Here is a 57239-nt window from a genome sequence, read left to right as displayed (position 1 = left end):
CGCCCCTTGCCGTCGCCTTCGCGGCGCTCGACCCGTCCGGTCACCGTAGTGGTCACCGACGAATCCAGCATCACCGTCGCCGCCCGCCACGTTTCGAACTGCGCGGAAAACATACCGCAAACGAACAGCAGTCCGATCAGCGCGGACTTGCGAACGATAGAGCGCTCGAAGCGCGCTACGACGATCACAGCCGCGAATATTCCAAGCCAGGCAGAGAGCGCCACGACCGACGGATCGGCATCGAGTTTGAACCAGACGATCGCTCCCCCGCCGAAAAAAACCGGTGCGGCCAGAAAGAACCGACCGTGATCCAGCTCTTGCGTGAAAGCCGGGCGAATGCCCGACAAAAGCTGCCGGCAGGCGCTGCCAGTCCTTGACCGCCACGGAACCGGAGACTGGGTTCTGGAACCGCGCGTCCTATTGGCGGGGACAAGGTTTGCCAGATTATCGGGCGCATGAAAAAGTGCGCCGTGATCGAGCGCAGCCGGCATGGCGTCGAATGTTTTCAACTCCGGCATGCAATTGCGCCCACAGAAAGCCGCCTCTGCAACCACAATGCAAGCTCTCGACTCCTTACGCAACAATAATCGATTGAAAAATGAGCAGAAATCAGAAGAGCCAAAAGCCAAGGGATATCATCATCTTCTGCTATGCGCCGTGGTCATCGCAGCACTGCCCAAAAGTTGATACTGCAATGCACAAAATGGCATCACAGTAACTTGGCATTAGCCGCGCGATCATATAGCTATCGCAGACGACGCTTAACCCTATGGCGCTTTTATGGCGCCACCCGCCAGCTTGGAGGATCACAATGACGGATCAAAGCGCAACCCTGAAGATCGGTGACAAATCAGTCGATCTCGCCGTCAAGAGCGGCACGATCGGCCCCGACGTCATCGACATCGGCGCCCTCTACAAGAACACGGCTTCCTTCACGTACGATCCTGGTTTCACCTCGACCGCATCCTGTGAGTCAAAAATCACCTACATCGATGGCGACGAGGGCGTCCTGCTCCATCGCGGCTATCCGATCGAGCAGCTGGCCGAGCACGGCGACTTCCTTGAGGTCTGCTATCTGCTTCTCTACGGCGAACTGCCGACGGCGGCGCAGAAGAAGGACTTCGACTACCGCGTAACTCACCACACCATGGTTCACGAGCAGATGTCGCGCTTCTTTACCGGCTTCCGCCGCGACGCGCATCCGATGGCCGTCATGTGTGGCTGTGTCGGCGCTCTCTCGGCGTTCTATCATGACTCGACCGATATTACCGATCCGCACCAACGCATGGTCGCGAGCCTGCGCATGATCGCCAAGATGCCGACGCTGGCCGCCATGGCCTACAAATACCACATCGGCCAACCGTTCGTTTACCCGAAGAACGATCTCGACTATGCGTCGAACTTCCTGCGCATGTGCTTTGCCGTTCCGTGCGAAGAATACGTCGTCAATCCGGTGCTCTCCCGCGCCATGGATCGCATCTTCATCCTGCACGCCGATCACGAGCAGAACGCCTCGACTTCGACGGTTCGCCTTGCCGGATCTTCCGGCGCCAATCCGTTTGCCTGCATTGCAGCCGGCATCGCCTGCCTCTGGGGCCCGGCTCACGGTGGCGTAAATGAAGCAGCGCTCAACATGCTGACCGAAATCGGCAGTGTCGATCGCATTCCGGAATATGTCGCTCGTGCCAAGGACAAGAACGACCCGTTCCGCCTGATGGGCTTCGGACACCGCGTCTACAAGAACTATGACCCGCGCGCCAAGATTATGCAGAAGACCACGCATGAGGTTCTCGGAGAACTCGGCGTCAAGGACGATCCGTTGCTCGAAGTGGCGATGGAACTGGAGCGCATTGCTCTCACCGACGAGTATTTCATCGAAAAGAAGCTTTACCCGAATATCGACTTCTACTCTGGAATCACGCTGAAGGCGCTGGGCTTCCCCACCACCATGTTCACCGTGCTCTTCGCGCTCGCCCGGACCGTCGGCTGGATCGCGCAGTGGAACGAGATGATCGAAGATCCGCAGCAGCGCATCGGCCGCCCGCGCCAACTCTACATCGGCGAACCGAAGCGTGACTACCTGCCGGTCTCCAAGCGCTGATCGGTGCTATCGAACAAGCAAAAAGCCCGGTCAGGAATGACCGGGCTTTTTCTTTTGGAGCACGTCGAGAATGACCTGGGCCGCATGCTCGCCCGGCGGCCTTTCCGTCTGCATCCGCTGCCACACAAGATCGAAGCCTTCCATCATTGCCTGCCTCTGAAGCGTGTCGGTTGAGAGCTTCTCCATCCAACGGACGAAGCTTCCGCCGCGGACGACCTCATTGATATATTCTGGTATCACGGCGTAGTCGGCGATCAGATTCGGAATTGCAGCCGTCCACACCTTGATCTTGCCGGTCATCAACTTGATGATCCAGTCGGTCTTGTAGGCAGACACGGTCGGAACGCCGGCCAGCGCCAGTTCAAGGATCACGGTGCCGGACGCGGCCATCGCGGCGTCGGCATCGACAAATGCTTTCAACTTCGCCTCCGGGCCGGTCACGATATCCGGCTTAAGCGCCCAGTCCTTGACCAGGTCGCGCACCAGAGCCTCCCTGTGCGCCACAGTCGGCAGGACGAAGCGCATCGCTCTGTTGCGCTGGCTCAGCTCAGCAACCGCGTCGCCAAAATATGGCAGGAGTTTTGTGATCTCCGACGCCCTCGAACCGGGCAATAGCATGATCGTTCTTGGGTCATCGCCGGCTGGCAGCCCTGACCGCGCGCGCGCGCGGCGTGCTTCCAATATCGCCGGATCAGCCGTCAGCCGGTGACCGACATATGTGGTCGGAGGGCCTCCAAGGGTGCGCATCACTTCCGGTTCGAAGGGGAGCACTGCGAGCACGTGGTCGACATAGCCCAGCATGCGCTCGGCGCGATACTCTTTCCATGCCCAGACGCTGGGACAGACGTAATTAACGATCGGAAGATCGGGCAGAGCTGCGCGAACGCGCTTGGCGACGCGGTGCGTGAAATCAGGACTATCGACAATGATCAGCACATCAGGCTTCGCGGCAATGACGGCCGCAGCCGTCTGCCCGATGAGCCTGGCCAGTCTGGGCAATTTGGCGAGAACCTGGGTGATGCCCATGATCGACAATTCAGAAAAATCAAAAAGCGAATTCAGGCCTTGTGCCTGCAGCGCCTCGCCGCCGACCCCGACGAGTTCAACGGCTCCATCGTTTTTTTTCAAGGCGGCGACAAGATCGCCGGCGAGCAGATCGCCCGACACCTCGCCCGCAATAATCGCAACCTTCAGCGCACGCTCGTTCATGCACGAAGCCCCCAGGATGGCAATCCGCGATCCAACCCACAGACGAAGATACCGGCTTCGTCCGCGGCCTTGATGACAGCGTTGCGATCCAGGATCAGTGCACGACCGGCTTCGACTGCAACGCCCGCGAGACCGGCCGCGTGAGCGTTCGTCACGGTGGAAACGCCGATCGACGGCAAATCGGCCCGGATATCCTGCTGCGGCTTGCAAAGCTTGACGAGAACGCCGCGGCGGCGCGTCGAAATCCGACCGCCAGCTCTGAGATGAGCCACTCTCTCCAGCATGCTGTCGGTACCCTCCACGCCTTCGAGCGCAACGATGCGGCCACCGACCGAGACGGCGCCCTGACCGACGTCAAGCCGACCAAGAGCATCGGCTGCGTCTGCCGCCCTTGCCACGTCCTTGTGATCGTCCGCGGTGAGCCCGACGACACCAAGCGGCCCAACGGACGCAAGCAGGTCTGGCGCGATCTCCTGGGCTCCGACAACGCGACGACCGTCCTGCTCGATCAAGCTGATGACCATGCGAAGCACCGCGTCGTCGCCGCCGGCCAACAAGGTGCGGACAGTCGCGGGCAGCTTCATCAACGTTCGGAGCGTGGGGCGGACTTCCCGCCACTCGGGCCGACGGCGCACGCCTCCGGACATCACGACCCGGTCGATACCGTTGCGCTCGAGCACGCGGCTGAGGGCCGCGAGATCGCCAACACCAATTACGGCATGATCGAAACCTTCCCAGGAGCGATCCGCCTCGTCCTTGAGCGCGATCACGAACGGGTTCTCCCCAGCCTCACGCGCAGCCTCGGCGACATGGGACGGCAGGAATCCGCTTCCAGCAATGATTGCCAGCCGGCCCTTGGCCGCGTCACCGGGGAGAGACAAATCTCAGCCTTTCTGTCCCCTGGTCGGCGAGGAAAGGGCACGATCACTTTCGGCAGCTATAAAGTCGAGGATCTGCATCACAGGTTCGCAACCGAGATATTCCTCGCGGATCGCTGCAGCGTTATCGCGAATCGAGCCGGTGCCCTCGAAGATCGCCTTGTAGGCCCGGCGAACGGTATGGATCGTTGCTCGATCAACGCCCGCCCGCGTCATGCCAACAACATTGAGGCCGCCGAGCAGGCCGGGGTTGCCATTCAGCATCCCATAGGGGATCAGGTCGTAGCTGACGGCTGAAAGGCCACCGACAAAAGCCTGCCGTCCGATCCGGGTGAACTGGTGGACAGCACATCCGCCGCCAAGAATTACGCGGTCTTCAACCGTCACGTGGCCAGCCAGCATTACGTTGTTGGACATGATGACATGGTTGCCGACGCGGCAATCATGGGCGACATGCGAATTTGCGAGGAAAAGATTGTTGTCACCGACGACAGTCTTGCCGCCGAAGTCGGAAGTGCCGGTGTTCATCGTCACGCCCTCACGGATGGTGCAATTGTCCCCGACCGAGAGCGTCGTCTCCTCGCCACCGTGATGAACGCTCTGGGGATCTCCGCCGATCACCGCCATAGGAAAAATCCGGGTTCCCTTGCCGATCGTCGTCCTGCCTGTCACAACCGCATGCGCCAGCAACTCGACGCCATTCCCAAGCACAACGTTCGCGCCGACATGGCAAAACGGCCCAATTTTCACATTCTCGCCAACAACAGCGCCGTCCTCGACGACCGCCATGGCGTGAATGCTGGCACTCGCTGCAATCACACTCATACCTGATCCTTGCGAACGATCATCGCACCGATATCCGCTTCGGCGACAAGCGCACCGTCAACCTTGGCGTCGCAATGGAATTTCCAGATACTGCCGCGCTGTTTCTGTTTCTTCACATGATATTCGACGCGGTCGCCGGGAACCACGGGCTTGCGGAAACGCGCGTTGTCGATGGTCATGAAGTATACCAGATTGCCGGTTTCGCCTTGCTTCTTGGCACAGATCGCACCGGCGGTCTGAGCCATGCCTTCTACGAGAAGGACGCCAGGCATGATGGGCGCTTCTGGGAAATGCCCGGTGAAATGCGGCTCGTTTGCCGTGACATTCTTGATTCCGATCGCAGACTCGTCGCCATCGATCTCGACGATCCTGTCAACCAGCAGGAACGGATAACGATGGGGCAGCAGCTTCATGATTTCCTTGATGTCCGCCGAAGAGAGCGACTTCTTGACTTCCTCAGTCATTCTTTTCTCCCGTTTTCTTGCCGCCTGCAGCTCGCGTCATGATCGCCGCCGCTTCGCGTAAAAAATCGTTGATCGGACGTGCCGGAACGCCACCATAGCGTTCGCCGGCAGGTATGTCGCCGATCACGCCACTCTTGGCCGCAATCTGAACGCCGTCACCGATCTTGATATGGCCGTTCAACCCTGCCTGCCCGCCGATCTGCACGCCATCACCCACCACCGTGCTACCCGCGATGCCAACCTGCGAGACAATTGCGCAATGCCGTCCAATGCGGACATTGTGCCCGATCTGCACCTGATTATCGATCTTTGTGCCCTCGCCGACCACGGTATCGTCCATCGCACCTCGATCAATCGTTGTATTGGCGCCGATCTCCACATTGTCCTGGATGATGACACGGCCAATCTGGACGATCTTGATCATGCCGCGGGGGCCAGGTGCATAGCCAAAACCATCCTGGCCAATCCGCGCGCCGTTGTGAATGATCACGCCATTGCCGACCAGCGCGCACAACACGCTCGCCCCCGCTGCTATCGAGCAATTGCGACCGATCTTGACGCCAGGTCCGATGACCGCTCCGGCGCCGATGCATGTGCCCTCGCCGATTTCGGCGTGAGCGCCGACGACAGCCAAAGGTTCGACCGTGACATTGCGCTCCAACCGGGCGCTCGCATCGACCGCGGCACGATCAGATATCCCGTAAACCCCGGAAAACGTGGCGAGTGGTCGCAATGCCTTCGGGTAAAGAAAGCCGCCCGCCTGGGCGAAAGCCGCATGAGGATTCTTGCTGACGATAACAGCCAGATGCGCGGGCACAATAGACCGCAGCCCGACACTACAGAGCACGGCCGACGCCTCGCAGGTGGCGAGTTCGTCCTTGCTCTTCTTTGACATGACGTAGCACAAATCCCCCCGCTTCGCCCTACTAACGGGAGACACCGAGCGTATGACAACATCCGCATCATTGGGGTCGGGAAGCTCTGCCCCAAGATATTGCGCCAATTCGGAGAGTTTCACGCCATCATGGGGCAGAAAAAAATTGCTTTGCTCCATCGGCAAACCTCCAGAACGGAATTCGGTTTTACGGTTCCGGACTGCCGATATCAGAATTGGTTGTTTATGCCAAACTTGAAGTGTTGTGTCTGGTCAAAGTCTTCCTTGACGACTGGGAAGGCATAGTCAACACGCAGGGTACCGAACGGAGAGGCCCAGATGAGGCCAAGACCGACCGAAGCACGCAGCGTTGCATCGTCGCCTTCGACAAATTCGCCGGTAACGCCGTTCACATTCACAGGAACCTTGTTGCCAAACAGCGTACCGGCGTCCGCGAAGACCGCGCCACGGAGACCGAAGTCACGCGGGAATGCCGGCAATGGGAACGTTGCCTCGGCTGAAACCGTGAAGTAAGTGGTACCGCCGAGCGAATTGTCCGGACCACCACCGACGCGAGGGCCGATACCCCTGTTCTCAAAGCCGCGAATATCGCCATTCGTCAGCGTGAACTGGTCAAAGACATTCAGATCCTTGTTGAATCCGATGACGTAGCCAGCCGATCCGCTAACCGAACCAATGATATCGGCATCGTCAGCGAGCAGGTGATAGTAGCGAGCCTTGCCGTAAAGCTTGTAGAATTGCGAGTCGCCGCCAATGCCGGCGACTTCCTGCGTGGCAGAGGCATAGATACCTTCGCGCGGCAGTGTCATATCGTCCAGCGTGTTGTAAGTCAGCGTCTGCGACACCGACGACTTCACCCATGGGCTGTTTTCTACAAGGTTCTGATAGGGTGAAGAGAGATCACTCAACGAACCAGATGGATCGTACTTCATCTGCTTGTAGTTGTAGCGGAACGTGGTGGCCAGATCTTCGGTGATCGGTGCCGTTGCGCGCAGGACCGCGCTGGTTTCCTCATACTCGTAGTCGGCGCTGGTCGACGATGTTTCGCTGTGGTTGATGTCGAAGCCAACAGCCAGACGGTATCCGAGGAAATACGGTTCGGTGAAGTTCAAGCCCAAGGTGCGTGAGCCTTCTTCGCCACCGCCTGCCGAAACCTTGATGTACTGACCGCGTCCGAGGAAGTTCTTTTCTTCGATCGAGGCTTCGAGCAGCAGGCCGTCGCCTCCAGCTGCATAACCTGCGCCGATACCGAACGAACCCGTTGACTGATCCTGAACATCGACGACAACAACAACGCGGTCCGGCGAACTGCCTGGCTGTGTTGTGATATTCACCGACGAAAAGTAACCGAGGGCTTCCAGACGGCGCTTGGCGCGCGTGATCATCTGCTGATTGAAGGCATCGCCTTCACTCATGTCGAACTCGCGGCGGATGACGAAGTCACGCGTACGGCTGTTGCCACGGATTTCGATGCGCTCCACGTATGCGCGCTCACCCTGATCGACCAGATATTCGATACCGATCGTGTTGTTGCCCAGATCACGGTTGCCGCGCGGCGTCACGCGGGCGAATGGATAGCCGGCCGAAGCGACCTGATCGGAAATTGCTTCCAGCGACTTTTGGACTTGGCTGGCGCTATAGACCTGACCTTCACGCGTGCGAACTAGCCCCTGGAGCTGCGCAGCATCAACGCCGGGAACGGTCGACTGAACCGAAACCGCACCGAAATCGTATCGCGGACCTTCTTCGATATTGAAGGTCAGTGTGTACTTGTTCGTCGCCTCATCGAAAGCCGCGTCGGACGATATGATGCGGAAGTCGGCATAGCCACGGTTGTAGTAGAACTGGCGAAGCGCTTCCTCATCCCCGTGGAGCTTGTCTTCGTTGTAGACATCCTTGCGGGTCAGGAACGACAGAAAGTTCGTGCGTTTCGTGTTGATAACGGAAGAAAGACGACCGGAGCTGTAGGCATTGTTGCCGACGAAATTGATTGAGGCGATCTTGGTGCGATCACCTTCATTGATGACAAACGCCAGATTGACGCGCCCTTCGCCGAGCGGCACGACCTGCGTCGTCACCTCGACTTCGCTACGACCCGTAGCGGCATAGGCTTCCTTGATCGACTGAATATCAGCCTGGATCTGCGCCTCGTTGTAGGGACCAGCTGCACGCGTCTTGACGACCGCAGCCAGCTTGTCGTCCTTGACCTTGCGGTTGCCGTTGAAGACCACCTGATTGACGAGCTGCGCTTCCTGGACGGTCACCACAAGGGTGCCGCCGGACACAGCGATCTTGACGTCCGAGAAGTAGCCGGTGTCGTAAAGCTGCTTCACCGAGTCATCGATATCAGTGTTCGAAAAGCTCTGGCCGGGCTCGATCGTGAGGTTGGAACGCACAGCTTCGGCACCAACACGGCTTGCACCACGCACATCGATACGCTGGATAACCGCAGCCTCAGCTGCTGTAGCCGAGACAAAAAACGTTGCACCTGCCCCCGAAGCAACAATACCTGCAGACAGCGCAACCGCCGATACTGCGTTCAAAAATCTTGAACCAGCCTTCATTTCACCCATTACCTTTTTTCTCGTCCCCGGCTCCAGGCGTCCCCCGATTCCAGTCACGTGTGTCGTTTTACCCGCTTTTGATATACAAGCAAGGGAGCGCGTTAATTTCTGTTTACTTCATTTCAAAGCGTGACGCATTCGCCACTACAGCTTTGAAACATCGTAAATAAATGGTAATTTTCCCTCGTCCTGCGATCAGCCGATAAGAGCACTTATGTCATTCCACGTGGCGAAAACCATCAAACTCAGAACCATCGCCAGGCCAATGCGAAATGCAACCTCCTGCGCCGACGACCCCAACGGTTTTCCCCTCACCGCCTCAATCGCATAGAACATCAGGTGCCCACCATCAAGTACCGGAACCGGCATCAGGTTCAGTAATCCGATGGAAACCGACAAGACGGCTGCAAGCTGAAGCAAAGCTGCAACGCCGAGTGTTGCCATCTGGCCAGAAGCTTGCGCGACCCGGATCGGTCCACCCAGCTGGTCGGGTTTCATGTAGCCGGAGATCAGGTTTCCGATGTACTTGAAGGTGCCTGTGACAATATGCCAGGTCTGAACGGTTCCCTCTTTGAGGGCGCCGAGCGGCGAATAGGTCTGTATGCGGAAATGACCAACTTCCTGGTTGGTGACAATGCCGATCAGGCCGATTTCGATTTTGTTGCCGAACTGGTCCGTCATATCGGTGCGCACGGGAACGATCGGAACGTCGCGTTTCTCGCCGTTGTGCTCGATCGTTATGATCATTTTCTGTTCTGGTCGGATGCTGACATAACGACGGACATCGTCGAAGGTCTCGACTTTGCTACCGTCGATGGCGACCAGCAGATCGCCTGGGACAATCCCCGCTTCGGCAGCAGCGCTTCCCGGCTTAACTTCGGCGACGACGGGATCGGCAACGGATCGACCGTATATCGAGAATAGAACGGCAAAAATGGCTATGGCGAGGATGAAATTTGCAATTGGGCCGGCGGCTACCGTTGCGGCGCGCTTCCAGAGTTTCGCTCCGGCAAAGGACCGGGCCCGATCTTCATCGGACATGACTGCAAGTCCACCCACATCCGGCTTGCTTGAAGCGTCCTCGTCCCCGAAGAATCGCACGTAGCCGCCGAGTGGAATGAGGGAAATCTTCCAGCGGGTTCCATGCTTGTCCGTGAAACCGAGAATCTCAGGCCCAAAGCCAACGGAAAACGCCAATATCCGGATACCGCTCCAGCGCCCGACGAGGTAGTGTCCCATCTCGTGCACGAAGACGAGGAGGGAGAGCACGAGAACGAAGGGAACAATATATCCCGTCAGGAACGCGAATATTCCGGTCAAGCCTGCCATCAAATCTTTCCGCCAGCCATTGCAGACATCAAACGCCGAATAGGGCTGCGCCGAGCGACGTCATCTCACCGCTCTTTATCAGCGAAAAAAGTCCAGCTAGCAAGAACGCCGCAAAGCAGGCAAAAATGAGCCCGTCGACACGGTCCATGACGCCGCCGTGTCCCGGGATGAGATGGCTCGAATCCTTCACGCCAAAACGACGCTTGATGAAGGATTCGAAAAGATCGCCCGCCTGGCTGCATGCCGACAGGATAAATGCGGTCACCGCCGCCAGGCCGCCACTACCAGGCACCAGGAAATGGGCGACAAGGCTTCCGGCGACGACAGCCGACATCGCCCCGCCTATCGCACCCGACCATGTCTTGCCCGGCGATATCTTCGGCGCGAGTTTAGCGCCGCCAATGGCCCGACCCACGAAATAGGCAAGAATATCCGTTGCCCACACCACCGCGAACAGAAAGAGCATGGCATACAGGCCCATGCCATCGGCACCGCGGATGCCAGCGAGAGCGATACCCGTCAGTCCCGCATAGATCATGCCGGCAGGAAACCATCGGGAAACGCCGGCGATGAACACGAAACCGAGCGCGATCAGGAAGAAGACCGCGAGCAGCAGAAGAGCATAGTTCGGTAATCCGGCAATAACCGCTACGGCGATAAGCACTTGCCCGACCCAACCGACGATGTTCGCGACGGGTTGTTCTGTGTGCAGCCGGGTGATCGTCGACCATTCATAGTAGATCAACATCCCGATCAGCGCCGACAAGAGGCTGAACGCGAGGCCTCCATACCACGTGGCAGCGAGGACGATTGTGGCAAGGAAAAGCCCGGAAACGATACGAAGCTTCAATTCCTGCTGCATCAGGTACCCACGGCCGCCTGCGTCACCACGCCGCCAAAACGGCGATCGCGCGACGCGAACGTCTCCAGCGCCGAGTAGAAAAGCTCCCGGCTGAAATCCGGCCAGTACTCCGGGACGAATATGAACTCGGAATAGGCCGCCTGCCAGAGAAGGAAGTTGGAAAGGCGTTCCTCACCACTCGTGCGGATGATCAGATCTGGATCCGGAATTCCCGCCGTATCAAGGCGCGCATTTATCAGTGCCGGCGTGATGTCCTGCGCCCGCAGACGCCCCGCCTCGACATCCGCCGCAAGCGTGACCATGGCGCGAGCAATCTCGTCGCGAGAGCCGTAGTTGAAAGCAATAACGAGCGTCAGCGCGGTATTGTTGCGCGTTGTTTCTTCCGCATCGACCAGAAGATCCAGAATATCGCTCCGCAGGCTGTAGCGGTCGCCGATAACCTTCACGCGGACGTTCTGACGGTGCAACTCCGCGAGATCCCGACGGATGAAAGCCTTCAACAATCCGAGGAGATCGGAAACTTCTGTTTCCGGCCGACGCCAGTTCTCCGAGGAGAACGCAAAAAGCGTAAGATACTTGATCCCTACGTCGCCTGCCGCACGCACCGTTTCGCGCACGACATCAACGCCCTTGCGATGCCCCATCGTGCGCGGCAACCCACGCTGCTTTGCCCATCGACCGTTGCCATCCATGATGATGGCAACGTGTTCTGGTACAGTCACAAATGAACGTTCCGACATTTCCCGTCCGGTTCTTCCCACCCAAGGCGCCTCAGACCTGCATGATTTCCTTTTCCTTATCGCCAAGCAAGCGATCGATCTCGGAAATCGTCTCGTCAGTCATCTTCTGCACACGATCTGACTGCGCACGGCTTACGTCCTGACCAATTGCGCCGTCTTTCTCGGCTTTCTTAAGGCCGTCCATGCCGTCGCGGCGTACGTGCCGAATCGCAACCTTGCTTTTTTCGGCGTAGTCATGCGCAACCTTGACGAGCGACTTGCGGCGTTCCTCGTTCAGTTCCGGCAACGGAATGCGAAGGTTCTGACCGTCGATGATCGGGTTGAGGCCAAGGCTCGATTCACGAATCGCGCGCTCGGTCGCAGATACCATCGACTTGTCCCAGACGGAAACCGACAGCATGCGCGGCTCCGGAACGGTGATGTTGGCGACCTGGTTGAGCGGCACCCGCGAGCCATAGGCCTCGACCGTGATCGGGTCGAGAATGTTCGCCGAAGCGCGGCCGGTGCGCAGCGATGCAATATCGCTCTTGAAAGAGGAAATGGCGCCATCCATGCGACGCTTGATTTCCTTGATGTCGATGCCTTCAGTCATGTCAGTGCTCCCGTCTCGGTAGAAGCTGCGGCAAACGGTGCCGCCACTCAATCAATTATCGGAGACGATGGTCTTGAGTCCACCGCCTCGTAGGATTTCAGCAAAACCACCCTTCTCGTGGATCGAGAAGACGATGATCGGAATGGAATTTTCACGCGCCAGGGCGACGGCCGCCACATCCATGACGGCAAGTCCCTTGTCGAGGACTTCCTTGTGCGTCAACCGGTCGAAGCGTGTTGCGTCCGGTACCTTCTTGGGGTCGGCCGAATAGATGCCGTCGACCTGCGTGCCCTTGAAGATCGCCTCTGCGCCCATTTCGGCCGCGCGCAGGGCTGCTGCCGAGTCGGTCGTGAAGAAGGGGTTGCCGGTGCCGCCTGCGAAGATGACGACACGTCCCAGCGACAAGTGGTAGAGCGTGGCACGCTGCGAAAAGCTTTCGCAGATTTCGGGCATGGCAATGGCCGATAGCACGACCGTATCGATATTCAGTTTGCGCAGCGACGTCGCCAGCGCCAAGGCGTTGATCACGGTGGCCAGCATGCCCATGTGGTCGCCAGTGACGCGATCGCCGCCCTTGGAGGCGACTGCGACACCGCGGAAGATGTTGCCGCCGCCGACGACGACCCCGACTTCCACGCCCATGTGCCGCGCCTCGGCTATGTCGGCCGCGATGCGGTCTGCCACCGCCACATCAATTCCGAATCCCTGGCTGCCCATGAGGGCTTCGCCGGAAGCCTTGAGTAGAACGCGTTTGTAGACAGGCTCTGACGACATCTTGGCTCCTCGTGTATCACCGCTGAGGCCCGGATACACGAAGGGCACCGCGTTGTCACGCGATGCCCTTCGGTTTTCACATCTATAAGCTGATCATCCCTTGGCGACAGCAGCGACTTCGGCAGCGAAGTCGGTCTCTTCCTTTTCGACGCCTTCGCCGAGGAGAAGACGGGCCATGCCAACAACTTCGATCTTGGCGCCAGCTTCCTTTTCAGCTTCCTTGACGGCAGCGCCGACCGTCAGGTCGGGGTTGATCACGAAAGCCTGCGACAACAGAGCGACTTCTTCGAAGAACTTGCGCATGCGGCCATCGACCATCTTTTCGATGATGGCTTCCGGCTTGCCGGATTCGCGAGCCTGCTCGATGAAGACGTTACGTTCGCGCTCGGCAACGGCAGCGTCGACTTCTTCCGCGCGGATGGCGAGCGGGTTCGTCGCAGCGATGTGCATGGCAACCTGGCGGCCAATCGAGGTCAGGACGGCCTTGTCGCCTTCCGACTTCAGGGCGACGAGAACACCGAGCTTGCCAATGCCGTCGCCGGCAGCGTTGTGGATGTACGTTGCAACAACACCGTGTTCGACTTCGAGCTTGGCGGAGCGGCGGAGCGTCATGTTTTCGCCGATGGTTGCGATCGCGTCCTTGACAGTATCGGCGACCGGCTTGCCGGATGCCGGGTAAGTCGCAGCCGAAACGGCTTCAACCGTGCCGTCGGTCGTCAGGGCAACGCTGGCGATGCCGCGAACAAGATCCTGGAACGCATCGTTACGGGCAACGAAGTCGGTTTCCGAGTTGAGTTCGATGACAACAGCCTTGTGGCCGGCGCCGGCAATGGCGATCAGGCCTTCAGCAGCGGCGCGGCCAGCCTTCTTGTCGGCCTTGGAGATGCCCTTGGCGCGCAGCCAGTCGATCGACGCTTCGATATCGCCGTTGTTTTCGACCAGCGCCTTCTTGCAGTCCATCATGCCCGCGCCGGACTTTTCGCGCAGTTCCTTCACCAATGCAGCCGTAATCTCGGTCATAAGCTTCCTCTTGTCGGTTCAAACGGTGGGCCGCAAAAGGCGGCGCGGCACCGGATTGAGGCACGAAATGTACCTGTATGCATGACAGCGTGATGAATGACGCGTCATAACGAAACTTGCGTGGCGGTAGGCGGAGCGCGCCCTCGCCTGAAACGGTCAAGGCCGCCGAACTTCTGAGAGTCGCGAGCGGCCTTTCCCAATCTCCGGGAAGCACGGCGGACCAACAGGACCGCCTGCTTCTTTATCAGGCTTCGGCTTCGCCTTCGAGCGCCGGCTCAACCATGGCTTCGATCGACGCGCCGAGATCACGGCCCGAAGAGCTCTGCTGACGAGCGATACCGTCGAGGGCGGCGCGCGAGATCAGGTCGCAGTAGAGAGCGATGGCGCGCGAAGCGTCGTCGTTGCCCGGGATCGGGTAGTCGATCAGGTCTGGATCGCAGTTAGAGTCGATGATGGCGACGACCGGGATGCCGAGGCGCTTGGCTTCGTCGATCGCGATCTTTTCCTTGTTGGTGTCGATGATGAACATCAGGTCAGGCGTGCCGCCCATGTCCTTGATGCCGCCGAGAGCCTTGTCTAGCTTTTCGCGTTCGCGCTCAAGGTTCAGACGTTCCTTCTTGGTGAAGCCCTGGGCGTCGCCGTTGAGGATTTCGTCGAGCTTGCGAAGACGCTGAATCGAATTGGAGATCGTCTTCCAGTTGGTCATCATGCCGCCGAGCCAACGCGAGTTGACATAGTACTGAGCGGAACGCTTTGCGCTATCTGCAATCAGCTCCGAAGCCTGGCGCTTGGTGCCGACGAACAGAACGCGGCCGCCGCGAGCAACAGTGTCGGAGACAAGCTGCAGGGCGCGCGACAGAAGCGGAACCGTCTGTGCGAGGTCGATGATGTGGATGTTGTTACGATCGCCGAAGATGTACGGCTTCATCTTCGGGTTCCAGCGGTGAGTCTGGTGGCCGAAGTGGACGCCTGCTTCAAGCAGCTGGCGCATAGAAAAATCGGGCAATGCCATGCCTTGTTATCCTTTTCCGGTTGAACCTCCGCAAGGCGAACAGCACTCTCTTCGAGAATGCCACCGGGCGGAACGATCCGGATTTCTCCCGGACAATCCCATGCCTTACGTGTGGAATGCGGGTGGCCATACCCTCCCCGCCGTACAAAATCAAGACTTGCCGACAAAAAAGGTCATGACAGGCTTAGCTTCCAGTTCGCGAAGCCGGGTATCGTTGTCTCAATCTGAGGGGCAAGGCCAGTTCACCGGTGCGGACAAACCGCTCGGCAGCTTTGTCTTCGCATCACCACATGCCAGATTGATCTGCGCCTGATCGAGGCCGGTTGCAGCGGATAGATCCAGCCCATCGATCCGCGTCAGGAACATGAATGCGTGATCGAAGGCGAGCGGCCCGTCGAATGTCGCTTGGCTGAAGTCCGCACGCGAGAGGTTGGCGAGCTTGAACCTGGTTCCCGTCAGCACGGCCTTGTTGAAGCTCGCACGGCCGAGCTCTGCCTTTTCGAAATTCGCACCGCTGAGCTTGGCCCCATTGAAATTCGCGCGCTGAAGCTCGGCACCGGCGAAGGTCGCCTCCTCGGCGAAAACATTCTCGAATCCGGACCGATAGGCTTCTATCTTGGAGAAATTCGCCTTGCCCGCCTGTGCGCCCGTAAACCAGGCTCGCACCAGCGTTGCCTTTTCGAGGTTTGCCGCAGTCAGGTTAGTGCTGCTCAGATTGGTCAGGCTCAGATCGGCATCGGCAAGATTGGCGCCTTGAAAGTCACTTCCCTGCAGCATGAGATTCTTCTTGCTGCATTCGCGCCAATCGATTCCCGCTACCGGCGTGTCGCTGCAATCAGCGGCGCGCGCCGGTGCCGCGAATTCCGGCATGAGAACAATCAACCCAAATGCGAACCCCAATAGCCCAACCAGCGCGCCGTGCTTTATCACCAAGGTCCTCACTCCATTCGACCGTTGCGCCAGCAATGGCGCATTCACCAATTCCTAGCACAGGGAATGTTTATTTAAACAGACCAAAGGGCGATCATCGAACGCGGTTGAGCGACTATTTGCAGATAGCAGACTGGGCGTCCAGAAGCTCAAGCTTCGCCAGCTTGCCGGTGAGGACGAAGTCGCCATAGTCCATGGTCAAATCCCGCGTGATGCCGTTCTCGTAAAGCTTGAACGACATGCGGTAGACCGGCAAGGCGTCGGTCTTGGTGTTCTCATTGAAATAGGAGATCGTAACCGGCCAGAACGCAGCTTTGGCAAACGCCCCAGCGTTGCCGGCATCCGCCTCGTCGCTTGCAGGGACGACAGGCTTGCCGACGACCGTGGTGGTAACGAGAGCCTTGTCGCCATCATCGGAACCATCAAAGACCCGCGCTTCGAACAGACGCTTGCCAGCCTTTGCATTCTGAATGACGTCAAGCATGTGCTCGGTCGGGAAGCGGCTGTCAGAGAGCTGGAGTTCTTTGTTCGAAGGCTGCTTCAGATCGACCTTAACGCCTTCGGCCTGATCCTGGGCGGCGCCGTTGACTTCCTTGTCCAGCTGGTCGTCCGTGAAGGATTTTGTGTCAAAGGTGAACTTGCGGTCCTTCAGATTCTCGAATGTCTTCGTCTGCTGGTCGCTGACGCGGACAGCGTCGCCGGTGTCGATCTGCGTCACGAAACGGAAGTTGGTCGTGAAGCCGGAGCAATAGCTGCCGTCGAACTCGTAGACCATACGGCCAGACATGCCCGCGATGCCGGAACGCTCGGAGGCATCCTTCAGCTCAAGATCATAGACAGCCCGATGAGCAACCAGACCCGTGGCAATCGCCGCGCTGGTCACTGGTGCCGCTGCAAAGGCGTTTGCCGAAACGCCTGCGAAGAAGAGTGCGGCAAGACTCGATCGGACCATTGATTATCTCCTGTTGGACTCGCCTGCGATGTTATAAGAACGCTTTCGGCCAAATCGAGGCTCGAACGTGTCACAAAATGGATTCCAGCCTCGATGCATAATCTTAGAACTATTGACAACAAAAGCGGAGAGGAAAATGTCCGATCATATCGTTGCCCGCCTAAAAGACATGGGGATATCCCTGCCTGAGGCCGCGGCACCAGCCGCAAACTACGTACCCTACGTCATCAGCGGCAACCTGCTTTACATCTCCGGCCAGCTACCGCTTGAGAGCGGCAAGATCGCGGTCTCCGGCCATCTTGGCAAAAACGTCGACGTCGCGACCGGCCAGCGCGCAGCCGAACTCTGCGCGATCAATATCCTCGCACAAGCCAGTGCCGCGCTCGGCGGGAACCTTGGCCGAATCAAGCGCGTCATCAAGCTGAACGGCTTTGTTGCCTCCACGCCTGACTTCGTCGAACAACATCTCGTTATCAACGGCGCCTCAAACCTGATCGCCGGCGTACTCGGCGAAGCCGGCAAGCATGCCCGCGCAGCCGTCGGCATGGCGGCGCTGCCAATGAACGCCGCCGTCGAAATCGATGCAATAATGGAAGTCGCATAATGACATCTGCAGCATGGCTCAAGGGACTGCCCGTCGCTCACCGCGGATATCACGACCTCAACAAGCAGGTGTGGGAGAACACGCTGTCCGCGTTCGCGCGCGCCGTCGAAGCGGGATTCGCCATCGAGTGCGACCTGCACTATGCCTCTGACGGCGTGCCTGTCGTCTTCCACGATGAGAACCTCGAGCGCCTTTGCAACCTTCCCGGAGATATTCGCGCGCGGACCTCCAAGGAACTGGGGCTGATTTCGGTTGGTGGGACCTCGGATAAAATCCCGACGCTGCAGCAACTGCTCGACCTCGTCAAAGGGCAGGTACCGCTGGTGATCGAACTCAAGGGCCGAGAAGCCGACGACGAGGGTTTTGCCGAATCCGTGCTCGAAGTGCTGGAAGGTTATGAGGGCAAGGTAGCGCTGATGAGCTTCGATCATTGGCTGCTTCGCGACCTCAAGGCGCTCAACGCACCCTACCCGCTTGGCCTGACCGCAGGCGGCAACAAGCCGGAGGAGTTCGAAACGCATGAAAAGGCGATGACGCTCGGCCTCGACTTCATCTCCTACTTCTTTGCGGATCTTCCCAACCCGTTCATTACCGCGCAGCGCGACAAGGGCGTCGTCGTCATCACCTGGACCGTTCGCGACGAGAACGCGCGCAAGCACACCTTCGAGAATGCAGACCAAATGACGTTTGAGGGATTCGATCCGCGCGTCTCGGTTTGACGCTCGCTTTTTGGACATGATCATGCGCAGACTGACTGTGAGTCCCATCCTCCTCCCAAACGGTCTCGCATTCGCTTCATGACAGATGAACTCTCAATCCGCGTCGAGCGGTCCTTTGTCGAAATTGCCCCGGAGAGCTGGTCGCAGCTCTCCGGGGCATCCAAAACAGCCAGTACCCTCGCCTACAATCCGTTCGTTTCGTACGCCTTTCTGTCTTCGCTGGAAGAATCCGGATCGGCCACGGCGCAGACCGGCTGGCTTGGGCACCACTTGCTGCTCGAATCGGACAGCGGCCAGCTGATGGGCGCTTTGCCCGGCTACTTGAAGAACCATAGCCAGGGCGAGTACGTCTTCGATCACGGCTGGGCCGATGCCTTCGAACGCGCCGGTGGGCGCTATTACCCGAAGCTCCAGTGCTCGATCCCCTTCACGCCGGCCACCGGACCGCGTCTGCTTGTCGCAGAAGGATTGGAACGCCGGCCGATACAGGATGCGATCGCCGAAAGCCTCAAAGAGGTGGTTCGCCGGCTCGGCGTCTCTTCGGCACACATCACTTTCGTCCCGGAGGACGAGGTCAAGGTCTTCGAAACCGACGGCTACCTGCACCGGACCGACCAGCAGTTCCACTTCATCAACGATGGTTATGCCAATCACGAGGAATTCCTGGAAACGCTCGCCTCGCGCAAGCGCAAGGCGCTGCGCAAGGAACGCCGGACAGCGCTGGTGAACGGCATAACCATCGACTGGCTCACCGGCAGCGATCTGACCGAGCGGATCTGGGATCAGTTCTTCGCTTTCTATATGGACACCGGCAGCCGCAAGTGGGGTCGCCCCTACCTGACGCGCAAATTCTATTCGCTGATCGGCGAACGGATGCCCGAAGACATCATGCTGATCATGGCAAAGCACAACGGGCGCTACGTCGCCGGTGCAATCAACTTCATAGGCGGCGACACGCTTTATGGTCGCCACTGGGGCTGCATTGAGGATCACCCGTTCCTGCACTTCGAGGTCTGTTATCACCAGGCGATCGACTTTGCGCTGGCAAAAGGCCTCAAGCGCGTGGAGGCCGGAGCACAGGGCGAACACAAACTGGCACGAGGTTACCTGCCGGTGACAACGCATTCCGCCCACTATGTCGCCCATGCGGGCCTGCGCCGGGCGATTGCCGACTACCTCGAGCGCGAACGCGACGATGTCGAGCACATGAACGAGATATTGACCGAACACAGTCCGTTCCGCAAAGGCGAGCGGCAGCAGGAGGATTGACGCCTTCACCTCTGTCGCGCTACCGAAAACAGCGAAACGAGGAGAGCTTCCATGACCAGCGGCGCCTACGACCCCAGCAACATCTTCGCCAAGATCCTGCGCGGAGAGATTCCCTCGCATCGAGTTTACGAGGACGAGAACACCGTCGCGTTCATGGATGTGATGCCACAGGCACCGGGCCATGTTCTCGTTGTCCCGAAGGCGCCGTCGCGTAACCTTCTCGACTCAGACCCGGCGGTCCTCGCGCTCACGATTTCGGTCGTCCAGAAGATCGCCTGTGCCGTTAAGGATGCCTTCGATGCGGACGGTGTCTTCGTCTGCCAGTTCAACGAGCCCGCTGCCGGCCAGACGGTTTTCCATCTGCACTTCCATGTCATCCCACGTCATGAGGGCGTGGCGCTGAAGCCACACTCGGGAAAGTTGGAAGACAACGCAGTACTCGCGGCGAACGCGGAGAAGATCAAGGCTGAGCTTTAGTCAGGGGCGACCAGCAGCCGCTGTTCATTGCCCGCCTGACGTCGCGGCGTCCTTTCACATTCGCGAAGTGCGGCATCCGCGAGCATATAGGCAAGGCCGAAGGCCAGCAAACCTCCGAACATGTCAACAAGATGATGCCCACCCTGTATCAGGATGGCGGGCACCATTAGAGTATTCAAAACGAGGAACGGTACGGCGAGCGCCCCGCGACGGATCATGAAACATGCCGACATGGCTGCCATGATCGTGTGGAATGACGGAAACCCGATCAGACCGAGGACATTTCTGGGCGTCAAATATGTCACGCCATTGCGCCCTAGTTCGACAACTTGAGCGTTATATTCAGGCCCTACAGCAAGGGGAACGGCCTCAGTCACCTCTGGCGGCAGCTCATAGATCGCTGAAGCACCGAATGATGGTAGGAAGAACCAGAAAATAATCGCCAGCAGAGCTCCGACAATGCCGGTTATCAGAAAGTGATGAAGCAGTCTGATGTGCCCGCAAAAGCCCAGGATCAGCAGAATGGCAAGCAGTTGCGGCAATGAAGTCGCATAAACCGCATGCAGCAACATTCCCGCGCGCTGATATTGAGAAGCCCATGTCACGAAGGCCGGCCAATGAAACCCGAGCGCTTCATCAAACCGGCCAAGAGTGGGATCGATAAACTGGAACTGTAGCGGCAGGAGCAGATAGTTGAATATCGAACCGGCAATCGTGAAAAGCACGAAGAGGCCGGCTGCAATAGCCGTCACGGCGATCCGTTCGTTGCGCCGGACATGCCGATAGAATTGGCCAAGTCCGAGCAGGAATAATCCGCACGCTACCAGTCTGGCATATCCTGCGACGTCGATCTCAACGCCCTTGGCCAATAGCAAACAGCCATCGAGCAACATCAGGGTCATGATGATTGAGATGATGAAACGTTCGGCCGGCAGAAACGCCATGTATCGGCTCCTTGCTGGAGCCGGATATAGTCGAATGCGTTTAAGATTCAGCTAAGCGGGCGTCAATTCAACGAAAAGGCGGCCCTAAAGCCGCCCTTTCATTCACGTTACTTCTTGGGAACCCTCGGAACCGCGCTACCCTTGCGGGGCGGGCTTTTGGGTGCAGGCTCTGAGACCGCAGCCTTGGCTTTCTTTGCCGTGGCGGTTGTCTTCTTGGAGCGGGCCTTGGTCGTCAGCTCGCCATCGTCCTCGTGCTCCATCTCCGGATGCACGACCTCGGCTTCCGGCTTGGGCTTGATCGGTGCGGTGTCCGACACCGATTCAAGGATAATGCCGGGCTTGCCGTCTTCCTTCGGACCGATCGTGACGCTAACCACGCCGCCCTTCTTCAGCTTGCCGAAGAGGATTTCGTTGGCCAGCGGCTTCTTGATGACGTCCTGGATGACGCGAGCCAGCGGGCGGGCACCCATCTTCTCGTCGTAACCCTTTTCCGCCAACCAGGAGATCGCGTCCTCGTGCAGGTCGAAAGTGACGTTCCTCTCGGAAAGCTGCGCTTCAAGCTGCATGATGAACTTCTGCACGACCTTGTGGATGACAACGGTCGGCAGCGGTGCGAACGGAATTACCGCATCGAGACGGTTGCGGAATTCCGGCGTGAAGAGGCGGTTCAGGGCTTCCTCGTCTTCGCCCGTCCGCTTGGACGAACCGAAACCGAAGGCAGCCTTCGCCATTTCCGACGCACCCGCATTGGTCGTCATGATTAGGATGACGTTGCGGAAGTCGATCTTCTTGCCGTTGTGGTCGGTCAGCGTGCCATGATCCATGACCTGCAACAGGATGTTGTAGATGTCAGGATGGGCCTTTTCGATTTCGTCGAGCAGAACCACGCAATGCGGATGCTGGTCGACGCCATCGGTCAAGAGACCTCCTTGGTCGAAGCCGACATAGCCGGGGGGTGCACCGAGCAGACGCGAAACCGTGTGCCGCTCCATGTATTCCGACATGTCGAAGCGCAGCAGTTCGACGCCGAGCGAAGAGGCCAACTGCTTGGCGACTTCCGTCTTGCCGACGCCTGTAGGCCCGGAGAAGACGTAGGAGCCGATCGGCTTGTTCGGTTCGCGCAGGCCGGCACGTGCCAGCTTGATCGATGTCGACAGCGCCTCGATGGCGATATCCTGGCCATAGACGACCGAGCGGAGTTCCTGCTCGAGATTGGCAAGAACCGCCTCGTCGTCCTTCGACACCGTCTTTGCCGGGATGCGCGCCATCGTCGCGATGGTTGCCTCGATCTCCTTCTCGGTGATCAGCTTGCGGCGTTTGGACGGCGGCAGCAGCATCTGGGCCGCACCGGTTTCGTCGATCACGTCGATCGCCTTGTCCGGCAACTTGCGGTCCGAGATGTAGCGGGCCGACAGCTCGACCGCCGTCTTGATGGCGTCGTTCGAGTAGCGCAGGTGGTGGTACTCTTCGAAGTAGGGCTTCAAGCCCTTCATGATCGCGATCGCATCGTCGATCGACGGTTCGGCGACGTCGATCTTCTGGAAGCGCCGTACCAAAGCCCGGTCCTTTTCGAAGAACTGGCGATATTCCTTGTAGGTCGTCGAACCGATGCAGCGGATCGCACCGGAAGACAGAGCCGGCTTCAGGAGGTTGGAGGCATCCATTGCGCCACCCGACGTCGCGCCCGCACCGATGACGGTGTGGATCTCGTCGATGAACAGCACCGCGCCGGGATACTCTTCGAGTTCCTTGACGACCTGCTTCAGCCGCTCCTCGAAATCACCACGGTAGCGCGTGCCAGCCAGCAGCGTGCCCATGTCGAGCGAGAAGATCGTGGCATCCGCCAGTGCTTCCGGTACCTTGCCTTCGACGATGCGCTTGGCGAGACCCTCAGCGATCGCCGTCTTGCCGACGCCAGGATCGCCGACGTAGAGCGGATTGTTCTTCGAACGGCGGCACAGGATCTGGATCGTGCGGCTGACCTCGGCATGGCGGCCGATCAGCGGGTCGATCTTGCCCGTCTTGGCCTTCTCGTTGAGGTTGACGCAATACGCCTTTAGCGCATCCTGCTGCTTCTTGGCGCCACCTTCTTCTTCGCCACCGCGCGAGGTGTTCGGCTTGCTTTCCGGCTCGCCGTCCTCTGCGCCGCGCGGAGCGCGGGCTTCCGACGAGCCAGCGCGCTTGCCGATACCGTGAGAAATGTAATTGACAGCGTCGTAGCGGGTCATTTCCTGTTCCTGCAGGAAAAAGGCCGCATGGCTTTCGCGTTCGGCGAAAATGGCGACAAGCACGTTGGCGCCCGTGACTTCTTCGCGACCCGACGACTGGACATGGATAACGGCGCGCTGGATGACGCGCTGGAAGCCGGAGGTCGGCTTCGAGTCCTCGTCATAGCCCGTAATCAGGTTCGACAATTCGTTATCGACATATTCAACAAGCGTTTTGCGGAGCGCGTCGAGGTCGACATTGCAAGCACCCATGACAGCGGCCGCATCGGCGTCGTCAATCAGGGCAAGCAACAAATGCTCGAGCGTCGCATATTCGTGGTGCCGCTCGTTGGCAAAGGTCAGTGCCTGATGGAGCGCCTTCTCAAGACTAGGCGAAAATGTTGGCACGTTCAGATCCTCACTTCTTTTCCATGACGCATTGCAACGGATGCTGGTGCTGTCGGGCAAAGTCCATCACCTGACTCACCTTGGTCTCCGCCACCTCGTATGTAAATATTCCACATTCGCCGACGCCATGATTATGGACATGAAGCATAATGCGGGTGGCACTTTCTCGATCCTTCTGAAAAAAGCGCTCCAGAATATGGATGACGAATTCCATGGGCGTGTAGTCGTCATTCAGAATAAGCACGCGGTACAGGTTGGGTTTCTTGGTCTTCGGCTGTGTGCGGGTAATGACCGAGGTGCCGCGATTTCCGTTGTCCCCGTTCCTTTCGCTGTCTTTTTGCATCCGGATCGGCTTTACGATCATTTCCATTCATTCCTCGATCAGTCCGGCGGTGCTGGGAGGGTGCTTTACCCGCCGAATATCCGAAACACTAACTTAGTTCATTGTGGAGCAATTTTAAGCCCCTCGTTTCACACTGCAATCACAATTCGGGCCGGACAGCACGCAAAACACAAAAACCAGGGGCAAAGGGTTAAGGCAGTGACGAAAACGAAAAAGACCGGCCCGCAAGTGCGTAGCCGGTCTTCGTTTTTCAAGGGGTAGCGGCTTTCACCGCCACAACTTACGCCGCGGCGTTGACCACCGTCGGCGATTTCCCAGCCTTCGTCGTTGTAGCCGCGATCGGTGCTTCGTACGGCTTGTAGGCGCTCTTGGCGAGGTCGGAGTACATTTCGCCGAGCTTCGTTGCTTCGGAGACGAAGCTCTCATAAGCCGATTTTGCATAGTTGGTCTGCAATTCGAATACGGCTTCGAGGCTGCGTACTCCACTCAGTGACTCGAAATGCGTCACGGCGTCCTGGAATGACTTCTTCGAGTAATCGGCAGTTTCCGTAGCAATTGCCTGGAAACCCTTAGCCGTGTCGGTGTAACTCTTCAGCACTGTATCCATTGCTTCTTTGCTTTTCCGACTGGTTTCTTCAAAATTCAACATGACCATCCTCCTTGGGCTGCTGCAGATGAAGTAAAGGGTAGCTGCAACGCACAAATAGTCAAGTGATATTGTGCATCGCAAAACAATCCACGATTGTATCTGCGATGTCGGATCTTGCGAGAGTTCAGAGCGACGTACCTCTGAAGCTGATTTTGCTAAAATATATCAGGTTCCCGCAACCGGAGGCTTTGAGAAAAAACTGGCTTCTGCGACGCTCGGCTGGAAAACGCTAGTCGAGAAGATCCGCCGGAACTTTGCCGCCGTTTTCCGACAGCTTCTTCATCAACGCCTTGTGCAGAAACATGTTCATCGTCGCGGTGTCGTGGGTGTCACCGGCGTAACCGAGTTCTGCCGCAAGTTCCTTCCGCTCCGTCAGGCTTGCGTCCATGCCCACCGCCTTCATGAGATCGACGATGGATCGGCGCCAGTCGAGCTTCTGGCCACTCTTTTTCACGGCCGCATCCAGCAGCGGCACGATATCGACGGCGACCGGCGCGGCGGCAGCCTTGGTCGGCGCGGCCGGCGGAGCAGCCGACTGAGAGGCCGGCGTCTGCGCTGGCTCCGCCGTCTTGGGAGCGGCCGCCTGGGTTGCCGGCGCAGCCTGGGCCTCGCCAAAAATCGCGTGCTTGATCTTGTCGAAAATTCCCATTTTCAGCATCCCCTTTTTTGGCGCTCGAGCACATGCTCACCATCAGAGATGGAGCAGTCAGCGAACAGGTCCAGACAAGGGGAGGTATTTTCGCCCAGCAATTGAAAGGAGCAAGAACCGAACCGGCGTTTGCCAAGCTGGCGATTAGACACTGGCGCAGCATCAAACCGGCGGCACGAAAACAAGGCCATTCGCATGCGGGGTCGCCGGCGAATGGCGACGCTAGGCCACCACGTGCCGGCAGGTATCACAGATCGACGTCGAGGATCGCCATCGAGAAGTTGTAGGAACGGTCGCCATCTTCGTCATCGATATAGACGACACCCAGAAATTCGTCGCCAAGATAGACTTCCGCGGAATCGTTCTTGCGCGGGCGAGCTTTGACGACGACCTCCGGGTTGAACGTGCGCTTGAAATAAGCGTCGAGTTTCTTGATTTCTTCTGGCTTCACACTGCATCTCCTGAGCGGTCTTGGGTGGCCGCTTGTTGCACGGGAAAGACGGCGCTGTAAAGGCGCGGGGACTCTTGCGCGAACGCTATTCCCGCCACCCTCATGTCACAGCCGAGCTCAGATATCCGCGCCGATCACCTGGTCCATCACGCGCGACGGCTCCGAACAGCCAGCCTCTCCGACCACCTTGGCCGGCACTCCGGCTACCGTCGTCTTGGGAGGAACAGCCTTCAGGACGACTGAACCGGCGGCGATACGCGAGCAATAGCCGATCTCTATGTTGCCGAGAATCTTGGCACCGGCACCGATGAGCACGCCGCTGCCGATCTTCGGATGGCGGTCAGACCCTTCCTTGCCCGTGCCGCCAAGCGTTACGCCGTGCAGGATGGAGACGTTGTCACCGATCACAGCGGTTTCGCCCACGACGAGACCGGTTGCGTGATCAAGGAAAATGCCCCTACCGATCCGGGCAGCGGGGTTGATGTCCGTCTGGAAAATGCTGGATGACCTGCTTTGCAGATAAAGCGCCAGGTCGCGACGTCCGCGGTTCAGCAGCCAGTGCGCCAGCCGGTGCGTCTGCAAGGCGTGGAACCCCTTGAAATACAGCACGGCTTCCATGAACCGAAGGCAGGCCGGATCGCGATCGTAGATTGCCTGAATGTCGACGCGCAGGATGGTGCTCCATTCCGGCCAGTCTTCCAGCATCTGGTCGAAGGTCTGGCGCAGCAGGATTGCCTGCATGTCGGGATGGTCGAGGCGTTCGCAGATTCGATAGATGACACACTCTTCCAGCGAGCGGTAGTTCAGCACGGTCGAATAGAGGAAAGCCGCCAGCACCGGATCGCTTTCGGCGGCAAGGCGGGCTTCTTCCCGCAGGCTGTCCCAGATCGGATCCATCGCCTTGAGGGAGTTCGCCGTCTCAAGAGAACGAATATCTGTCTTCGCGACCATAAAAGGTCTCCTCGTATGCCGTCTGAATGGCTTTATATAAGCCAAAAGACCTGCAACATAAATGGGTGTCCTGACAATGTTTCGGACGTTTCTTCAGGTAGCCTTGCAGCGTATCATCGCGCGGCGACGTTAGCGTAGAATTCCAGTACTGCCGCCTTGAACACCCTGTCGCCGACAGCCAGCATGTGATCGCGCCCCGGTATGTCGAGGGCTCGGGCATCTCGCATCAAAGCCGCCAGTTCATGAGGTGAACCCGCGATATCATCCTTCGTTCCCACCCCGATCAGCGTTGGCGCGTCGATCTTCCCCATGTCGGCCCGCGAGACAAGGTCACGCGAACCCCGGATGCACGCGGCGAGCGCCTGACGATCACCTTTCGTCTGTTCCGCGAAGGCCCGAAACATCCGTCCGCGGTCATGCACCACGCCGTCGAGCGATGGCGCAAGCAGCGCATCGGCAATCGGATCCCAGTCGCCAACGCCATCCGTCATGCCAATCCCAAGGCCGCCGAGAACCAGCGAACGGACGCGATCGGGATGCGCGAGTGCGGCGAAGACCGAAATGCGCGCGCCCATCGAGTAGCCCATCACGTTAGCCTCGGGAATTCCGAGGTGGTCGAGAAGGGCGATCGCATCGCCGGCCATATGCCAGGGGCGGTACGCCTCCACGTCGCGCGGCTTGTCGCTCGCCCCATGCCCGCGATTGTCGATGGCAATCACCCGATAGCCTGCGTCGCCGAGTGTTTTCAGCCAGCCCGGATAAACCCAGTTGACGCTCGCGGTCGAGGCAAAGCCGTGGATCAACAGCACCGGTGCGCCGGCTGGATCGCCTTCGTCAAAGAATGCCAGCTTCAATCCGTGATGCGTGAAGCTGGAAAAGGCGGGCGTATTCAGGTTCATCTAGGCAATCCTTTTTCGGCCGGACCATATTTTATCACCTTCCCGACGTGAACCCCTGTGCGCGCTAAAAACTGTCCGCCTGGCACGTCTTTGGCTCTACACATTTGCGCTGAAGGATTATAAGGTCCGCGCACGTTTCAAAGCATTCGGAGATAGACATGGCCGGCCACAACATTCCCCACTTCCAGAACGACGGCGGACACCGCGTTATCGAAGTCGGCGTGAAGGAGTTCATGTGCACCGGCGCCTCCACGCCCTTCGATCACCCGCATATCTTCATCGACATGGGCGATGACGACGAGAAGGTCTGTTCGTACTGTTCGACGCTCTACCGGTTCAACGGCGCGCTCAAGGCAAACCAGACCAACCCCGCAGGCTGTGTTTTTCACATCAAGGCTGCGTAGCATTTTCCCTTCGAGATCGGATCGCCAATGCCGGCCGAACATGCCGCCATCATCGGCGCCGGGGTCGCGGGCCTGACGGCTGCGCTTGCGCTGGCAAAGCGGGGCATACGCTCGGAGATTTTCGAGCAGGCACCGGCAATGAACGAGGTTGGCGCTGGCCTGCAGGTGTCCCCAAACGCCACACGAATCCTCGCGAAGCTCGACGTTCTCGAGCGGTTGACCAAAGTCTGGGTCGAACCGCGCGCCATTCGACTGATATCGGGGAAATCGCTTCGCCGGCTGGCGACCGTTCCAGCCGGCGAATTCGCGCGCGCTCGCTGGGGATCCCCTTATGGTGTCCTGCATCGTGCCACCCTGCAGCAGGCACTGCTCGATGCGGTGGAGGAGGCGCCCCTTTGCACATTGCATCTCGGTGCAAGGGCAGACGGGCGCGCCCTCCCCGACTGCACGCGCGCGCCTGACATTCTCATCGGTGCTGACGGCGTCTGGTCGCAAGTACGCCATGCCATCGAGGACAGTCCCGCACCTCGCTTCTCCGGCAACATAGCTTATCGATTTACGGTTTCGGCGACCGGTGCGCCCAGTTTCCTCGACCGCGATTGCGTCTCGGCATTTCTTGGTCCCTCTGCCCACCTTGTCTGCTATCCACTCAACGAGACCGGCAGCTTCAACATGGTGGCGATCGTCGCGGGGAATTCTGCGCCTCATTATTGGCTCAGCCAGCCGACCGGTGCCCAGCGCCAGCAAATGACGTCACGTTTTGCGCGATGGAACGATGCCCTTCGCGCGCTTTTCGCGCAAGCTGACGACATGACCTTCTGGCCGCTCTACGAGACGACGCGAGGTAAGTGGCATAACGGCAAGGACACAGTGCTGATCGGCGATGCCGCCCATGCCATGATGCCGTTTGCGGCGCAGGGCGCGGCGATGGCGATCGAGGATGGTTATGAACTTGCAACGTTCGTGGCGACACGCCCCGTCCCGGAGGCGCTGTCGCTGTTCGAAGCGCACCGGGTTCCACGCATCAACCGTCTGCGCCAGCGCGGCGCGCTGAACCAGTTTGCCTACCACGCCCGCGGACCGATCCGCATCGGGCGTGATCTCGTCCTGTCCCTGAAACCGCCGGAAAGCCTCGCAGCCGATCTCGACTGGATCTACGGCTACCGAGCGACCGGCTGATCACACCTCAGCGGCTGCCGCAAAGCCGCGCTCGACATCGGCCTTGATATCGGCCACGTCCTCGAGACCGATCTGCAGGCGGATCACCGGCCCTTCGGTCGGCGCCTTGCGAATACGGCGGTCGTTCAGGTTGACGTGAAGTGCAAGGCTTTCGAAGCCACCCCATGACCAGCCCAGACCAAAGATGCGCAGCGCATCGAGGAAGGCATGAGCCTTGGGCTTGAACTTTTCCGGTGCGTCGACGGAAAGCACAAAGGAGAAGATGCCGCTGGCGCCCTTGAAGTCGCGTTTCCACAGATCGTGCGAGGGGAAGCTCGGCAGTGCCGGGTGAAGGACGCTGGCGACGTCTTCCCTGCCCTCAAGCCACGTCGCGATCGTCAGCGCACTTTCGTAGTGACGTTCCAGCCGGACGCCCATGGTACGCAGTCCACGCAGGATCTGGTAGGCATCGTCAGGCGCGCCGCAGATACCGAGCGTGATGTTTGCCTCGTGAAGCTGCGCCCAATGCTTGGCGTTGGCCGAGACGGTTCCCATCAGGATGTCGGAATGGCCGGACGGGTATTTCGTCGCCGCATGGATCGATATGTCGGCTCCATAATCAAGCGGCCTGAAGTAGACCGGCGTCGCCCAGGTGTTGTCCATGGTCACGACCGCGCCGTGCTTGTGCGCAATCGCAGCGATCAATGGGATGTCCTGCATCTCGAAAGTGTTCGAGCCCGGAGCTTCTGTGTGGACCAGCCTGGTATTGGGCCTGATGAGTGCTTCGATTCCCGCGCCGACCATGGGGTCGTAGTACTCCGCCTCGACGCCAAGACGCTTCAGCATGGTGTCACAGAAATGCCGGGTCGGGCCATACACAGAATCGACGATCAGTGCATGGTCGCCGGCCGACAGAAACGCCAGGAATGGAACGGTAACGGCGGCAAGGCCCGATGGAACAAGAATCGTGCCCGCAGAACCCTCGAGCGCATCGATCGCCTCGCAGAGCGCGTCCGTCGTCGGTGTACCGCGCGTTCCGTAAGTGTATTTCTGGGCCCGCGTTTCCATCGCCCGTGCATTCGGAAATAGCACCGTCGAGGCGTGGACGACGGGCGGATTGACGAAGCCGTGGTATTCGGACGGATCGTTGCCAAGATGGGAAAGGCGCGTGTTGATGCCTGCATTCTCAAGCAGACTGTCTCTATCTTTCATGTCGGAAATAGCCTTTGGCGGTAGGAAGCAATCGACGAACTCTTGAACCTGCCGGATGGCTGGGTCAACCCCGCTTCAAAAGCCCCATTGTTGCTCGCCTCGCGAATTCGCCAGATATATCAGTAGCTTTCCGCAGTTTTTTTCACCAAATCGTGCCCATTCCGTAGTCATTTGCTTATTTTGGGCGCCCTGGAGCGAGAATTGCCGAAATATCACGCATTCTTGTACTGCGACACTTGACCATAGTGCCTTTTGCGACTGTGATAGGCCCACTCGCGCCGGGAGGGTGTCGGGTCGCCTGGGAGGTCCGCGAGCTTCAGCTAACGCTCCCACAAGAAAAGATAAGATAATGGAAAAGGTTGGGAAAAATGAAGATTAAGCTCCTGTCCGCCGCGATCGGCGCAGCAGTGTTCGGACTTGGCGCCTCGGCAGCTTCTGCCAACACGCTCGACGACGTAAAGGCAAAGGGTTTCGTGCAGTGCGGCGTCAATACCGGCCTTCTCGGTTTCGCACAGCCTGATGCCTCCGGCAACTGGGCCGGGTTCGACGTCGATTTCTGCAAGGCAGTCGCTTCGGCGATTTTCGGCGATCCGACCAAGGTCAAGTACACGCCGACAAACGCCAAGGAACGCTTCACGGCGCTGCAGTCCGGCGAAATCGATCTGCTCTCGCGCAACACGACGTGGACGGTCAACCGCGATACGGCTCTCGGTTTCAACTTTCGCCCGATCACCTATTACGACGGTCAGGGCTTCATGGTTCGCCAGAGCCTGAACGTTAAGTCGGCGCTGGAACTCTCCGGCGCAGCCGTCTGCGTCCAGTCGGGCACGACCACCGAACTCAACCTCGCCGACTACTTCAAAGCCAACAACATGCAGTACAACCCGGTTGTCTTCGACAAGCTTGAAGAAGTCAACGCCGCGTATGATGCGGGCCGTTGCGATGTATACACGACCGACCAGTCGGGTCTTTATTCGCTGCGTCTGACGCTGAAGAACCCGAGCGAACACATCGTTCTTCCGGAAATCATCTCGAAGGAACCGCTTGGCCCGGCCGTTCGCCAGGGTGACGATCAGTGGTTCGATGTCGTTTCCTGGACCGCCTACGCGATGATCAACGCCGAAGAGTTCGGCATTACCCAGGCGAACGTCGACGAGATGAAGAACTCGCCGAACCCTGACATCAAGCGCTTCCTCGGCAGCGAAGCTGACACGAAAATCGGCACCGACCTCGGCCTGACCAACGAATGGGCCTACAACGTCATCAAGAACGTTGGAAACTACAGCGAAGTGTTCGAACGCAACATCGGTCAGGGCAGCCCGCTGAAGATCGAGCGTGGCCTGAATGCGCTTTGGAACAAGGGCGGCATTCAGTACGCTCCGCCGATCCGTTAAGCCGCACCGGTATCAGCGACTTGGGAAGGCGGCTTGATGCTGCCTTTCCACCATAAAGAAAAAGCCCAGAAAGGGCTCATAGGGGAATTGGCTCGGCATGACGCAAGAGGCTGTGCACACGACACCTTTGCCCGAAAGCGGCGGAAGCTTCCGGTCTTTGATATATGATCCGAAATACCGAAGCATCTTCTTTCAAGCGCTCACAATTATCGTTCTCGTCGGCGGCATCTGGTGGATCGCCCACAATACGGCGCAAAATCTCGCCCGCAGCAATACGGCATCCGGATTCGCGTTCCTGCGCGGACGCGCTGGATTCGAAATCGGTCAGTCGCTGATCGGCTATTCGAGCGACTCGACCTATGCTCGCGCCCTCGTGGTCGGCCTGCTAAACACTATCCTTGTTGCGATTACCGGGATCTTCACAGCCACGATCATCGGCTTTCTCGTCGGTATCGGGCGCTTGTCTCGCAACTGGCTGATCGCCAAGCTGTGCACCGTCTACGTTGAAGTTTTCCGCAATATCCCGCCGCTGCTCGTCATCTTCTTCTGGTACTCCGGCGTTCTTGCAGTGCTGCCGCAACCGCGCGAATCGGTGCACCTGCCGTTCAGCATGTTCCTGAACAATCGAGGCCTCGCCTTTCCCAGGCCGATCTTCGAAAGCGGCATCGAGGTTGTCGGCGCGGCGCTGCTGGTCGGCATCGTCGCAGCTTTCTTCACTGCGCGCTGGGCGCACAAGCGACAGGCCGCCACCGGCCAGCAGTTCCATACGATCTGGGTCTCGATCGGCCTCATTGTGGGCCTACCGGTGTTAGTATTCCTGGCGAGCGGTATGCCGTTGTCGTTTGATGTCCCGGTTGCCGGCAAGTTCAACCTGACCGGCGGCTCGGTTGTCGGGCCGGAGTTCATGTCGCTGTTTCTCGCGCTGTCGTTCTATACGGCGTCCTTCATCGCCGAGATTGTTCGCGGCGGTATCAGGGGCGTGGCCAAGGGTCAGTCGGAAGCGGCGGGAGCCCTGGGTCTTCATCCGTCCAGCGTCACGCGTCTGGTGGTCGTGCCGCAGGCTATGCGCATCATCATCCCTCCATTGACCAGCCAGTATCTCAACCTGACGAAGAACTCGTCCCTCGCGATCGCCATCGGCTTTTCGGACCTCGTCGCCGTCGGCGGTACTATCCTCAACCAGACCGGCCAGGCGATCGAAGTGGTGTTGATCTGGGCCGTCATCTACCTCGGCCTCAGTATCTTGACGTCGCTTTTCATGAACTGGTTCAACGCCAAGATGGCCCTGGTGGAGAGATAGAATGTCCGGATCCAACAGCGCCTACGTACGAACCGCCATCCTTGCTGCCGAACCCGCGCCTCCGGGCGAAAGAGGCGCGATGGCATGGCTCCGCAAGAACCTGCTCGCCACGCCGAAGGATATCGTCCTAACCATCATCGCCGTCGCCTTCCTGGCTTGGGCACTGCCGCACCTGATTAACTGGCTGTTCATCCAGGCTGTCTGGCAGGGCAGCGACCGGACATTCTGCGCCACGGCGGTCCAGGGCGGAATCCAGCCGGACGGCTGGAGCGGTGCCTGCTGGGCGTTCGTCAACGCCAAGTTCGACCAGTTCATCTTCGGACGTTATCCGATTGGCGAACGCTGGCGCCCGACGATCGTCGGCGCTCTTTTCGTGCTGCTATTGATCCCGATCCTGATCCCCAAGGTGCCCCGGAAAGGCTTGAACGCGCTTATACTGTTTGGCGCATTGCCGATCTTTTCGTTCTGGCTGCTCTATGGGGGCTTCGGTCTCGAGATCGTAGAGACCCCGCTCTGGGGCGGCCTGATGGTAACGCTTGTGCTGTCCTTTGTCGGCATCGCCGTATCATTGCCCTTCGGCATCGTGCTTGCCCTGGGACGCCGCTCGTCAATGCCGGTCATCCGCATTGTCTGTGTCGCCTTCATCGAGATCATCCGCGGCATTCCGCTGATCACGGTGTTGTTCATGGCGAGCGTCATGCTGCCGCTGTTCCTGCCGACCGGATGGACCGTCGACAAGCTTCTGCGCGCCCTGATCGGCGTGGCGATCTTTGCTTCGGCTTATATGGCCGAAGTGATCCGCGGCGGGCTTCAGGCTATCCCGAAAGGCCAGTTCGAGGGCGCCGATTCGCTTGGCCTCGGCTACTGGCAGAAGACGCGGCTCATTGTCCTGCCGCAGGCGATAAAGCTGGTCATCCCGGGAATCGTCAATACGTTCATCGGCATGTTCAAGGACACGTCGCTGGTGTCCATCATCGGTATGTTCGACCTGCTTGGCATCGTACGGCTTAATTTCAGCGATGCGAATTGGGCAAGCGCCGTCACGCCGCTGACGGGGCTGGTCTTTGCCGGTTTTGTTTTTTGGTTGTTCTGCTTCGGCATGTCGCGCTATTCAAGCTTCATGGAACGCCATCTTGATACTGGCCACAAACGATAAGAATGAGGGAGCAAATTATGGCTGAGGCACAACCCAAGAAGATGACGGTTTCGTCGACCGACGTTGCGGTCGAGATCGTCAACATGAACAAGTGGTATGGCGACTTTCACGTGCTGCGTGACATCAACCTCAAGGTCATGCGCGGAGAACGCATCGTCATCGCCGGCCCATCTGGCTCCGGCAAGTCGACAATGATCCGCTGCATCAACCGCCTGGAGGAGCACCAGAAGGGGCAGATCGTCGTCGATGGTGTAGAACTCACCAACGACCTGAAGAAGATCGACGAAGTGCGTCGCGAAGTCGGCATGGTTTTCCAGCACTTCAACCTGTTCCCGCACCTGACGATCCTCGAAAATTGCACCCTGGCGCCGATCTGGGTCCGCAAGATGCCGAAGAAGCAGGCGGAAGAAGTCGCCATGCACTTCCTGACGCGGGTCAAGATTCCCGAGCAGGCCCACAAATACCCGGGCCAGCTTTCAGGCGGGCAACAACAGCGCGTGGCGATTGCACGCTCGCTGTGCATGAACCCGAAAATCATGCTGTTCGACGAGCCGACATCGGCACTCGATCCGGAAATGATCAAGGAAGTACTGGAGACCATGGTCGGGCTTGCCGAGGAAGGAATGACCATGCTGTGCGTCACGCACGAGATGGGCTTCGCACGCCAGGTCGCAAACCGCGTGATCTTCATGGACCAGGGCCAGATCGTCGAACAGAACTCGCCGGCGGAATTCTTCGACAATCCGCAGCACGAGCGAACCAAGCTGTTCCTCAGCCAGATCCTGCACTGAAACATTTTGCCTGCAACTTGGAAAACCGCTGGAGCCTGCTCCGGCGGTTTTTTCGTTTCGGCGCTGTCGTGGCTGCGCAATCGCCGGGGCCGCATTGTGGACACTGCCGTCCGCGCTCATATTCCTTCCATCCAGCTTTCACGGGTGGTACGATGGGCATTGCTGGTTCTTCCCTGCATTACAAATGGAGGATGACATGCGCCAACCCGACATGCAAAAAGTGGAAGCTCTCGTCGGCCGGTTGATCGGCGACGTTGGAGCGGCCGTATCCGGGGCCTTGGTGGTGCTCGGAGACGACGTGGGCCTGTTCAAGGCCATGGCCGACGGCACGCCCGTGACCTCGACCGAGCTTTCCAGGAAGACTGCGATCAGCGAACGCTACCTTCGCGAATGGCTCTCGGCACTCGCTGCAGCCGACTATCTTGCCTATGACGAAAAGACTGACCGCTTCAGTCTCACACCGGAGCAGGCTGTGGTATTCGCGGAGGAAGACAGTCCGGCATTCTTCACCGGCGCTTTCCAGCTTGTCCAGGCGATGTGGACGGACGAGCCCAAGATCGCCGATGCTTTTCGCACCGGCAAGGGTGTCGGCTGGCATGAGCACAGCGCCTGCCTCTTCCGCGGCACCGAGCGCTTTTTCCGCACCGGCTACAACAACAATCTCATCGCTGAGTGGATTCCTGCCCTCAAAGGCGTGGAAGCACAGCTCAAAGCCGGAGCAAGAGTGGCCGATATCGGTTGCGGCCACGGCGCATCGACCATACTCATGGCAAAGGCCTATCCGGCATCCAGGTTCTTCGGATTCGACTATCATATGCCGTCTATCGAGAAAGCGAAGGCCGCCGCCGAGGAGGCGGGCGTCGCCGATCGCGTCACATTCGAGCAGGCCTCGGCAGCGAGCTTCCCGGCAGGAAGCTACGACCTGATCGCGATGTTCGACTGCTTGCACGACATGGGAGATCCGGTTGGCGCCGGAAGGCACGTCAAGGAAGCACTGTCTCCCGGCGGAACCTGGATGATCGTCGAACCTTTTGCGCACGACCGTCTTAAGGACAATCTTAACCCGGTCGGGCGCGTCTACTACGGGGCGTCAACCATGATCTGCACGCCGGCCTCAATGTCGCAGGAGGTCGGACTGGCGCTCGGCGCCCAGGCGGGAGAGATGAAGCTGCGCAAGGTCGCACTCGACGCAGGCTTCTCGCACTTCCACCGCGCAACCGAGACGCCCTTCAACATGGTTTTCGAGGCCCGCGCCTGAGGCACGACCACTCACGCAATCAAGTTGCGCGACGCCTTCACGGGGCGCCGGCAATTCAGTTCTGTGATTATTTTTTAAAATCAATATCTTAATCTTGTCAAAATAGAACCGCAGCCGCCTCGAAACTCCGGCTTCACCCAACAAGCGGGGAAAAACGGCTTCGCCGCGATTTTTTATGTGCTTTGCCGCTATAAGGGCGCCACCACGAAGGAAGCGCCCTTCGTCTATCGGTTAGGACACCAGATTTTCATTCTGGGAAGAGGGGTTCGACTCCCCTAGGGCGTGCCACTTCTCAGTTGGATCAAAGCTTTAGCCGGCAGTCACATGCGGACGACTTGGTTCGCATCGAGCTTTTCCGCTGGCGGATATCTCCCCGTAATTTTGTATACGTGCCACTTCCCATAGCGCTGCTGTGATCTGGTGAGCCGTCACCGGTGCGAACGCAAGCCTCGCTCCAACTCGGTTCCATAGATAGTCACATCAAGATCTTTGCCGGCAAACGAGCCGCGCAGACATCGCCATCGCGGAGACGATCTTGGTGAACGTCGTGATTCTTGCTGGGGCACTTCCCAACCGAAAACTTGGAGCACGGTTGGTAGTTCCGCGGCGCGTCGACTTGCCTTGAAATCATCTTCTGCACAATTTCTGGCGCCTGCGCCCTTCGACCACTGCGATGAAAGCAACGGGTCCTGCCTGGAGACAATTGAATTGAGCGGCATCAAACTCAGCATCTGCATACCGACCTATAACCGCGAGGCTTATCTTCGCAACGCGCTGGAACACTGCGAAACCTACAAGTTCGACTTCCCGTACGAGATCGTAATTTCGGACAACGCCTCAACCGACAATACCGCGCAAGTGGTCGAGGAGTTTGTCGCGAGGGGCCTTCCGATCCGCTATTTCCGCCGTGCGATAAACGGGGGGGCGTATATGAATGTCGCGAGCGCATTCCACCATGCAGTTGGCGATTATACGGTGTACCTCGCCGACGACGACTTCCTGATTCCGGAAGGCGTAACCGCGACCGTCGCATATCTTGATGCCAACTCAGACGTATCCGCCTGCCACACCACCTGGTATTTCTATGACGAAATCGCGGACCGCGATCTCCACACGTTCTACAAGGTCGATCAAGACATCAAGTTTGCCCGGCATGACTTCGTCGAAGTGTTTCAGTTCGTCTTCGAGCGGCATATATTTCCGGAAATCGCGATCTACCGATCTTCGGCACTCAGATCGGCATGGGTTCCGCGCGACTTCTGCTTCTGCTACTTTGCCTATCTCGCACATGTGCTGGATCAAGGTGCCGTTGCCTTCCTCAAACAGCCTTTCTATCGCTCTGTCGTCAACTCGAAGCTGGCGCCCAGCCGCTCCCAGAACGGCAACGAAGAGGTCATGGTCGCGTGGGACAGGTATCGCGGCGGGCTTGAGTACTTCCTCTATATGGCCGCCAAGCGCGGAAAGCTCAGCACGGGGCCGGAATCGCGCGCCATTTACGAAGAGATGTGCAGGGTATTCACGCTGAACCGCATGGTCGTTGCCTTACGTTTCTGGGCGGCGCGCAAGGATTTCGTCAAGGCATACGAACTCTATACGCGTATCGCACTTGGTGGCATGGCCGACCATCCGGAAGTCGCGGCGCTCCGCGAATCGTTCCCAATGCTGGTCGCGATGCAGACGCTCGCCTACCAGGTGAGTGCAACCGCCGGGGTAGATCGGCTCGTTCTCAGCGGAATGGCTGATCCGGCGTTGATTACCGAACTTCTTCGCGATGTCGGTCTGGCAGCGGAAATCGAGGTTACCTCGGAACTGGATGAAAGTGCGCAGCCGGGTATTGAGAGCACGATAATCTTCGCTGCCGATATGGAACGCCGCGAAAAATTCCTCGAGCTCGGCTACAAACCCAACATGATCTTCATCGAAAGCGACCTGACGCAGCACATCGTTATCTGATGCGGCTGCTGACCAATGCGTTGCGCGTCCACTGACCTACCTTACCGTGCCGGCGCGGCATCGCTCACGCGCAGCTGGATGCGCCGCGAACCCTGGTAGTGGTCGGCGCCCAGCGAACCTGCGACATGCACGCTGGCACCCCGCGAGTTCAGCAGAAGATTACCGAGCTGGGTGTCGGCGGCACGGAAGGCGATGCCATCGAGGCGAGCGCCATCCATCGCCTCCAGCGTCACCTTCACATGCTTTTCGCCGACAAGCCGCGAATCGCGAAGACGGTGGGCGGGGATCGCAAAGACCGGCTGCGAGTGGCCGGAGCCATAGGGACCGGCGGTTTCCAGGCGATCTATCAGGTCGAGCGTGGCGCCGCTCGCGCCGATCGCGCCGTCGATCTTCAGTGTCTCGTTGGCGACCAGTGCCGCCACGGTCTTTTCCGCTCGCTCCGTGAAGAAGCTCCGAAGCCGCCCAAGCTTCTCGCGCTCGACTGTCAGGCCCGCGGCCATCGCATGACCGCCGCCCTTGACGAGCAGTCCCTCGTCCACGGCGGCGCGCACCATCCTGCCCATATCGAAACCGGCGATCGAGCGGCCCGATCCGGTGCCCCTGCCCGAAGGATCGAAGGCGATGGCAAAGGCCGGACGCTTGAACTTCTCCTTGAGGCGGGCCGCAATCAGCCCCACAATCCCGGGGTGCCACTTCTCGTGCGCCGTGACGATCACCGAAGCGCCCTCGCCGTCGCCATATTCGGCAAGCGCCTCGGCCTCCGCCTCCTGCAGCATCGCCGCCTCCATCGTCTGTCGGTCACGGTTGAGTTCGTCAAGCCGCTGGGCAATGACCTCTGCCTCGACAGGATCTTCGAGCGTCAGCAGGCGGCTGCCCAGTGCCGCATCGCTGATGCGACCGCCTGCATTGATTCTGGGGCCGATGAGGAAGCCAAAGTGATGGGGGGTCACCGGCCCGGCCAGGCCAGCCTTGCGAAACAGTGCTGTCAGCCCGGCGTTGCCTTGATGGCGTGCAGCAATCAGACCCTTCACGACATAGGCCCGGTTAAGTCCCTTCAACGGCACCACATCGCAGACCGTCGCCAGCGCAACGATATCCAGCCATTGCAGCAGATCGATCGTGCGCGCGCGCTGGTCGCCAGCCTCGCGCAACAGCCGCAGCGTGGCGACGAGAACAAGGAAGACGACGCCGGCCGCGCATAGATGCCCCTGCCCGGACAGATCGTCCTCGCGGTTGGGATTGACGAGAGCATGGCACGGCGGAAGCTCATGCGTCACCTGATGGTGATCGATGACAACCACGTCGACACGGCGGTTCGAAGCGGCAGCCAGAGCCTCATGGCTCGTCGAACCGCAGTCGACGGTGACGATAAGGCGCGCGCCATTGTCGATCAACTGATCGATAGCGGCAGCGTTCGGCCCATAGCCTTCGAAGACGCGATCCGGAATATAGATCTCGGACTTGACGCCGAAATGGTTGAGGAACCGGTACATCAATGCCGAAGACGAAGCGCCATCGACATCGTAGTCGCCGAAAATCGCCACCTGCTGCTTGCCTTTGATCGCCTCGACGAGCCTCTTGGCCGCCTTCTCGCAATCGGTCAGCGTATACGGGTCGGGCATCAGGCCGCGCAGCGTCGGATCGAGGAACTCTAGGGCCTCATCCACGCTGACTCCGCGTCCGGCCAGAACCCGGGCGATCAGGTCCGGCATTCCGTGCACCTGCGACATCGCCAGCGCTCTGTTCTGCCCGGCCTGATCCAGCCGCGATATCCATCGATTGTCGAGGACGGATTTTTCCACCCCGAGAAAAGCACGCTGTACCGGATCGGCGGCTATATCCATCATGTCGCCTGATTGCCTCGCCTGATGTCACCGCCCCGGGACCGGAGCGGTATGGGCAGATTTATGCGGCTTCGGCAGAGCGCACAACGGTTTTGGGCAAGGTCGGATGCGTTAGCTGTGGACGCAGCAGCGCCACCCCCATCTGACCTCCGTCGTGCAACCCGGAGCCTCAGACTTCTTTCGGGCGTTCGATGCGGATCACCTGCGGCTCGCCAACCAGATACCCCTCTTCCTTGATCGCATTCACCGCCTTGCGCACCGAATCCTCGGTCGTCGCGTGGGTGACGAGGATGATCGTCTGGTGATGCGATGGCGCCAGGTGCTGCTTGGAACGCTGCACGATCGACTCGAGCGAGATATGGTTCTCGGCCATGCGCGTGGCGACGCTTGCAAAGACGCCGGTGCGGTCGAGCACCGTCAGGCGGATGAAGTAGCCGCCTTCGTGGCTCTGCATCTGTGCCTTGCGATAGGGTTCCAGCGCCTTGGCCGGATGGCCGAGCACCGGCACGCGCTGCGCACCAGGACGGCTCTTGGCGATGTCGGCGATATCGCCAAGCACCGACGAGGCCGTGGCATTTCCGCCGGCGCCCGGTCCGACCATCAGCAACTCGCCGAGCACATCGGATTCGATTGCAACAGCGTTCGTCACGCCATCGACCTGGGCGATGACGGAATCGATCGGCACCATGGTGGGGTGCACGCGCTGCTCGATACCGGTTTCCGTTCGCTGGGCAACGCCGAGCAGCTTGATGCGATAGCCAAGCTCGGCGGCCGCATGGATGTCCTCGATTGAAATGTTGGTGATGCCTTCGAGGTAGATGTCGTCGACTGCGATCTGGTTTCCGAAGGCAAGGGTCGTCAGGATCGAAAGCTTGTGGGCGGTATCGTTGCCCTCGATATCGAATGCCGGATCCGCTTCGGCATAGCCGAGCCGCTGCGCTTCCTTGAGGCAATCAGCGAACGAAAGGCCTTCCTTCTCCATCTTGGTGAGGATGTAGTTGCAGGTACCGTTCATGATCCCGTAGACGCGGGCGATCGTGTTGCCCGTCAGGGACTCGCGCAGCGCCTTGATCACCGGAATGCCGCCGGCAACCGCTGCTTCGTAGTTCAGTAGTGCGCCCTTTTCCTCGGCGATCGTCGCCAGTTCGACGCCGTGATAGGCAAGCAGGGCCTTGTTGGCTGTCACCACATGGAGACCACGTTCGAGCGCGGTGCGTACCGAAACGTTTGCAGAGCCTTCCGCACCGCCGATGAGCTCGACGAAAACGTCGATGTCACCCTTGGCTGCAAGATCTTCCGGCCGGTCGAACCACTCGATGCCGCCGAAGCTGATCCCGCGGTCCTTGGTCTTGTCGCGGGCCGAAACGCCGGTAATCAGGATTGGTCGGCCGCACGTTGCCGCAAGCTCGTTGCTGCGCTGCTGAATGATACGGACGAGAGAAGCACCGACGGTACCCAAGCCCGCAATGCCGATTTTGAGGGCATCTGCCATGGATCGATCCTGAAATTATGTCATGAAGGACAGCCGCCGTTGCGGCTGTCGTTGAGGGATTATATCAGCGATGAGCGTTGAGAGAGATAACGTTGTGCATCGTCTCGTCCGCGGTCGACATGAACTTCTTGATGTTGCGAGCCGCCTGGCGAATACGGTGTTCGTTCTCCACGAGCGCCAGACGGACGTAGTCGTCACCCATCTCGCCGAAGCCGATACCCGGCGCAACAGCAACGTCGGCCTTTTCCACCAGGAGCTTGGAGAATTCCAGCGAACCGAGGTGCCGGAACTTTTCCGGAATCTTTGCCCATGCAAACATCGTGGCGGCCGGCGGCGGCACGTCGAATCCGGCCTTGTCGAAGGCATCGACCATGACGTCGCGGCGGCGCTTGTAGACGCTGCGAACTTCCGCGATGTCCGATCCGTCCCCGTTGAGCGCATGCGTGGCTGCCACCTGGATCGGCGTGAATGCGCCATAATCGAGGTACGACTTGACGCGGGTCAGTGCCGCGATCAGGCGTTCGTTGCCGACGGCAAAGCCCATCCGCCAGCCGGGCATGGAAAAGGTCTTCGACATCGAGGTGAACTCGACTGCGACATCCATGGCGCCCGGCACTTCCAGAACGGACGGCGGCGGTGCGTTGTCGTCGAAATAGATTTCCGAATACGCGAGATCCGACAGCACGATGATGTCGTGCTTCTTCGCGAAAGCTATGACGTCCTTGTAGAAATCGAGCGTCGCGACATAGGCCGTCGGGTTCGATGGATAGTTGAGGATCAGAGCGATCGGCTTCGGAATCGAATGCTTCACCGCGCGTTCCAGCGGCGGGAAGAAGCTCTCGTCCGGCTCGACCGACATGGAGCGAATCACGCCGCCCGCCATCAGAAACCCGAATGCGTGGATCGGGTAGGTCGGGTTCGGGCAAAGGATGACATCACCGGGCGCGGTGATGGCCTGCGCCATGTTGGCGAAGCCTTCCTTGGATCCCAATGTCGCGACGACCTGCGTGTCGGGGTTGAGCTTCACGCCAAAGCGGCGGGCATAATAGCCAGCCTGCGCGCGGCGAAGTCCAGGGATGCCCTTGGAGGACGAATAACGATGGGTGCGCGGGTCCTGGACCACCTCGCACAATTTGTCGACGATCGCCTTCGGCGTGGGCAAGTCAGGGTTTCCCATGCCGAGATCGATGATATCGGCGCCCCCCGCTCGCGCGCTTGCTTTCAAACGGTTAACCTGTTCGAAAACATAAGGCGGCAAACGCCGGACTTTGTGAAACTCTTCCATCTCTTTCCCCACGGAAATGCGGCCACTGCGGCCGCGCTCGAAGTTCGTCCTTTTTCCGGCCGCTTGCGATACGAACTTCAGAATCGCAGGCGCCGTATTCATCAGACTGTCAGCACGCGGCAAATCTTTGACGGAAAGCCGCGCATGCTGCGCTTTATCAGGAAAAATTCATCTTCCGCCATGTGCGAAAGGCTTTGCTTGGAAATCGACGCGAAGGCAAGGCCTCAATTGGTGATTTCGGAGAGCGTGTCGGCTCCATGCTCGGCTGCGAGCTTGCGGTATTCGGCGACGCGGCGCTGATATTCGGCTTCAGAGATCGTGCCGGCGTTGCGCTTGGCCGTCAGCGCCGTCAGCTGCTGCTGTAGACCGGCGGCATCCTCATCGCTCATCTGGACGTTCGCGGCCGTTAACGGTGCACCGAAGGAGGGATAGCCGTCCTTGTAGTGCGCCAGACCGCTTTCCGTCGGCGGAGCGCCCTTGGTCGGGGTCATGACGACGGCGGTCGGCGCCGCACGCCTTGCCGCTATGGCCGCGTTTTCCTCCGGCGTACGCATGCATCCCACAAGCGTCATGGCCGCGGCGGCGCCAATCAGCGCCATGCGGGTAACGTTTGCGATAATGCCCATGCCGTTGTTCGTCATGCCAGAGGTTCCAAATCCTGAGCTGCTTCGACTGTTAGATTCGTCGTACACACAAAGCAATAGCATGAGCGCGGTCTGCGGAACTTGTTTTATCGATCTGTCCAGTTGTACAACTGATTTGTATGAAGATGCTGCCGCCGGAGGAAGTGCGTGACCGACAGCAAGCGGGAGAACGGCGACAAGGCGAAAACGCCTGGCTTCGATGCCCAGGACCTCGATCCCTATCTCATGAAGGATCCCGAGGCGATGGCGATGAATTTTGCCCGCGCGGTCGAGAACCTCGGCAAGGCGGCCACGGCGTGGCTTGCCCCGCGCGAACGCGGAGAGATCAGCGAAAACGCCGCCGAGCCGGTGACCGATATCGTCAAGACGCTGTCGAAGGTCACCGAATACTGGATCTCCGATCCCCGCCGCACATTCGAAGCGCAGACGCAGCTGATGAGCAGCTATTTCGGAATCTGGATGCGTTCGATGCAGCGCATGCAAGGTGAGCCCGCCGAACTCGAGCCCGAGCGCAAGGACAAGCGGTTTGCGGACGAGGACTGGCAGAAGAATCCCTTCTTTGAATTTCTGAAGCAGGTCTATCTCATCACTGCGGACTGGGCTGAAAAACTCGTCGCCCAGACCGAGGGTCTCGATGAGCACACCAAGCACAAGGCTGCCTTCTATGTGAAACAGATCACGGCAGCGCTGTCGCCGACCAATTTCGTCGCGACCAATCCGCAACTCTATCGTGAGACGATCGCCACCAAGGGTGAAAATCTGGTGCGGGGCATGAAAATGCTGGCCGAGGACATCGTGGCTGGCAATGGTGATCTCAGGCTTCGCCAGACCGACATGTCCAAGTTCGCCGTCGGCCGGGACATGGCGCTAACGCCGGGCAAGGTCATCGCCCAGAACGATATCTGCCAGATCATCCAGTATGAACCGACCACGGAAACGGTGCTGAAGCGCCCTCTCCTCATCTGCCCGCCCTGGATCAACAAGTTCTACATTCTCGATCTCAACCCGCAGAAATCGTTCATCAAGTGGTGCGTCGACCAGGGGCAGACGGTGTTCGTCATATCCTGGGTCAACCCGGACGCCCGTCACGCGCGAAAGGATTGGGCTGCTTATGCTCGCGAAGGCATCGATTTCGCGCTCGATATCGTCGAAAAGGCGACTGGCGAAAAGGACGTGAACGCTGTCGGCTACTGTGTCGGAGGCACGCTGCTCGCCGCGACGCTTGCGCTGCACGCCACGGAAAAGAACAAGCGTATCAAGACCGCCACGCTCTTCACGACGCAGGTCGACTTCACGCATGCCGGCGATCTCAAGGTGTTCGTCGATGACGAGCAGCTCACCCGGCTCGAAGCGCACATGGAGGAGATCGGCTACCTAGACGGCTCGAAGATGGCGACTGCCTTCAACATGCTGCGTGCTTCGGAACTCATCTGGCCCTATTTCGTCAACAACTACCTGAAGGGCCAGGAACCGATGCCCTTCGACTTGCTGTTCTGGAACGCCGATTCGACGCGCATGGCGGCCGCAAACCACGCCTTCTATCTTCGGAATTGCTATCTTCGCAACGCCCTGACCCAGGGCGAGATGATGCTCGACGGCAAGACGCTGTCGCTGAAGGACGTCAAGATTCCGATCTACAATCTCGCCACCCGCGAGGACCACATCGCGCCCGCCAAATCGGTTTTCCTTGGCAGCCAGTTTTTCGGCGGAAAGGTCGATTTCGTGGTCGCCGGCTCTGGCCACATTGCCGGCGTTGTCAATCCGCCGGACAAAAAGAAGTATCAATACTGGACCGGCGCTACCGCCAACGGCGACTACGAGGCGTGGATCGACGACGCAGTCGAAACCGCCGGTTCATGGTGGCCGCACTGGAAGGCATGGATCGAAGCGAACGACGCCAAACGCGTGCTGGCCCGCAAGCCCGGTGGCGCATCGTTGAATGCCATCGAAGAGGCGCCAGGCAGCTACGTAATGGAACGGGTCTGAGTCCGGCGAATCCCCCCTTCGCAAGCAAGACTACCCAAATAAGAGCAGGCTGGCCGGCGTCGGCGGCAGCGGCTTGCTGACGATATCGCTGAAACCGGCGGCCCTTGCCATCGCCGAAAGTTCCCGCTCCGTATAGGCATCCCCGCGCGGTGTCGTCGTCAGCATCACCCAGGCAAACGTCGCTGGGAACCCGGGTGAGACACGGTCCTCGTTGGGCATGAACTCGACCACTGCGACGCGCCCGCCTGGCGCTAGGCTCGCGCGCGCCTTCCCGAGAATTGCGCCGCAGCCGTCGACATCGAAGTGGTGTAGGAAATTCGGCAACAGGACAAGGTCGTAGCCGCTACCCCAATCGAGGTCGAATGCGCTCCCCTGCAGGAAGCTGAAGCGGTCAATCACGCCGGCATTCGTTGCATTCTCCTCAGTCACAGCAAGGACCGGCTTCCAATCCAGCGCAACGATTCTGGCCGATGGCGCCACCTTGGCGACCTCGATCCCGAACAAGCCCGGTCCGGCGGCAATATCCAGCACCTTCGCTGGTGGCTTAGGCCATGCAGCTACCTCCGATGCCAAAGCGCGCGCACTGGCGCCTGTGAACGCGCCCATGGCTCGGGCAAACTTTACCCAGACCGGATTGTCCGCCGAAATGTTCCCCAAGCCGACTGCCCCGCCATTGCGCACACAGGCCGTCGGGTCGTCGAGGACCAGGGACAACATCTCGGACGAGGCCACAAAGTTGATCGCTGCCCCCATATAGGCCGGCGACCGCCGGTCCAGGAAAAGTTGGCTCGAGGGCGTCAACCCATAGATGTCGCCGGTCTTCGTCAAAAACCCCGAGACAACCAGAAAATCGCAGAGAATGCGCAATCCGCGCTCGGCGGACCCCATCTCCGACGCAAGCGCCTTGGCGGTTCGGCCCTCGGCGCCGATCGCCATGAAAAGGTCGAGTTCGATCGCCGCCTTGATCGCGGCTGTCTTGCCGTATGCAAACATGGCATCAACGAGCAACGCCGGCGAGACTTCGTTGCCGGCCACGTTATCTGTCAAAGACATTGGATCCCCCACGCGACGAACTGATCACAAGCTATCTTAGCCAAAAGCCTCCGGGAATTAAACGCCTTGCTAATATAAAAGACAGCCGCTTTCCGCGTGGGTCAAAACACAGCCGTGCGGCGGCGGTCGCCGTTAATCCTGTGTCCCTCAACGGCATCCAGGAAACGACCGATGGCGGTGTTGAAGGTCTGCGGTTGCTCCCAGAACGGCGCATGACCTGCACCGGAGATCGTTTCGACGGTGGTCCTCGGATCGTCGTTTTTCTGGAATCCGGCGATATAGCTCAGGCGGACGAAGGGGTCGTCCGCACCGTTGACGAAGTGGATGGGCACCAAAGCGTTTGCGACTACCTGCCGCTGGTCGGAACCCTCGCCTCGCAGCATGCTCTGCGAAAACACGGTCCGCAGCCGTCCATCGGTACGCTCCACGGCTCTGTGAAACTCACTGACCGCACTGGCGCCAAAGCACAGCTTGACGAAGCGGTCGACGTCGCGCGGCGAAAAGACCGGCTTGGACGCGAGAAACAGGTCGAACGACGGCAGGAAGCCTCGCAGCATCCCGATCAGGCCGCGTGGCACCGGTGGCGTTCCGGTCAGCATGAGGCCACTGACAGCCCGGCCACGCGCGAGCATCTCGATAGCCACATGTCCGCCGAGCGACCATCCGAACAATGCAGCCTTGTCGATCGCCAGCTGCCGGAGCACATCCTCGACACAACTGGCCAGTCCCGGAAGCGTATAGGCAGAAAGCGGATCCGGCGCATTGTCGGAATCGCCATGGCCGGGCAGATCGAGCGCAATCATCCTGGCGCGCTGCGCAAGCACGCTGTCGAGCTGGCGGGCAAAGACGCGACGCGAGCTGCCGGATCCATGCAGCAACACCAAAGGCGTGCCGGAGCCGCCCGTGTCACTGAGCCTGATCGTCCCGACCGTGGTTTCCAGCGTCTGTTCCATCGCGTCTGCCGGCCTTTCCTGACTGGCTTTGCCAGCACACAACAGAAGATGGACGCTGTCTGCGAACAATTCTTTAATGGACTATTTAAACTTGCACCTTGTCCGCCGTCATCTTTGCAGGAATGATCATCAACGGGCCGAATGCGTCCCAAAAGAGAATGCGTCATCGTTGCGAGGACACGACACACGATGGAATTTACTCTCGATTGCCTTATCTCTGTGACAAGCATTGCAATCATCGGCTTTTACAGCTGGTCGCTGAAGGGGCATTTCTCCTCGGCGCGCATGGCGTGGGGCGCAAGGGGGATCTCAGCGGCAGTGATCGGCACCACGGTGCTGTTCCTCTACCTGATGTGGACCCAGCCGCAGGTGATTTGGGCCCAGGTGCTGGGCCTTCTGATCCAGATCGCGGCGGCGACCCTGTTCTGGTGGGCTATCTGGGCGTCCCGGAAGGCGCGGCTGCGCTTCGCATTCGATCCGGCGCTTCCGCACAGCATAGTCTCGGAAGGCCCCTACCGTTACTTCCGCCATCCCTTCTACACCTCCTACCTGCTGTTCTGGTCCGGATGGGCGCTTGCGTCATGGTCCGCCTGGTCCGTCCTGCCGGTTCTCTTCTTTGCGACCGCCTATGTTGTCGCAGCCCTGAATGAAGAAAAGAAGTTCGATGCGTCGAGCCTCGCCGGCGCCTATCGTGAGTACAAAAGCCGGACCGGCTTCTTCACGCCGCGGTTGCGGCGGGGGTAACCACCATGCCGGTCGTGCCGGTTTCTTCGATCACGTAAAGAAATTGGTTACCATAATTCGTCATGCTGCAAATCGGCCGGAAACAGCCGCGAGCCCCATTTTGGCCGCGTTGCTCCAGTACCGGCCCCGGCGAAGAAGTATTTCTTCCGTCTGTACCGCCGGCCCGTGTAACGAGTTGTGAAAGACGAGTGTTATGGCGTTTGCGGTCGATGCACTAGGTAATATCAGGCCCATAGGTACTTCCATTTCTCGGTTCGGTCGTTCATTCCATTTCCTCTCGGGTGCCGCTCTTGTCGGCGCCGGTTTTGCCGCTTCCGCATGGCTCGTCGCCACCGTCGCCGCGATGCATGCGATAGTGCCTGCGCCGCAGCCCGGATCCGGACCGCTTTCAAACCTCTCGCTTGCGCGGAAGCACGCCATCGTCCAACCGGCGGAACGCGTCGTCCATATCGCCAAATTCTCACGCCTTCGTCCCCTCGCCGCAGCTGGCGATCTAGCCCTCAAAAAGGGCGGACGCCTGGCCCAGTCTCCAGCGCTGATCGCGGCATTCGTCGGGCAATCGGCACCCCTCTCCATCGCAGAAGCCGCGCCTACGCCCAAGCCAGTTGTCGTTGCCGCTGCAACGCCAGTCGCTGCGGCGCGCCTGGCCAAGGACGACACGGTTGCGTCGGCGCCAGTTGTCGCGCATTCCGTGCCTGTCGCCGCTAGTGCGGCGTCGAGCGACCGGATCATCGTGCCCTCGAAGGACGAGGTTGCTTCTGCCGAAGGTCCGGCCCTTCTCGCGCTTGCTGCCCCGCCGCAGGCGAATTCGAAGCCGCAAGCCACGCTCGGCGGCAGCCCTGCCGCGCCCGGCCCCGTCGAGGTGGCAAGCGCGGCAATGGTTTCGCCAATTGAAACGGATGCACAATCGCCTGCTTCCACCAAACCCTTCGACCTTGTGCTTACCGACCGCAGCGACGTATCGATACCGCTGCCAATGGCACGGCCTGACGGCCTGGCCAAGCGCGGCGTAGCGCCGACCGAACCTGTGCTTGCCTACGCACGGCCGGATGCCGGGGATGACGGCACCGACGACACTCCAAGCGTTCGGAAGCGGCTCTCCGCGCCTGTGGCGCGCAATGGCGTGGCCGTCTACGACATCTCCGCAAACATCGTCTATCTTCCGAACGGCGAACGCCTGGAGGCGCATTCCGGCCTCGGAAAGATGCGTGACAACCCGCGTTTCGTGCACGCCAGGAACCGTGGCCCGACACCGCCCCACACCTACGACCTGACAATGCGCGAAAGCCTGTTCCACGGCGTCGAGGCGATCCGCCTAAATCCGGTCGGCGGCGCCGGCAATGTCTACAACCGCGTGGGCCTGCTGGCGCATACCTACATGCTCGGTGCCCGCGGCGATTCCAACGGCTGCGTATCCGTCAAGGACTACAAGCGCTTCCTTGCAGCATTCAAGCGCGGCCAGATCCGCCAGCTCGTTGTCGTCACCAACATGCCTGACAAGCCGGCATCGCGCCTGGCATCCTTGTTCTCGTCGCGGTCATAGGTCAAACCAGACACCGCGCAGACACAATCCGCGCCCGAATTTTCCGGAATTAAGTAGCAAATCCCACCAATGCGTCCGCTTCCGGCCCTAAGCGGTCGAAGCGACCTTAGTGGGATCAACGCTAATTCGACAATAGCATAGGCATGGCTAGTACCATCCCGACAGGGGTGGCCATTCCGAACAGCAGGAAAAAAGCAACCGAGGCAACTCCCCAGCAACACCAGAATATGCGAAATCGACCCGACGCGAACCCAAGTGCGCAGAGCGCTAAGGTGAGCAAGAGAACGGTTAGACCTATTGGAAGTCCTCGCGCCCCCAATGCCATCATGGCACGAGGAATTAGGCCCAATACTATGGCGATAGCAACAAGAACTGGTGCCTTCGCCGCGACGCTCTGGACTGCTTTACCGTCTGTCATTGTGGCATCATTCTCCACGAAAGTGTGCGTTCGACATTAAGTTGCGGCTATGATTTCTCAAAGACCTTAATGTCTGGTGTTGGCGGCGCAAAGCGGACGATGGCCGCCGGTTGGTCTTTGTGCCACCAACTGAAAGCGCTGCAGCGCTTTCAGTTGGTGGCATTTGCTACATAATTCCGGAATTTTCCCCGCTGCTTGATACCGTGCGATCATCTCCCTGTCCCGTCATCGGATACACCGCAAGGCGTTGCGGCGAGACGGGACCGGCGCTGGGTGTTTGGGAACGACGCAAGTCCTCTCACCCGGGGTCCGCGGAAAATGGTCTGCCTCCGGAGACGGCGGCGTGGCGAGAATGCCTCGTCGAGTTGAGCTCCGGACGTGCCTGTGTGGCACACAAGGCCCCTCCAGGGGGAAGCGCAGGCTTCTCCCCGACAAAGGTCGGGAGGGGAGCCAGAGACCGGAGTTGCGGGCATAAACCGCCGAACGGGTGCTGGGAAGCACCATATTTACTCTACTCTCACGCGGCAATTTCCGGTGCCCCGTCCGAGCAAGCCAGCATCGTCATACCACGGGTGAAAGCCGCGTGAACGGAACGTCGTGTCAATGAACAGGGCGTATCGCCGTGGGACGTTGACGATCCCAGGCAGAAATCACACCGGTCCCATTGATCGCGATAGACGAACCCGGCATAGCTGCATTATGTACCAGAATGACAATTTCTGCTAAGGCCCTGCAATGGTGAATTATATCGAAGCCTCATCCGCGCCGTCGAAGAATACCGGCGCAATCAGGCTCTACGGCTCCGAGGCTTTCGAAGGCATGCGCAAGGCGTGCCAGGTGACGGCTCGCTGCCTCGACGAGCTGTCCTCCTTCGTGAATCCCGGTATTGCGACCGATGCGATCGATCGTTTCGTCTTCGAGTTCGGCATGGACAACGGCGCCGTTCCTGCAACCCTGAACTATCGCGGCTATACAAAATCGACCTGCACGTCGATCAACCATGTCGTCTGTCATGGTATTCCGGACGCAAAGCCGCTCCGGGAAGGTGATATCGTCAACATCGACGTAACCTATGTCGTCGACGGCTGGCACGGCGATTCCAGCCGCATGTACCCTGTCGGCGAAATCAAGCGTGCCGCCGAGCGCCTGCTCGAAGTCACGTATGAATCGCTGATGCACGGGATTGAAGCCGTACGACCGGGCGCCCGCGCCGGTGCCATCGGCGAAGCGATCCAGACCTATGCGGAAGCCGAGCGATGCTCGGTGGTGCGCGACTTCTGCGGCCATGGTGTTGGCGCATTGTTCCATGATTCACCCAACATCCTGCATTACGGCCGGGCAAGCGAAGGGCCCGAGTTGCGCGAAGGCATGATCTTCACGATCGAGCCAATGATCAACCTTGGACGCCCACATGTTAAAGTGCTTGCTGACGGCTGGACCGCGGTTACGCGCGATCGCTCGCTTTCGGCGCAATATGAGCACACGGTCGGAGTGACGGCGGACGGCTGCGAAATATTCACGCTTTCACCCGGCGGGCTCGACCGGCCCGGCCTTCCGCCTCTTAGCCGATGAGCGCTTGATGGCGAAGGGTCCTGTTCAGCAATCCGACGATGCCGAGCTGCCCTTCGAGGCAGGCGAGGCTTTCGACGAGCGATCATTCTTTGCCGAACAGCCGGCTCATCCGCCTTCCCTAACGAAACGCACCACCGTTTCGTCAGCGCTCGGCAAGGAAGAGCATTATCACGGGCATCGCGAACGCCTGCGCGACCGCTTTCGCCAGAACGGCGACACTGCGGTCGCCGACTACGAGTTGCTTGAACTGCTGCTCTTCCGGCTGATCCCGCGACGCGACACCAAGCCGATCGCCAAGGCACTGCTTGATCGCTTCGGCTCTCTTGCGGCGGTTTTCGGGGCGCCCATCGCGTTGCTGCAGGAGGTCAAGGGTGTCGGCGAGGCTGTGGCACTCGATATCAAGCTCATTTCGGCAGTCGCGCATCGGACGCTGAAAAGCGAACTCAAAGGCAAGCAGGTTCTGTCGTCCTGGTCATCGGTGATCCAGTACTGCCACGCGGCCATGGCGCATGAAACCCGGGAACAGTTCCGCATTCTGTGATAAGCGATTGATTTCGCTACACCGCGTCCCACGTCACGTAAGGTGACGTCCCCTACTCCGCATCTATCAACCGCCATCCGTTTCACTTGGATGGTCCGCGCCGTTGTGCGCTTAAAGGAGATACCGGTGAAAGTATTATACTGCCACAAAGTCCGCGACCCCAAAGAGCAAGAATGCCTGGCGTCCGTCGACTTCGAACTAAATGAGCATCTCCGGCTCTACGGCCTGCGGCTGCTGCGTAAGCCTGATGGCGCAATGTTCCTCTACGCACCACAGGCCGGCCACCGCCGTACGGCGACGTTCTCGGCACCCATGGCCAAGCGCCTCACCGCTCTCGCCATCGAAGCGTACGAGGCGGCCAATGACCGATAAGCACGCGCCTGATTCCCTGAAGTACCAATGGCGCATCATGGGCGTAGTGCTGCGGTCGACGTGGGCAACCGGACTCGACAAGTCCGTTGCGTTTGAGATCGTCGACAACTACCGCAAAGATCATCGCAACAGCCGAGCTAGCTTGAGCTATCTGGTGAAGGCAACCGGCGCAGACCGGAAAAGCGTCATTGCATCCACCCGGCGTCTCGTCGAGAACGGGCCGTTCGTCGTTTCCCGACAAGGGTCTGGAACGCGCCCCACAGAGTACGACTTAGACTTCGGTTCGGTGCAGGATAAGCCTAGTAGTGGTGTAGAGACCACTACTAGCACATCAGACTCTAGTAGTGGCGTAGAACCCACTACAGGGGGTGGCGTAGAACCCACCACTAGCGCGCCTAGTAGTGGTGCTGACACCACTGAATCCGTCCTACATGTAGCGGCCTACAAGGCCGGCGTACATGATAGGATGATTGAACCCGCCCCGCCTACGGCGCCGCTCACGGATGGCCTGGAGGCCACCGTCGCGGGTGGTGCGGGAGGAGGGTTTGAGGAGCTATGGAAGACCTATTTTCCGAACCGTGGACAGGGCGACAAGAAGAAGGCGCGCGCCGTCTATGAGAAGCTTGCGCCAGACGCAGATCTGCATGCAGCGCTGCTGGAATCGGCGCAATCTTGGTTTGATGCATGGGCAGCGCAGGGTAAGCCAGACGCGCCACGCAAACATCTGGATACGTGGCTGGCAGGCGAACACTACGAATGCGATCCGCCGTCCGCCTATAAGGCAAAAGAACGAAAGGCACCTGCCGCTAGGGCTCTCAAGCCAGAACCAGTCAACGACAACGAGCCTGCTGCCGAGGAAATCCCCGATTTCATGAAAGGCTCGCCGTCGCTTTGGCCGGAAGGCGAGTATTGGGGCGAGTTCGTCGAGAACGAAGTCCTACTGGAGTACGACGGCAAGGACACGGCGGTGCACCTCACCTTCCTAGTCAACACCCCTGGCGAGAACTTCGGAAAGCGACTGCTGCACAGGTTCTACGCTCAAAGCTGGATGAAGAGCGCGCAGGATGAAGGAAACCGTTACCTCGTCGACATCTGCGGCGCTATCGGAGTGCCTGGCTGCGACGAGCTCGACGAACTCATGTTCCATCCAATTCGCGTAAAGGCCGATGGCCGCACGCTCACCTATACCAAGATTGAAGAGGCCGCCGCATGATCGATGCAGCCGATGTATACGAATCCACCAAAGCCGCGTTTCTCGACGCCCTCGCTGCCCAGCCCAAAACGGCGCGCATGATGCGGATCGACCCATTCGATGCTGAGGATGAGGACGGACAGACCTTGAAAGTCATCGGGGTCTACGACGACGAGCATGACATGAGGTTCATCGTGATCGACGACACTCGGGAAGACGGGGAAATCTATCCAGTTGCGTATCGCACCCTGTACAAGAAGGGCACCGGCACAACCCGACCCAACATGTAGTACAACTTATATACGTGGGAACGAACAACGAACGATACGCGCACAAATTGCGCTTCCAAGGCTAACCGGGCAGCGCAGATTGGATTATTCGGACGGCCAAGACCACTCTCGATGCTCAAGCACCGCTTCGGCATGCTCAACCGAATGGCGCGGAAGCGGTGACGCGGGTTCAAAATTTCCTTTGATCTGAATTTCTGACGTCCGATCGACGCTGGCTAAATTGTAAAATCTCTCAACACCATCGGCAAAGTCTTCCGCATAGACACTCCAGGGGTGTGACCACTCACCTGCCAAAGATCGAAAGCGTACGAGGAAGAAGTGAAGAGGCTTTGTGCCTTTCACCCTATCCTTCGTCCGAATAACGTAACCAGCGTATTTAGCAGCCGCCTCGTGCACGGGACGAACCGGGTTCTTTCCTGCTTCAATATCTTGGTAACTACGAAGGGGCATTCCCATTTCCTGAGACATTTCCTGCTGCGTTAGGCCGAGTCCAGCGCGATATGCTTTTAGGTTGAACATAAGAGTTTCCTGTTGCTGCTAGTACAGCATGACATACCCACGTATTACGTGCAACTCGAAAACACGTAATACGTGGTCTAACGCTGCTGCAGGAGTGAGCCGTCAGCGGAGAACAGTGTCGTTATCACCCGATAGACGTGGTTGAACCGGTCCTCGCAACCTAAGGCTTTCGCAGCGAGGGCAAAATCCATCATTGCCCGATGTAGATAAGTGGGAAATTGGTCGTGAAAGTCGCGAAGTGGAGAGTGACTCCTGCTTGCGGGAACCACGAATGATTCACCGTTATAAGCGTCCATGATGTGTCCTGCCGCCCCATGCACAAAGCCGGAGAACGTATTATCGATTACGCGGAGAACGTCATGGTGCGTGGACGCGTCTCCTTCGTCATATGCTCGCACAATATAGGAGCGAATTTTTCTTCGGCTAACCCGGTGCCGCTTCTGCGTGGACTTCAGGACATCATGATGATCGAACTCCTCCTGAAAGAATTCGGCCAAGAACTCGTCATGGGTGTCCTCATGCGTTGATCCCAGGACGTGCGGTGCGGCAAGGAATTGTACCTCTGATCCAATCTCGTCAAGTATGCGCATAGAGGCGCCAGCATCTAGGAGCAGGCCCGCATCGAGCAGCATCTTAAGCGACTGAATAGCGCTTAGGATTCGGATCGACTTTAAAAAGATCGCTTGCTGCGGGAGTCTTTCAACAAACCTATAGCCACGTCGGCCTGATCCGGTCCTTACGAACCGCGGCTTAGGAAGCACGGACTCCATTTCAGCCTGTGCGAGTTTCATCGCTTCTAAAGCGATAGCATACGCTCGTTCCATTCAACTCCCTGAAATCCGATCTTGCCGTCACCCCGATGCGGAAGAGAACTTCGCTTTAGGAGTGTTGAGTGTTGGGTGGGCTAGGCAGGTCTCACACCGGCGGCTATTTGCTTCGCTTTGACGGCGGCAATCTTGGCTGGCCTTACAAAAAGTCTTTCCAAAAGATCAAGCGTCAGGTCTTCAAGCGCCTCCGCTTCCTCCCGGGTATATGGGTCAACATCATGGGTCGCATCGTTACCGTCTAGAGCAGCAACGTCCGCCAACTCGACAATGTCGTGCTCGAGAATCGTCATCTCGCCCAGAGACTTTATCCGCACTCGCAGAGCTTGCGCGGCTTCTCTTTCAGCGAGACGGGGATCGTGCGTGTAAATGTGCTTGGTGGCGACATCGAGCGTCTTCCGATACATGGCCCCGGCTGCCTCGTACCATGTCATCTGGCGGCATTCGTTAGCTTCACGAAACAGATCAGCAATCCTATCGGGGATATACTGACTCAACTCCATCGCCGTTGTTGCGATGCGAACCGCGTCTTCATCAAGGCACGTCGAATTGTATTCGATGCTTCCTTTAAAGGCGATCGGGAGGGTGGAGCCGTCTGGTCCACTCCAATTGTAAATAGATATCTGATCGCAATCAGCACAACTTGCCGCTACTTCATGGTTATGGCTGTCCAAGCGGTTCGAGCCCACTACATGGTGCTGAACGCGTCTAACGCCGCACCGGACACAATCTCTGACAAAGAAGGCCATGTGTTCTCCCACCGATAGAGTCCTTTGTAGTCAGAACGCGGCCAGCGTTACAAGAACATTGCCACCATTGGATGTGCACGGGAGGGGCTGGTCCACAACCAAAAATCAACCGCTCCACAAAACCCGCGTCCCCCGCATGTAGGAACTTTTTTGTGACTCTTTGAACATTTACCTTGGAGGCGTCGGTGGCGAGTGGAGGGTTTCGTGCTGGTTCCGGTCGTCCAAAGGGCGTGAAGAATGGTGAGCGAAAGCAGCTTCAGAGGAAGTCGGCATTCAAGTGCGAAGAGTGCTTTGGGTGCAGGTACTGCGGGTCGCCGATCGGCAAGAAGCGCAAAGCAGGATCCGGCAAGTGCGGCAATTGCGCAAGTGTGGCGAGTGGACGAAAAAATATTAGAGATAGCTGGACGGCAAGGGCCTGCAGGAATTGTGACACTCAGTTCTCGTCAGCAGTTATGTATTATTGCTCGGACGGGTGCCGCATAAAGTACGGCAACGACACTGCCGCAGCCAAGAAAGCTGCCGCAAGACCGAAATCATTTGCCAAAACATGCTCTCGGTGTGACTCGTCATTCACAATTAAGTTTGACAACCCGCGCATCAAGTTCTGCGGCGAGGAGTGCCGCAGAGCAACAGACAACGAGCTAAAGAGCGTAAAGAGGCGCGCCGCTAATGACAATCACGCTCCGCCTGTAGCCGTTGCGTACTCGGTATTGCGGGCCTCTGGATGGAAGTGTGCGGTCTGCCTGTAACCGCCCGATTGCTACCGCGTAGATTTGGCTTTGATGCGAGCGACGAGCAGCTCGTTGTCAACAAAGCTGTCTAGGAAGTCGTTCCATTCTTGCAACAAAGCTGTCTAGGAAGTCGTTCCATTCTTG

General features: G+C 59.0%; 54 protein-coding genes, 1 tRNA gene and 1 pseudogene (1 of these 56 running past the window's edge). 23 read left to right on the top strand and 33 right to left on the bottom strand.

All coding sequences use genetic code 11. From position 1 onward, the window contains the following. Positions 1–518 carry the beginning of a ComEC/Rec2 family competence protein gene (locus ASC90_RS09640; protein WP_056538888.1) on the bottom strand. It extends 1933 nt beyond the left edge of the window, so 518 of the gene's 2451 nt are visible here — the first part of the coding sequence; it begins with the start codon at positions 516–518; its stop codon lies off the left edge, out of view. A 293-nt stretch (positions 519–811) separates the two neighbouring features. On the opposite strand from ASC90_RS09640, the gene gltA reads away from it, so the two are divergent. Continuing rightward, complete coding sequence (gltA, locus tag ASC90_RS09635; RefSeq protein WP_056538887.1) at positions 812–2101, top strand: citrate synthase; 1290 nt, start codon at positions 812–814, stop codon at positions 2099–2101. A gap of 30 nt (positions 2102–2131) precedes the next feature. On the opposite strand, the gene lpxB is transcribed toward gltA, so the two are convergent. The 15 genes from lpxB to ASC90_RS09560 all read right to left on the bottom strand — a co-directional run bounded on the left by lpxB (position 2132) and on the right by ASC90_RS09560 (position 17147). Then, positions 2132–3310 (bottom strand): lipid-A-disaccharide synthase, encoded by a 1179-nt coding sequence (lpxB, locus tag ASC90_RS09630; RefSeq protein WP_056538882.1) that lies wholly within the window; start codon positions 3308–3310, stop codon positions 2132–2134. Then, positions 3307–4191 carry an LpxI family protein gene (locus tag ASC90_RS09625; protein WP_056538880.1) on the bottom strand — a complete coding sequence of 295 codons (885 nt, stop codon included), beginning with the start codon at positions 4189–4191 and terminating at the stop codon, positions 3307–3309. Before ASC90_RS09625 ends, lpxB begins: the two co-directional genes overlap by 4 nt. A gap of 3 nt (positions 4192–4194) precedes the next feature. Beyond that, on the bottom strand, positions 4195–5013 hold the full coding sequence (gene lpxA, locus ASC90_RS09620) for an acyl-ACP--UDP-N-acetylglucosamine O-acyltransferase (RefSeq protein WP_056538877.1): 819 nt from the start codon (positions 5011–5013) through the stop codon (positions 4195–4197). Then, positions 5010–5477, bottom strand: a complete 468-nt coding sequence (gene fabZ, locus ASC90_RS09615) for a 3-hydroxyacyl-ACP dehydratase FabZ (protein WP_056538875.1) — start codon at positions 5475–5477, stop codon at positions 5010–5012. Before fabZ ends, lpxA begins: the two co-directional genes overlap by 4 nt. Then, positions 5470–6531 (bottom strand): UDP-3-O-(3-hydroxymyristoyl)glucosamine N-acyltransferase, encoded by a 1062-nt coding sequence (lpxD, locus tag ASC90_RS09610; protein ID WP_056538872.1) that lies wholly within the window; start codon positions 6529–6531, stop codon positions 5470–5472. Before lpxD ends, fabZ begins: the two co-directional genes overlap by 8 nt. 50 nt (positions 6532–6581) lie before the next feature. Then, positions 6582–8936, bottom strand: coding sequence for an outer membrane protein assembly factor BamA (gene bamA / locus ASC90_RS09605; RefSeq protein WP_056540165.1), 2355 nt, complete (start codon positions 8934–8936; stop codon positions 6582–6584). A gap of 195 nt (positions 8937–9131) precedes the next feature. Next, entirely contained in the window at positions 9132–10265 is a 1134-nt protein-coding gene (gene rseP, locus ASC90_RS09600; protein WP_056538869.1) for an RIP metalloprotease RseP, read from the bottom strand. A 28-nt stretch (positions 10266–10293) separates the two neighbouring features. Beyond that, a complete protein-coding gene (locus ASC90_RS09595; RefSeq protein WP_056538867.1) occupies positions 10294–11127 on the bottom strand; it encodes a phosphatidate cytidylyltransferase in 834 nt (277 codons plus the stop codon). Beyond that, positions 11127–11867, bottom strand: a complete 741-nt coding sequence (locus tag ASC90_RS09590) for an isoprenyl transferase (protein WP_056538864.1) — start codon at positions 11865–11867, stop codon at positions 11127–11129. The genes ASC90_RS09595 and ASC90_RS09590 overlap by 1 nt, the downstream gene beginning before the upstream one ends. Before the next feature lie 31 nt (positions 11868–11898). Next, a complete protein-coding gene (gene frr / locus ASC90_RS09585) occupies positions 11899–12459 on the bottom strand; it encodes a ribosome recycling factor (protein ID WP_056538861.1) in 561 nt (186 codons plus the stop codon). Between the two features lie 51 nt (positions 12460–12510). Then, positions 12511–13233 (bottom strand): UMP kinase, encoded by a 723-nt coding sequence (gene pyrH / locus ASC90_RS09580; protein WP_056538858.1) that lies wholly within the window; start codon positions 13231–13233, stop codon positions 12511–12513. A 93-nt stretch (positions 13234–13326) separates the two neighbouring features. Further along, positions 13327–14253 carry a translation elongation factor Ts gene (gene tsf / locus ASC90_RS09575; RefSeq protein WP_056538855.1) on the bottom strand — a complete coding sequence of 309 codons (927 nt, stop codon included), beginning with the start codon at positions 14251–14253 and terminating at the stop codon, positions 13327–13329. A gap of 244 nt (positions 14254–14497) precedes the next feature. Beyond that, entirely contained in the window at positions 14498–15265 is a 768-nt protein-coding gene (gene rpsB / locus ASC90_RS09570) for a 30S ribosomal protein S2 (protein WP_056538852.1), read from the bottom strand. 219 nt (positions 15266–15484) lie between these two features. Continuing rightward, positions 15485–16195 (bottom strand): pentapeptide repeat-containing protein, encoded by a 711-nt coding sequence (locus ASC90_RS09565; RefSeq protein ID WP_244480366.1) that lies wholly within the window; start codon positions 16193–16195, stop codon positions 15485–15487. A gap of 115 nt (positions 16196–16310) precedes the next feature. After that, the gene (locus ASC90_RS09560) at positions 16311–17147 is read right to left on the bottom strand and encodes a cell envelope integrity EipB family protein (protein WP_056538849.1); all 837 of its coding nucleotides are present in this window, start codon (positions 17145–17147) and stop codon (positions 16311–16313) included. 136 nt (positions 17148–17283) lie between these two features. On the opposite strand from ASC90_RS09560, the gene ASC90_RS09555 reads away from it, so the two are divergent. The 4 genes from ASC90_RS09555 (at position 17284) to ASC90_RS09540 (ending at position 20216) form a co-directional block, all read left to right on the top strand. Next, positions 17284–17751, top strand: a complete 468-nt coding sequence (locus ASC90_RS09555) for a RidA family protein (RefSeq protein ID WP_056538846.1) — start codon at positions 17284–17286, stop codon at positions 17749–17751. Further along, a complete protein-coding gene (locus tag ASC90_RS09550; RefSeq protein WP_056538842.1) occupies positions 17751–18470 on the top strand; it encodes a glycerophosphodiester phosphodiesterase in 720 nt (239 codons plus the stop codon). The genes ASC90_RS09555 and ASC90_RS09550 overlap by 1 nt, the downstream gene beginning before the upstream one ends. A 78-nt stretch (positions 18471–18548) precedes the next feature. Further along, positions 18549–19739 carry a GNAT family N-acetyltransferase gene (locus tag ASC90_RS09545; protein WP_056538839.1) on the top strand — a complete coding sequence of 397 codons (1191 nt, stop codon included), beginning with the start codon at positions 18549–18551 and terminating at the stop codon, positions 19737–19739. A gap of 51 nt (positions 19740–19790) precedes the next feature. Then, positions 19791–20216, top strand: a complete 426-nt coding sequence (locus tag ASC90_RS09540) for an HIT family protein (protein ID WP_056538837.1) — start codon at positions 19791–19793, stop codon at positions 20214–20216. Here ASC90_RS09540 and ASC90_RS09535 read toward each other — a convergent pair. The 8 genes from ASC90_RS09535 to ASC90_RS09500 all read right to left on the bottom strand — a co-directional run bounded on the left by ASC90_RS09535 (position 20213) and on the right by ASC90_RS09500 (position 27717). Beyond that, entirely contained in the window at positions 20213–21160 is a 948-nt protein-coding gene (locus tag ASC90_RS09535) for a phosphatase PAP2 family protein (RefSeq protein WP_056538834.1), read from the bottom strand. The genes ASC90_RS09540 and ASC90_RS09535 overlap by 4 nt on opposite strands. Before the next feature lie 107 nt (positions 21161–21267). After that, complete coding sequence (gene clpA / locus ASC90_RS09530; protein WP_056538831.1) at positions 21268–23775, bottom strand: ATP-dependent Clp protease ATP-binding subunit ClpA; 2508 nt, start codon at positions 23773–23775, stop codon at positions 21268–21270. Positions 23776–23785: 10 nt separating this feature from the next. Next, positions 23786–24139: an ATP-dependent Clp protease adapter ClpS gene (gene clpS, locus ASC90_RS09525; RefSeq protein ID WP_056540158.1), complete on the bottom strand. Its 354-nt coding sequence runs from the start codon at positions 24137–24139 to the stop codon at positions 23786–23788. A 259-nt stretch (positions 24140–24398) separates the two neighbouring features. Next, positions 24399–24767, bottom strand: a complete 369-nt coding sequence (locus ASC90_RS09520) for a phasin family protein (RefSeq protein WP_056538828.1) — start codon at positions 24765–24767, stop codon at positions 24399–24401. A 229-nt stretch (positions 24768–24996) separates the two neighbouring features. Beyond that, positions 24997–25416 (bottom strand): DUF3597 domain-containing protein, encoded by a 420-nt coding sequence (locus ASC90_RS09515; protein WP_056540155.1) that lies wholly within the window; start codon positions 25414–25416, stop codon positions 24997–24999. A gap of 247 nt (positions 25417–25663) precedes the next feature. Then, complete coding sequence (locus ASC90_RS09510; protein ID WP_056538826.1) at positions 25664–25867, bottom strand: DUF3126 family protein; 204 nt, start codon at positions 25865–25867, stop codon at positions 25664–25666. A gap of 117 nt (positions 25868–25984) precedes the next feature. Beyond that, the gene (gene cysE, locus ASC90_RS09505) at positions 25985–26818 is read right to left on the bottom strand and encodes a serine O-acetyltransferase (RefSeq protein ID WP_056538823.1); all 834 of its coding nucleotides are present in this window, start codon (positions 26816–26818) and stop codon (positions 25985–25987) included. A 113-nt stretch (positions 26819–26931) separates the two neighbouring features. Then, the gene (locus ASC90_RS09500; RefSeq protein ID WP_056538822.1) at positions 26932–27717 is read right to left on the bottom strand and encodes an alpha/beta hydrolase; all 786 of its coding nucleotides are present in this window, start codon (positions 27715–27717) and stop codon (positions 26932–26934) included. A 158-nt stretch (positions 27718–27875) separates the two neighbouring features. Between ASC90_RS09500 and ASC90_RS09495 the strand changes: the two genes are divergently transcribed. Both ASC90_RS09495 and ASC90_RS09490 read left to right on the top strand, forming a co-directional pair. Continuing rightward, positions 27876–28121, top strand: a complete 246-nt coding sequence (locus ASC90_RS09495) for a zinc-finger domain-containing protein (protein WP_056538819.1) — start codon at positions 27876–27878, stop codon at positions 28119–28121. Positions 28122–28148: 27 nt separating this feature from the next. Continuing rightward, positions 28149–29300 (top strand): FAD-dependent monooxygenase, encoded by a 1152-nt coding sequence (locus tag ASC90_RS09490; protein WP_056538815.1) that lies wholly within the window; start codon positions 28149–28151, stop codon positions 29298–29300. Here the strand turns inward: ASC90_RS09490 and ASC90_RS09485 are convergent, their stop codons facing one another. Beyond that, positions 29301–30491 (bottom strand): cystathionine beta-lyase, encoded by a 1191-nt coding sequence (locus ASC90_RS09485; protein WP_056538812.1) that lies wholly within the window; start codon positions 30489–30491, stop codon positions 29301–29303. A 368-nt stretch (positions 30492–30859) separates the two neighbouring features. Here ASC90_RS09485 and ASC90_RS09480 point away from each other — a divergent pair, with 368 nt between their 5' ends. The 7 genes from ASC90_RS09480 to ASC90_RS09450 all read left to right on the top strand — a co-directional run bounded on the left by ASC90_RS09480 (position 30860) and on the right by ASC90_RS09450 (position 38343). Beyond that, on the top strand, positions 30860–31885 hold the full coding sequence (locus ASC90_RS09480; RefSeq protein ID WP_056538810.1) for an amino acid ABC transporter substrate-binding protein: 1026 nt from the start codon (positions 30860–30862) through the stop codon (positions 31883–31885). A 97-nt stretch (positions 31886–31982) separates the two neighbouring features. Then, entirely contained in the window at positions 31983–33185 is a 1203-nt protein-coding gene (locus ASC90_RS09475) for an amino acid ABC transporter permease (protein ID WP_056538807.1), read from the top strand. Between the two features lies 1 nt (position 33186). After that, on the top strand, positions 33187–34341 hold the full coding sequence (locus tag ASC90_RS09470; RefSeq protein ID WP_056538803.1) for an amino acid ABC transporter permease: 1155 nt from the start codon (positions 33187–33189) through the stop codon (positions 34339–34341). Positions 34342–34358: 17 nt separating this feature from the next. Then, positions 34359–35132, top strand: coding sequence for an amino acid ABC transporter ATP-binding protein (locus ASC90_RS09465; protein ID WP_056538800.1), 774 nt, complete (start codon positions 34359–34361; stop codon positions 35130–35132). A 196-nt stretch (positions 35133–35328) separates the two neighbouring features. Next, on the top strand, positions 35329–36390 hold the full coding sequence (locus ASC90_RS09460; protein WP_056538798.1) for a class I SAM-dependent methyltransferase: 1062 nt from the start codon (positions 35329–35331) through the stop codon (positions 36388–36390). A 213-nt stretch (positions 36391–36603) separates the two neighbouring features. After that, positions 36604–36678: transfer RNA gene (locus ASC90_RS09455), tRNA-Glu, on the top strand. A gap of 420 nt (positions 36679–37098) precedes the next feature. Further along, positions 37099–38343 carry a glycosyltransferase family 2 protein gene (locus ASC90_RS09450; protein ID WP_056538795.1) on the top strand — a complete coding sequence of 415 codons (1245 nt, stop codon included), beginning with the start codon at positions 37099–37101 and terminating at the stop codon, positions 38341–38343. A gap of 41 nt (positions 38344–38384) precedes the next feature. Here the strand turns inward: ASC90_RS09450 and recJ are convergent, their stop codons facing one another. The 4 genes from recJ to ASC90_RS09430 form a co-directional block, all read right to left on the bottom strand. Next, positions 38385–40190 carry a single-stranded-DNA-specific exonuclease RecJ gene (gene recJ, locus ASC90_RS09445; protein ID WP_056538792.1) on the bottom strand — a complete coding sequence of 602 codons (1806 nt, stop codon included), beginning with the start codon at positions 40188–40190 and terminating at the stop codon, positions 38385–38387. Between the two features lie 166 nt (positions 40191–40356). Further along, entirely contained in the window at positions 40357–41679 is a 1323-nt protein-coding gene (locus ASC90_RS09440) for a homoserine dehydrogenase (RefSeq protein WP_056538789.1), read from the bottom strand. A gap of 64 nt (positions 41680–41743) precedes the next feature. Further along, positions 41744–42964, bottom strand: coding sequence for an LL-diaminopimelate aminotransferase (locus ASC90_RS09435; RefSeq protein ID WP_056540152.1), 1221 nt, complete (start codon positions 42962–42964; stop codon positions 41744–41746). Between the two features lie 224 nt (positions 42965–43188). Next, positions 43189–43605 carry a hypothetical protein gene (locus ASC90_RS09430; RefSeq protein ID WP_056538786.1) on the bottom strand — a complete coding sequence of 139 codons (417 nt, stop codon included), beginning with the start codon at positions 43603–43605 and terminating at the stop codon, positions 43189–43191. A 150-nt stretch (positions 43606–43755) separates the two neighbouring features. Here ASC90_RS09430 and phaC point away from each other — a divergent pair, with 150 nt between their 5' ends. Further along, entirely contained in the window at positions 43756–45594 is a 1839-nt protein-coding gene (gene phaC / locus ASC90_RS09425; RefSeq protein ID WP_056538783.1) for a class I poly(R)-hydroxyalkanoic acid synthase, read from the top strand. Between the two features lie 30 nt (positions 45595–45624). On the opposite strand, the gene ASC90_RS09420 is transcribed toward phaC, so the two are convergent. Next, the gene (locus ASC90_RS09420) at positions 45625–46647 is read right to left on the bottom strand and encodes a class I SAM-dependent methyltransferase (protein WP_056538780.1); all 1023 of its coding nucleotides are present in this window, start codon (positions 46645–46647) and stop codon (positions 45625–45627) included. A gap of 101 nt (positions 46648–46748) precedes the next feature. After that, positions 46749–47600 carry an alpha/beta hydrolase gene (locus ASC90_RS09415; protein ID WP_056538778.1) on the bottom strand — a complete coding sequence of 284 codons (852 nt, stop codon included), beginning with the start codon at positions 47598–47600 and terminating at the stop codon, positions 46749–46751. Positions 47601–47789: 189 nt separating this feature from the next. Here ASC90_RS09415 and ASC90_RS09410 point away from each other — a divergent pair, with 189 nt between their 5' ends. The 7 genes and pseudogenes from ASC90_RS09410 (at position 47790) to ASC90_RS09375 (ending at position 54272) form a co-directional block, all read left to right on the top strand. After that, positions 47790–48344: an isoprenylcysteine carboxylmethyltransferase family protein gene (locus ASC90_RS09410; protein WP_056538775.1), complete on the top strand. Its 555-nt coding sequence runs from the start codon at positions 47790–47792 to the stop codon at positions 48342–48344. Positions 48345–48537: 193 nt separating this feature from the next. Next, positions 48538–49887, top strand: a complete 1350-nt coding sequence (locus tag ASC90_RS09405; RefSeq protein WP_056538772.1) for a DUF2778 domain-containing protein — start codon at positions 48538–48540, stop codon at positions 49885–49887. Positions 49888–51040: 1153 nt separating this feature from the next. After that, positions 51041–51877: a type I methionyl aminopeptidase gene (map, locus tag ASC90_RS09395; RefSeq protein ID WP_056538767.1), complete on the top strand. Its 837-nt coding sequence runs from the start codon at positions 51041–51043 to the stop codon at positions 51875–51877. A gap of 7 nt (positions 51878–51884) precedes the next feature. Continuing rightward, positions 51885–52415 (top strand): annotated as a pseudogene (locus ASC90_RS09390) (UPF0758 domain-containing protein); the annotation flags it as partial. A 129-nt stretch (positions 52416–52544) separates the two neighbouring features. Further along, positions 52545–52790 (top strand): hypothetical protein, encoded by a 246-nt coding sequence (locus ASC90_RS09385; RefSeq protein ID WP_056538763.1) that lies wholly within the window; start codon positions 52545–52547, stop codon positions 52788–52790. Next, positions 52780–54003 carry a hypothetical protein gene (locus tag ASC90_RS28745; protein ID WP_156392895.1) on the top strand — a complete coding sequence of 408 codons (1224 nt, stop codon included), beginning with the start codon at positions 52780–52782 and terminating at the stop codon, positions 54001–54003. The genes ASC90_RS09385 and ASC90_RS28745 overlap by 11 nt, the downstream gene beginning before the upstream one ends. Further along, positions 54000–54272, top strand: coding sequence for a hypothetical protein (locus tag ASC90_RS09375; protein WP_056538758.1), 273 nt, complete (start codon positions 54000–54002; stop codon positions 54270–54272). The genes ASC90_RS28745 and ASC90_RS09375 overlap by 4 nt, the downstream gene beginning before the upstream one ends. An 84-nt stretch (positions 54273–54356) precedes the next feature. Here ASC90_RS09375 and ASC90_RS09370 read toward each other — a convergent pair whose 3' ends face one another. Beyond that, entirely contained in the window at positions 54357–54791 is a 435-nt protein-coding gene (locus tag ASC90_RS09370; protein ID WP_056538753.1) for a helix-turn-helix transcriptional regulator, read from the bottom strand. Positions 54792–55150: 359 nt separating this feature from the next. Between ASC90_RS09370 and ASC90_RS28740 the strand changes: the two genes are divergently transcribed. Beyond that, a complete protein-coding gene (locus ASC90_RS28740) occupies positions 55151–55318 on the top strand; it encodes a hypothetical protein (protein ID WP_156392894.1) in 168 nt (55 codons plus the stop codon). Between the two features lie 377 nt (positions 55319–55695). On the opposite strand, the gene ASC90_RS09360 is transcribed toward ASC90_RS28740, so the two are convergent. Beyond that, positions 55696–56364 carry a DUF4145 domain-containing protein gene (locus tag ASC90_RS09360; protein ID WP_056538745.1) on the bottom strand — a complete coding sequence of 223 codons (669 nt, stop codon included), beginning with the start codon at positions 56362–56364 and terminating at the stop codon, positions 55696–55698. Positions 56365–57239 lie beyond the last annotated feature (875 nt).

The sequence above is a fragment of the Rhizobium sp. Root1220 genome (assembly GCF_001426265.1).
Taxonomy (GTDB): Bacteria; Pseudomonadota; Alphaproteobacteria; order Rhizobiales; family Rhizobiaceae; genus Rhizobium.
Note: the sequence above shows the minus strand (reverse complement) of the source record. Positions and strands in the feature narration are given on the sequence as shown.

What these genes read in the sequence shown, in the direction of transcription:
- gltA (WP_056538887.1), top strand. Translation starts at nt 812, where the DNA reads ATGACGGATCAAAGCGCAACCCTGAAGATCGGTGACAAATCAGTCGAT.
- ASC90_RS09485 (WP_056538812.1), bottom strand. Translation starts at nt 30,491, where the DNA reads ATGAAAGATAGAGACAGTCTGCTTGAGAATGCAGGCATCAACACGCGC.
- rseP (WP_056538869.1), bottom strand. Translation starts at nt 10,265, where the DNA reads ATGGCAGGCTTGACCGGAATATTCGCGTTCCTGACGGGATATATTGTT.
- ASC90_RS09430 (WP_056538786.1), bottom strand. Translation starts at nt 43,605, where the DNA reads ATGACGAACAACGGCATGGGCATTATCGCAAACGTTACCCGCATGGCG.
- tsf (WP_056538855.1), bottom strand. Translation starts at nt 14,253, where the DNA reads ATGACCGAGATTACGGCTGCATTGGTGAAGGAACTGCGCGAAAAGTCC.
- ASC90_RS09515 (WP_056540155.1), bottom strand. Translation starts at nt 25,416, where the DNA reads ATGGGAATTTTCGACAAGATCAAGCACGCGATTTTTGGCGAGGCCCAG.
- ASC90_RS09440 (WP_056538789.1), bottom strand. Translation starts at nt 41,679, where the DNA reads ATGGCAGATGCCCTCAAAATCGGCATTGCGGGCTTGGGTACCGTCGGT.
- ASC90_RS09480 (WP_056538810.1), top strand. Translation starts at nt 30,860, where the DNA reads ATGAAGATTAAGCTCCTGTCCGCCGCGATCGGCGCAGCAGTGTTCGGA.
- ASC90_RS09555 (WP_056538846.1), top strand. Translation starts at nt 17,284, where the DNA reads ATGTCCGATCATATCGTTGCCCGCCTAAAAGACATGGGGATATCCCTG.
- ASC90_RS09495 (WP_056538819.1), top strand. Translation starts at nt 27,876, where the DNA reads ATGGCCGGCCACAACATTCCCCACTTCCAGAACGACGGCGGACACCGC.
- ASC90_RS28745 (WP_156392895.1), top strand. Translation starts at nt 52,780, where the DNA reads ATGACCGATAAGCACGCGCCTGATTCCCTGAAGTACCAATGGCGCATC.
- ASC90_RS09410 (WP_056538775.1), top strand. Translation starts at nt 47,790, where the DNA reads ATGGAATTTACTCTCGATTGCCTTATCTCTGTGACAAGCATTGCAATC.
- ASC90_RS09420 (WP_056538780.1), bottom strand. Translation starts at nt 46,647, where the DNA reads ATGTCTTTGACAGATAACGTGGCCGGCAACGAAGTCTCGCCGGCGTTG.
- ASC90_RS09460 (WP_056538798.1), top strand. Translation starts at nt 35,329, where the DNA reads ATGCGCCAACCCGACATGCAAAAAGTGGAAGCTCTCGTCGGCCGGTTG.
- clpS (WP_056540158.1), bottom strand. Translation starts at nt 24,139, where the DNA reads ATGATCGTAAAGCCGATCCGGATGCAAAAAGACAGCGAAAGGAACGGG.
- ASC90_RS09435 (WP_056540152.1), bottom strand. Translation starts at nt 42,964, where the DNA reads ATGGAAGAGTTTCACAAAGTCCGGCGTTTGCCGCCTTATGTTTTCGAA.
- ASC90_RS09545 (WP_056538839.1), top strand. Translation starts at nt 18,549, where the DNA reads ATGACAGATGAACTCTCAATCCGCGTCGAGCGGTCCTTTGTCGAAATT.
- rpsB (WP_056538852.1), bottom strand. Translation starts at nt 15,265, where the DNA reads ATGGCATTGCCCGATTTTTCTATGCGCCAGCTGCTTGAAGCAGGCGTC.
- ASC90_RS09475 (WP_056538807.1), top strand. Translation starts at nt 31,983, where the DNA reads ATGACGCAAGAGGCTGTGCACACGACACCTTTGCCCGAAAGCGGCGGA.
- ASC90_RS09405 (WP_056538772.1), top strand. Translation starts at nt 48,538, where the DNA reads ATGGCGTTTGCGGTCGATGCACTAGGTAATATCAGGCCCATAGGTACT.
- map (WP_056538767.1), top strand. Translation starts at nt 51,041, where the DNA reads ATGGTGAATTATATCGAAGCCTCATCCGCGCCGTCGAAGAATACCGGC.
- lpxD (WP_056538872.1), bottom strand. Translation starts at nt 6,531, where the DNA reads ATGGAGCAAAGCAATTTTTTTCTGCCCCATGATGGCGTGAAACTCTCC.
- ASC90_RS09595 (WP_056538867.1), bottom strand. Translation starts at nt 11,127, where the DNA reads ATGCAGCAGGAATTGAAGCTTCGTATCGTTTCCGGGCTTTTCCTTGCC.
- ASC90_RS09590 (WP_056538864.1), bottom strand. Translation starts at nt 11,867, where the DNA reads ATGTCGGAACGTTCATTTGTGACTGTACCAGAACACGTTGCCATCATC.
- lpxA (WP_056538877.1), bottom strand. Translation starts at nt 5,013, where the DNA reads ATGAGTGTGATTGCAGCGAGTGCCAGCATTCACGCCATGGCGGTCGTC.
- ASC90_RS09470 (WP_056538803.1), top strand. Translation starts at nt 33,187, where the DNA reads ATGTCCGGATCCAACAGCGCCTACGTACGAACCGCCATCCTTGCTGCC.
- ASC90_RS09375 (WP_056538758.1), top strand. Translation starts at nt 54,000, where the DNA reads ATGATCGATGCAGCCGATGTATACGAATCCACCAAAGCCGCGTTTCTC.
- pyrH (WP_056538858.1), bottom strand. Translation starts at nt 13,233, where the DNA reads ATGTCGTCAGAGCCTGTCTACAAACGCGTTCTACTCAAGGCTTCCGGC.
- ASC90_RS09550 (WP_056538842.1), top strand. Translation starts at nt 17,751, where the DNA reads ATGACATCTGCAGCATGGCTCAAGGGACTGCCCGTCGCTCACCGCGGA.
- ASC90_RS09560 (WP_056538849.1), bottom strand. Translation starts at nt 17,147, where the DNA reads ATGGTCCGATCGAGTCTTGCCGCACTCTTCTTCGCAGGCGTTTCGGCA.
- ASC90_RS09540 (WP_056538837.1), top strand. Translation starts at nt 19,791, where the DNA reads ATGACCAGCGGCGCCTACGACCCCAGCAACATCTTCGCCAAGATCCTG.
- fabZ (WP_056538875.1), bottom strand. Translation starts at nt 5,477, where the DNA reads ATGACTGAGGAAGTCAAGAAGTCGCTCTCTTCGGCGGACATCAAGGAA.
- ASC90_RS09465 (WP_056538800.1), top strand. Translation starts at nt 34,359, where the DNA reads ATGGCTGAGGCACAACCCAAGAAGATGACGGTTTCGTCGACCGACGTT.
- ASC90_RS09415 (WP_056538778.1), bottom strand. Translation starts at nt 47,600, where the DNA reads ATGGAACAGACGCTGGAAACCACGGTCGGGACGATCAGGCTCAGTGAC.
- ASC90_RS09520 (WP_056538828.1), bottom strand. Translation starts at nt 24,767, where the DNA reads ATGTTGAATTTTGAAGAAACCAGTCGGAAAAGCAAAGAAGCAATGGAT.
- ASC90_RS09490 (WP_056538815.1), top strand. Translation starts at nt 28,149, where the DNA reads ATGCCGGCCGAACATGCCGCCATCATCGGCGCCGGGGTCGCGGGCCTG.
- ASC90_RS09360 (WP_056538745.1), bottom strand. Translation starts at nt 56,364, where the DNA reads ATGGCCTTCTTTGTCAGAGATTGTGTCCGGTGCGGCGTTAGACGCGTT.
- ASC90_RS09535 (WP_056538834.1), bottom strand. Translation starts at nt 21,160, where the DNA reads ATGGCGTTTCTGCCGGCCGAACGTTTCATCATCTCAATCATCATGACC.
- ASC90_RS28740 (WP_156392894.1), top strand. Translation starts at nt 55,151, where the DNA reads ATGGTGCGTGGACGCGTCTCCTTCGTCATATGCTCGCACAATATAGGA.
- cysE (WP_056538823.1), bottom strand. Translation starts at nt 26,818, where the DNA reads ATGGTCGCGAAGACAGATATTCGTTCTCTTGAGACGGCGAACTCCCTC.
- ASC90_RS09500 (WP_056538822.1), bottom strand. Translation starts at nt 27,717, where the DNA reads ATGAACCTGAATACGCCCGCCTTTTCCAGCTTCACGCATCACGGATTG.
- frr (WP_056538861.1), bottom strand. Translation starts at nt 12,459, where the DNA reads ATGACTGAAGGCATCGACATCAAGGAAATCAAGCGTCGCATGGATGGC.
- lpxB (WP_056538882.1), bottom strand. Translation starts at nt 3,310, where the DNA reads ATGAACGAGCGTGCGCTGAAGGTTGCGATTATTGCGGGCGAGGTGTCG.
- bamA (WP_056540165.1), bottom strand. Translation starts at nt 8,936, where the DNA reads ATGAAGGCTGGTTCAAGATTTTTGAACGCAGTATCGGCGGTTGCGCTG.
- ASC90_RS09370 (WP_056538753.1), bottom strand. Translation starts at nt 54,791, where the DNA reads ATGTTCAACCTAAAAGCATATCGCGCTGGACTCGGCCTAACGCAGCAG.
- recJ (WP_056538792.1), bottom strand. Translation starts at nt 40,190, where the DNA reads ATGATGGATATAGCCGCCGATCCGGTACAGCGTGCTTTTCTCGGGGTG.